This is a genomic window from Mycobacterium sp. NGS68 (assembly GCF_059812195.1).
Map to the genome: position 1 here is coordinate 1 of NZ_JCALCE010000033.1, position 57319 is coordinate 57319.

General features: G+C 68.0%; 52 protein-coding genes (1 of these 52 cut by a window edge). 27 read left to right on the plus strand and 25 right to left on the minus strand.

From position 1 onward, the window contains the following. The coding region (locus AC5Y5V_RS25650) for a hypothetical protein (protein ID WP_499940766.1) at positions 1-8369 on the plus strand (8369 nt) is incomplete at its 5' end. A gap of 13 nt (positions 8370-8382) precedes the next feature. On the opposite strand, the gene AC5Y5V_RS25655 is transcribed toward AC5Y5V_RS25650, so the two are convergent. The 3 genes from AC5Y5V_RS25655 to AC5Y5V_RS25665 are packed head-to-tail and all read right to left on the minus strand — an operon-like array spanning position 8383 to position 12457. Continuing rightward, positions 8383-9927, minus strand: a complete 1545-nt coding sequence (locus AC5Y5V_RS25655) for an acetolactate synthase large subunit (protein WP_499940767.1) — start codon at positions 9925-9927, stop codon at positions 8383-8385. Then, positions 9924-10760, minus strand: a complete 837-nt coding sequence (locus AC5Y5V_RS25660; RefSeq protein WP_499940768.1) for an amidohydrolase family protein — start codon at positions 10758-10760, stop codon at positions 9924-9926. The genes AC5Y5V_RS25655 and AC5Y5V_RS25660 overlap by 4 nt, the downstream gene beginning before the upstream one ends. A 50-nt stretch (positions 10761-10810) precedes the next feature. After that, positions 10811-12457 carry an acyl-CoA synthetase gene (locus AC5Y5V_RS25665; protein ID WP_499940769.1) on the minus strand — a complete coding sequence of 549 codons (1647 nt, stop codon included), beginning with the start codon at positions 12455-12457 and terminating at the stop codon, positions 10811-10813. A 62-nt stretch (positions 12458-12519) separates the two neighbouring features. On the opposite strand from AC5Y5V_RS25665, the gene AC5Y5V_RS25670 reads away from it, so the two are divergent. Then, complete coding sequence (locus AC5Y5V_RS25670; RefSeq protein ID WP_499940770.1) at positions 12520-13317, plus strand: crotonase/enoyl-CoA hydratase family protein; 798 nt, start codon at positions 12520-12522, stop codon at positions 13315-13317. Positions 13318-13659: 342 nt separating this feature from the next. Next, complete coding sequence (locus tag AC5Y5V_RS25675; protein WP_499940771.1) at positions 13660-14532, plus strand: type IV toxin-antitoxin system AbiEi family antitoxin; 873 nt, start codon at positions 13660-13662, stop codon at positions 14530-14532. On the opposite strand, the gene AC5Y5V_RS25680 is transcribed toward AC5Y5V_RS25675, so the two are convergent. Next, positions 14507-15700 (minus strand): cytochrome P450, encoded by a 1194-nt coding sequence (locus tag AC5Y5V_RS25680; RefSeq protein ID WP_499940772.1) that lies wholly within the window; start codon positions 15698-15700, stop codon positions 14507-14509. The two genes, AC5Y5V_RS25675 and AC5Y5V_RS25680, sit on opposite strands and share 26 nt — an antisense overlap. A gap of 12 nt (positions 15701-15712) precedes the next feature. Next, on the minus strand, positions 15713-16933 hold the full coding sequence (locus AC5Y5V_RS25685; RefSeq protein WP_499940773.1) for a cytochrome P450: 1221 nt from the start codon (positions 16931-16933) through the stop codon (positions 15713-15715). A gap of 44 nt (positions 16934-16977) precedes the next feature. Here AC5Y5V_RS25685 and AC5Y5V_RS25690 point away from each other — a divergent pair, with 44 nt between their 5' ends. Further along, positions 16978-17688, plus strand: a complete 711-nt coding sequence (locus AC5Y5V_RS25690; protein WP_499940774.1) for an acetoacetate decarboxylase family protein — start codon at positions 16978-16980, stop codon at positions 17686-17688. Positions 17689-17743: 55 nt separating this feature from the next. Here the strand turns inward: AC5Y5V_RS25690 and AC5Y5V_RS25695 are convergent, their stop codons facing one another. Beyond that, a complete protein-coding gene (locus tag AC5Y5V_RS25695; RefSeq protein ID WP_499940775.1) occupies positions 17744-18775 on the minus strand; it encodes an LLM class F420-dependent oxidoreductase in 1032 nt (343 codons plus the stop codon). Positions 18776-18833: 58 nt separating this feature from the next. On the opposite strand from AC5Y5V_RS25695, the gene AC5Y5V_RS25700 reads away from it, so the two are divergent. The 5 genes from AC5Y5V_RS25700 to AC5Y5V_RS25720 are packed head-to-tail and all read left to right on the plus strand — an operon-like array spanning position 18834 to position 23366. Continuing rightward, positions 18834-19826, plus strand: coding sequence for a Zn-ribbon domain-containing OB-fold protein (locus AC5Y5V_RS25700; protein ID WP_499940776.1), 993 nt, complete (start codon positions 18834-18836; stop codon positions 19824-19826). A gap of 15 nt (positions 19827-19841) precedes the next feature. Continuing rightward, positions 19842-20897 carry a thiolase family protein gene (locus AC5Y5V_RS25705; RefSeq protein ID WP_499940777.1) on the plus strand — a complete coding sequence of 352 codons (1056 nt, stop codon included), beginning with the start codon at positions 19842-19844 and terminating at the stop codon, positions 20895-20897. Next, positions 20897-22090, plus strand: a complete 1194-nt coding sequence (locus AC5Y5V_RS25710) for a thiolase family protein (protein WP_499940778.1) — start codon at positions 20897-20899, stop codon at positions 22088-22090. The genes AC5Y5V_RS25705 and AC5Y5V_RS25710 overlap by 1 nt, the downstream gene beginning before the upstream one ends. Continuing rightward, positions 22087-22968 (plus strand): TIGR03619 family F420-dependent LLM class oxidoreductase, encoded by an 882-nt coding sequence (locus tag AC5Y5V_RS25715; RefSeq protein WP_499940779.1) that lies wholly within the window; start codon positions 22087-22089, stop codon positions 22966-22968. Before AC5Y5V_RS25710 ends, AC5Y5V_RS25715 begins: the two co-directional genes overlap by 4 nt. Next, entirely contained in the window at positions 22965-23366 is a 402-nt protein-coding gene (locus AC5Y5V_RS25720; RefSeq protein WP_499940780.1) for a nuclear transport factor 2 family protein, read from the plus strand. The genes AC5Y5V_RS25715 and AC5Y5V_RS25720 overlap by 4 nt, the downstream gene beginning before the upstream one ends. A gap of 15 nt (positions 23367-23381) precedes the next feature. Here AC5Y5V_RS25720 and AC5Y5V_RS25725 read toward each other — a convergent pair whose 3' ends face one another. The 3 genes from AC5Y5V_RS25725 to AC5Y5V_RS25735 are packed head-to-tail and all read right to left on the minus strand — an operon-like array spanning position 23382 to position 24562. Next, positions 23382-23666: a hypothetical protein gene (locus AC5Y5V_RS25725; RefSeq protein WP_499940781.1), complete on the minus strand. Its 285-nt coding sequence runs from the start codon at positions 23664-23666 to the stop codon at positions 23382-23384. 38 nt (positions 23667-23704) lie between these two features. Then, a complete protein-coding gene (locus AC5Y5V_RS25730) occupies positions 23705-24259 on the minus strand; it encodes a metallophosphoesterase family protein (RefSeq protein WP_499940782.1) in 555 nt (184 codons plus the stop codon). A 15-nt stretch (positions 24260-24274) separates the two neighbouring features. Then, positions 24275-24562, minus strand: coding sequence for a hypothetical protein (locus AC5Y5V_RS25735; RefSeq protein ID WP_499940783.1), 288 nt, complete (start codon positions 24560-24562; stop codon positions 24275-24277). Between the two features lie 271 nt (positions 24563-24833). Here AC5Y5V_RS25735 and AC5Y5V_RS25740 point away from each other — a divergent pair, with 271 nt between their 5' ends. Then, complete coding sequence (locus AC5Y5V_RS25740; protein ID WP_499940784.1) at positions 24834-26627, plus strand: PE family protein; 1794 nt, start codon at positions 24834-24836, stop codon at positions 26625-26627. 7 nt (positions 26628-26634) lie between these two features. On the opposite strand, the gene AC5Y5V_RS25745 is transcribed toward AC5Y5V_RS25740, so the two are convergent. Next, positions 26635-27159, minus strand: a complete 525-nt coding sequence (locus AC5Y5V_RS25745) for a gamma carbonic anhydrase family protein (protein ID WP_499940785.1) — start codon at positions 27157-27159, stop codon at positions 26635-26637. A 115-nt stretch (positions 27160-27274) separates the two neighbouring features. Here AC5Y5V_RS25745 and AC5Y5V_RS25750 point away from each other — a divergent pair, with 115 nt between their 5' ends. Next, a complete protein-coding gene (locus tag AC5Y5V_RS25750) occupies positions 27275-28453 on the plus strand; it encodes a 3-ketosteroid-9-alpha-monooxygenase, oxygenase component (RefSeq protein WP_499940786.1) in 1179 nt (392 codons plus the stop codon). A 5-nt stretch (positions 28454-28458) separates the two neighbouring features. Beyond that, on the plus strand, positions 28459-28905 hold the full coding sequence (locus AC5Y5V_RS25755; protein WP_499940787.1) for a hypothetical protein: 447 nt from the start codon (positions 28459-28461) through the stop codon (positions 28903-28905). A gap of 7 nt (positions 28906-28912) precedes the next feature. Here AC5Y5V_RS25755 and AC5Y5V_RS25760 read toward each other — a convergent pair whose 3' ends face one another. The 7 genes from AC5Y5V_RS25760 to AC5Y5V_RS25790 form a co-directional block, all read right to left on the minus strand. Continuing rightward, positions 28913-30058 carry a sulfotransferase family protein gene (locus AC5Y5V_RS25760; RefSeq protein ID WP_499940788.1) on the minus strand — a complete coding sequence of 382 codons (1146 nt, stop codon included), beginning with the start codon at positions 30056-30058 and terminating at the stop codon, positions 28913-28915. Then, positions 30058-30840 carry an SDR family oxidoreductase gene (locus AC5Y5V_RS25765; protein WP_499940789.1) on the minus strand — a complete coding sequence of 261 codons (783 nt, stop codon included), beginning with the start codon at positions 30838-30840 and terminating at the stop codon, positions 30058-30060. Before AC5Y5V_RS25765 ends, AC5Y5V_RS25760 begins: the two co-directional genes overlap by 1 nt. Continuing rightward, the gene (locus tag AC5Y5V_RS25770) at positions 30837-31985 is read right to left on the minus strand and encodes a hypothetical protein (RefSeq protein WP_499940790.1); all 1149 of its coding nucleotides are present in this window, start codon (positions 31983-31985) and stop codon (positions 30837-30839) included. Before AC5Y5V_RS25770 ends, AC5Y5V_RS25765 begins: the two co-directional genes overlap by 4 nt. Positions 31986-32074: 89 nt before the next feature. Beyond that, positions 32075-32377 (minus strand): hypothetical protein, encoded by a 303-nt coding sequence (locus AC5Y5V_RS25775; protein ID WP_499940791.1) that lies wholly within the window; start codon positions 32375-32377, stop codon positions 32075-32077. A 64-nt stretch (positions 32378-32441) separates the two neighbouring features. Next, positions 32442-33503 carry a 4-hydroxy-2-oxovalerate aldolase gene (gene dmpG, locus AC5Y5V_RS25780; protein ID WP_499940792.1) on the minus strand — a complete coding sequence of 354 codons (1062 nt, stop codon included), beginning with the start codon at positions 33501-33503 and terminating at the stop codon, positions 32442-32444. Beyond that, complete coding sequence (locus AC5Y5V_RS25785) at positions 33500-34417, minus strand: acetaldehyde dehydrogenase (acetylating) (protein WP_499940793.1); 918 nt, start codon at positions 34415-34417, stop codon at positions 33500-33502. Before AC5Y5V_RS25785 ends, dmpG begins: the two co-directional genes overlap by 4 nt. A gap of 133 nt (positions 34418-34550) precedes the next feature. After that, complete coding sequence (locus AC5Y5V_RS25790; RefSeq protein WP_499940794.1) at positions 34551-35336, minus strand: 2-keto-4-pentenoate hydratase; 786 nt, start codon at positions 35334-35336, stop codon at positions 34551-34553. 72 nt (positions 35337-35408) lie between these two features. Between AC5Y5V_RS25790 and kstD the strand changes: the two genes are divergently transcribed. From kstD to AC5Y5V_RS25820, 6 genes are all read left to right on the plus strand, one after another. Beyond that, positions 35409-37103, plus strand: coding sequence for a 3-oxosteroid 1-dehydrogenase (gene kstD / locus AC5Y5V_RS25795; RefSeq protein WP_499940795.1), 1695 nt, complete (start codon positions 35409-35411; stop codon positions 37101-37103). 1 nt (position 37104) lies between these two features. After that, a complete protein-coding gene (gene chsH3, locus AC5Y5V_RS25800) occupies positions 37105-37965 on the plus strand; it encodes an enoyl-CoA hydratase ChsH3 (protein ID WP_499940796.1) in 861 nt (286 codons plus the stop codon). A 165-nt stretch (positions 37966-38130) separates the two neighbouring features. Continuing rightward, entirely contained in the window at positions 38131-38577 is a 447-nt protein-coding gene (locus AC5Y5V_RS25805) for an MmpS family transport accessory protein (protein ID WP_499940797.1), read from the plus strand. Continuing rightward, entirely contained in the window at positions 38574-41504 is a 2931-nt protein-coding gene (locus tag AC5Y5V_RS25810) for an MMPL/RND family transporter (RefSeq protein WP_499940798.1), read from the plus strand. The genes AC5Y5V_RS25805 and AC5Y5V_RS25810 overlap by 4 nt, the downstream gene beginning before the upstream one ends. A gap of 40 nt (positions 41505-41544) precedes the next feature. Further along, positions 41545-42000: a hypothetical protein gene (locus tag AC5Y5V_RS25815; protein ID WP_499940799.1), complete on the plus strand. Its 456-nt coding sequence runs from the start codon at positions 41545-41547 to the stop codon at positions 41998-42000. A gap of 12 nt (positions 42001-42012) precedes the next feature. Next, positions 42013-42843, plus strand: coding sequence for a TetR/AcrR family transcriptional regulator (locus AC5Y5V_RS25820; RefSeq protein WP_499940800.1), 831 nt, complete (start codon positions 42013-42015; stop codon positions 42841-42843). On the opposite strand, the gene ltp2 is transcribed toward AC5Y5V_RS25820, so the two are convergent. Genes ltp2 through AC5Y5V_RS25850 form a run of 6 tightly spaced genes read right to left on the minus strand, consistent with a single transcriptional unit; the run spans position 42818 to position 48823 of the window. Continuing rightward, positions 42818-43987 (minus strand): 17-hydroxy-3-oxo-4-pregnene-20-carboxyl-CoA lyase, encoded by a 1170-nt coding sequence (gene ltp2, locus AC5Y5V_RS25825; RefSeq protein WP_499940801.1) that lies wholly within the window; start codon positions 43985-43987, stop codon positions 42818-42820. The two genes, AC5Y5V_RS25820 and ltp2, sit on opposite strands and share 26 nt — an antisense overlap. Next, complete coding sequence (locus AC5Y5V_RS25830; RefSeq protein ID WP_499940802.1) at positions 43987-44388, minus strand: MaoC family dehydratase; 402 nt, start codon at positions 44386-44388, stop codon at positions 43987-43989. Before AC5Y5V_RS25830 ends, ltp2 begins: the two co-directional genes overlap by 1 nt. Then, positions 44385-45344 (minus strand): bifunctional MaoC family dehydratase N-terminal/OB-fold nucleic acid binding domain-containing protein, encoded by a 960-nt coding sequence (locus AC5Y5V_RS25835; RefSeq protein ID WP_499940803.1) that lies wholly within the window; start codon positions 45342-45344, stop codon positions 44385-44387. Before AC5Y5V_RS25835 ends, AC5Y5V_RS25830 begins: the two co-directional genes overlap by 4 nt. Further along, a complete protein-coding gene (gene fadE29, locus AC5Y5V_RS25840) occupies positions 45341-46504 on the minus strand; it encodes an acyl-CoA dehydrogenase FadE29 (protein WP_499940804.1) in 1164 nt (387 codons plus the stop codon). Before fadE29 ends, AC5Y5V_RS25835 begins: the two co-directional genes overlap by 4 nt. Beyond that, positions 46504-47568 carry an acyl-CoA dehydrogenase family protein gene (locus AC5Y5V_RS25845; RefSeq protein ID WP_499940805.1) on the minus strand — a complete coding sequence of 355 codons (1065 nt, stop codon included), beginning with the start codon at positions 47566-47568 and terminating at the stop codon, positions 46504-46506. The genes fadE29 and AC5Y5V_RS25845 overlap by 1 nt, the downstream gene beginning before the upstream one ends. 1 nt (position 47569) lies before the next feature. Continuing rightward, positions 47570-48823: a cytochrome P450 gene (locus AC5Y5V_RS25850; RefSeq protein WP_499940806.1), complete on the minus strand. Its 1254-nt coding sequence runs from the start codon at positions 48821-48823 to the stop codon at positions 47570-47572. A gap of 182 nt (positions 48824-49005) precedes the next feature. Here AC5Y5V_RS25850 and AC5Y5V_RS25855 point away from each other — a divergent pair, with 182 nt between their 5' ends. The 4 genes from AC5Y5V_RS25855 (at position 49006) to AC5Y5V_RS25870 (ending at position 51382) form a co-directional block, all read left to right on the plus strand. Beyond that, complete coding sequence (locus AC5Y5V_RS25855; protein ID WP_499940807.1) at positions 49006-50169, plus strand: steroid 3-ketoacyl-CoA thiolase; 1164 nt, start codon at positions 49006-49008, stop codon at positions 50167-50169. A 16-nt stretch (positions 50170-50185) separates the two neighbouring features. Beyond that, complete coding sequence (locus tag AC5Y5V_RS25860) at positions 50186-50572, plus strand: DUF8021 domain-containing protein (RefSeq protein ID WP_499940808.1); 387 nt, start codon at positions 50186-50188, stop codon at positions 50570-50572. 5 nt (positions 50573-50577) lie between these two features. After that, positions 50578-51030, plus strand: coding sequence for a nitroreductase family deazaflavin-dependent oxidoreductase (locus tag AC5Y5V_RS25865; RefSeq protein ID WP_499940809.1), 453 nt, complete (start codon positions 50578-50580; stop codon positions 51028-51030). Positions 51031-51124: 94 nt separating this feature from the next. Further along, positions 51125-51382, plus strand: coding sequence for a hypothetical protein (locus AC5Y5V_RS25870; RefSeq protein WP_499940810.1), 258 nt, complete (start codon positions 51125-51127; stop codon positions 51380-51382). A gap of 281 nt (positions 51383-51663) precedes the next feature. Here AC5Y5V_RS25870 and AC5Y5V_RS25875 read toward each other — a convergent pair whose 3' ends face one another. After that, a complete protein-coding gene (locus AC5Y5V_RS25875; protein WP_499940811.1) occupies positions 51664-52569 on the minus strand; it encodes an SDR family oxidoreductase in 906 nt (301 codons plus the stop codon). Positions 52570-52583: 14 nt separating this feature from the next. Then, complete coding sequence (locus AC5Y5V_RS25880) at positions 52584-53342, minus strand: SDR family oxidoreductase (RefSeq protein WP_499940824.1); 759 nt, start codon at positions 53340-53342, stop codon at positions 52584-52586. A gap of 96 nt (positions 53343-53438) precedes the next feature. On the opposite strand from AC5Y5V_RS25880, the gene echA20 reads away from it, so the two are divergent. The 5 genes in view from echA20 to AC5Y5V_RS25905 are tightly spaced (at most 25 nt apart) and all read left to right on the plus strand, a layout consistent with a single transcriptional unit that may run on beyond the window. Further along, on the plus strand, positions 53439-54194 hold the full coding sequence (echA20, locus tag AC5Y5V_RS25885) for a (7aS)-7a-methyl-1,5-dioxo-2,3,5,6,7,7a-hexahydro-1H-indene-carboxyl-CoA hydrolase (RefSeq protein WP_499940812.1): 756 nt from the start codon (positions 53439-53441) through the stop codon (positions 54192-54194). Beyond that, positions 54191-55084: a cholesterol ring-cleaving hydrolase subunit IpdA gene (ipdA, locus tag AC5Y5V_RS25890; RefSeq protein WP_499940813.1), complete on the plus strand. Its 894-nt coding sequence runs from the start codon at positions 54191-54193 to the stop codon at positions 55082-55084. The genes echA20 and ipdA overlap by 4 nt, the downstream gene beginning before the upstream one ends. Continuing rightward, the gene (ipdB, locus tag AC5Y5V_RS25895) at positions 55081-55824 is read left to right on the plus strand and encodes a cholesterol ring-cleaving hydrolase subunit IpdB (RefSeq protein ID WP_499940814.1); all 744 of its coding nucleotides are present in this window, start codon (positions 55081-55083) and stop codon (positions 55822-55824) included. Before ipdA ends, ipdB begins: the two co-directional genes overlap by 4 nt. Further along, positions 55824-56894 carry a (3aS,4S,5R,7aS)-5-hydroxy-7a-methyl-1-oxo-octahydro-1H-indene-4-carboxyl-CoA dehydrogenase gene (ipdC, locus tag AC5Y5V_RS25900; RefSeq protein WP_499940815.1) on the plus strand — a complete coding sequence of 357 codons (1071 nt, stop codon included), beginning with the start codon at positions 55824-55826 and terminating at the stop codon, positions 56892-56894. The genes ipdB and ipdC overlap by 1 nt, the downstream gene beginning before the upstream one ends. Positions 56895-56919: 25 nt before the next feature. Next, on the plus strand, positions 56920-57319 hold the 5' end (the start) of the coding sequence (locus AC5Y5V_RS25905; protein WP_499940816.1) for a fatty acid desaturase. 1613 nt of this gene lie beyond the right edge of the window; the window shows 400 of its 2013 coding nt (coding positions 1-400); its start codon is at positions 56920-56922; the stop codon falls past the right edge of the window.

Below are 57319 nucleotides of genomic sequence, written 5' to 3' on the forward strand. Positions count from 1 at the left end.
CCGGCGGCACCGGCGGCCAGGGCGGCGACGCGGGAGCAGGCGGTGCGGGTGGCGCCAAAGGCACCGGCGGCACATACAACGGAATCGACGGCACCACCGGCGCTGCGGGCATCGGCGGCAAGGGCGGCACCGGTGGTGCCGGGGGTGACAGCGGGGCTGGCGCCGCGGCAGCCGATGGCAGCGGCGCCACCGGCGACAAGGGCTACGCCGGCGGCCAGGGCGGGGCAGGCGGCCAGGGCGGCACCGCCGGAACAGGCGGCACCAGCGGTGACGGCGGTGATGGCGGCGTCGGCGGCAAGGGCGGTCAAGGCGGCCAAGGCGGCAGCGGCGCCAACACCACCACCGGCATCGGCGGCACCGGCGGCACCGGCGGCCAAGGCGGCGACGCAGGAGCAGGCGGCGCGGGCGGCGCCAAAGGCACCGGCGGCAAGTACAGCGGAATCGACGGCGCCACCGGCGCGGCGGGCACCGGCGGCAAGGGCGGCACCGGTGGCGCCGGCGGCCAGGGCGCGGCGGGCGGCGACGCGGCCGATCAGACCGGCGCCACCGGCGACAAGGGCTACGCCGGCGGCCAGGGCGGGGCAGGCGGCCAGGGAGGCACCGCCGGTGCAGGCGGCACCAGCGGCGACGGCGGCACAGGTGGCCAAGGCGGCAAGGGCGGCCAAGGCGGCCAAGGCGGCAGCGGCGTCGACAGCACCACAGGTGTCGGTGGCAAAGGCGGCACGGGTGGCCAGGGTGGGGATGCCGGTGCGGGCGGCGATGGCGGGCACGCCGGGACCGGCGGTAAGTACACCGGCAGCGAAGGCGCGAGCGGCACCGCGGGCACCGGCGGTAAGGGCGGCACCGGGGGTACCGGCGGCCAGGGTGCGGCGGGCGGCGACGCCGCCGATCAGACCGGCGCCACCGGCGACAAGGGTTACGCCGGTGGTCAGGGTGGTGAGGGCGGCCAGGGCGGTACCGCCGGCGCCGGCGGCACCAGCGGCGACGGCGGCACAGGTGGCCAAGGCGGCAAGGGCGGCCAAGGCGGGACCGGAGGCAGCGGCGCCAACAGCACCACCGGCGTCGGCGGCACCGGCGGCCAAGGTGGCCAGGGCGGCGACGCAGGAGCCGGCGGTGCCGGCGGCGCCAAAGGCACCGGCGGCGCACACAGCGGAATCGACGGCACGACCGGCGCCGCGGGCACTGGCGGCACTGGTGGAACCGGCGGCTCCGGCGGCCAAGGCGCCGATGGCACCAGCCAAGGCGCCGGAACAGGTCTCGACGGCACCGATGCCTACGCAGGCGGGCAAGGCGGAACCGGCGGGACGGGCGGCGACAGTGACGGCGGCACCAACGGATCCGGTGGTAAAGGCGGCTCCGGCGGTAAAGGCGGGCAAGGCGGCAACGGTGGCTCGGGAAGCGTCGACGCCACCACGGGCCTGGGTGCTGACGGCGGTGGCGGCGGGAAGGGCGGTGACGGCGGGGTCGCAGGGAACGGCGGCGCGATCGGCAGCGGCGGCCACGGCGGCAGCGCGGGATCCGCGGGCGACGGCGGTCACGGCGGCGATGGCGGCAACGGCGGGGCTGGCAGCGCCGGCACCAGTGCCACAGCGAATAGCGGCGGCAACGGCACCAACGGCTACGCCGGCGGCAAGGGCGGTGACGGCGGAGCCGGTGGCAACAGCAACGGCGGCACCAATGGCTCGGGGGGCGACGGCGGCGACGGCGGGCTGGCCGGAAGTGGCGGAAACGGCGCTGACGGCGCCGCAGGTGGCGGCTCCGGCGGGAACGGTGGTGCCGGGGGGTCAGCTGGCTCCGGCGGCGCAGCAGGAACCGGCGGTACCGGCGGCACCGCTGGCACCAACGGGATCGCCACCGATGGCGGCAAGGGCGGGAACGGCGGCAACGGAGGGACGAACAGCGCCGGGCTGGGCAATGCCGGAGGCAACGGCGGCAACGGCGGGGCTGGCGGTGATGCCGGGAAGAATGGCGCAGGCATCGCAGGTAATGCCGGCGACGGCGGCGACGCAGGAACCGGCGGCAAGGGCGGCGACGGCGGCCCACCCAGCACGGCGAGCCAACCGGGCAACGCCGGCGGCAACGGTGGTAACGCCGGCACAGCCGGAGCCGGTGGCGCTGACGGCTCGAGTGGCGGCAGCGGAGGCAACGGCGCCAACGGAGGCAATGGCGGCAAGGGCAACGACGGCGGCGTCGGCGCCGTTGGCGTGCAGGGCGGTGACGGCGGCAAGGGTGGTGACGGCGGCACCGCCAGCACAGGAGGCAAGGCTGGCAGCAGCAGCGGCCATGACGGCAAGGCAGGAACGCCTGGAGACGGCGGAAACGGCGGCAACGGCGGCACCGGCGGCAAAGGCCTCGACGGCGTCAACCCCGGAGACCCCGGAGCAAAGGGCGCAATCGGCGGTAAAGGTGGCGACGGTGGTGCGGCCGGCGGCGCCGGTGCGACCGCTGGCAACGGCGGCAACGGCGGCAACGGCGGCACGGGTGGCCTTGGCGCCAACGGCGGCAACGGCACCGACGCCCCGCTCGGCAAGGGCGGTTCCGGCGGCCAGGGTGGCAACGGCGGCGCACAAGGTGCCGGCGGCAAGGCCAACGGCGGCACCGCGGGAACGGCGGGCATCAGCGGCAACGGAGGCAACGGCGGTAACGGCGGCGTGGGCAGCACGGGCCTCGATGGCACCGGCGGCAAAGGCTACGACGGCGGGGCCGGCGGCGCCGGGGGTCAGGGCGGCGCCGGCGTACTCGGCAAGGGTGCAGGTACCGGCGGCCAGGGCGGCCAGGGCGGTGCCGGCGGCAACGGCGCGACCGGTATCGACGGCACCAAAACCGCCACCGGCGCGGGAGGTGATGGTGGCATCGCAGGAAACGGCGGCGCCGCGGGCAACGGCGGCATGGGCGGAGCTCAAGGCGGCACCGGCGGCGTTGGAGGCACCGGCGGTGCCGGCGGCACGGGTGGCGCCGGCGGCGCGGGCACAGACGGCAAGGCCTCCGGCGACGGCGGCAAAGGCGGGGACGGCGGCCGGGCGGGCGACGGCGGCGCGGGCAGCGGCACCGGGGCCGCCGGCGGCAAGGGCGGTGTCGGAGGCAACGGCGGCAACGGCGGCCAGGGCGCCTCTGCCACCGCTGGCGGCGATGGAGGCGACGGCGGTGATGGCGGCGCCGGCGCCGCGGCAGGAAAGGGAGGTACACCGGGCTCCGGCGGCGTCCAAGGGGCGTTGGGCACCGGGGGCAACGGCGGCAATGGCGGCAACGCCGGCAAGGGCGGAAGCGGCGTAAACGGCGCCCCGAACTCGGGCGCCCTCGGCACCGACGGCGGTGACGGCGGCCGAGGTGGCCGGGCCGGCGACGGCGGCAACGGAGTCGGCACGACTGGGGGTGGTAACGGCGGAATTGGCGGCAACGGCGGCGCCGGGGGCGACGCCGGTAATGGCGGCACCGGCGCGGCCGGGGCCATTGCCGGCGGCGGCACAGGCGGCAACGGCGGCGCTGCCGGTGCAGGTGGCGCGGGTGGCATCGGTGGCGGCGCGGGGGGCAACAGCGGCGACGGCGGCAAGGGTGGCAACGGCGGCAAAGGAGGTGCCGGGTCCATCGGCACCGGCGGTACGGGAGGCGCCGGCGGCCAAGGCGGTGATGGCGGTGCGTCCACGACTGGCGGCAAGGGCGGCACAGGCGGCGGTGCTGGCGGCAAGGGTGGCGTCGGCGGCGCGGCCGGCGACGGCGGCAAAGGCGGGGAAGGTGGGTTATCCACGACCGCCAACGGCGGGGCCGGAGGTGCCGGTGGAAACGCCGGCACCGGCGGCTCCGGTGGCGGAGGCGGCGCAGGCGGCAGCGGCGGGGGTACCGGCGGCGCGGCTGGCACCGGTGGTGGCGGCGGCAAGGGTGGTGACGGCGGCGGCGGGGCCCAAACCCAAAGCACGACTGCCGTCGGCGGCGCCGGTGGTAGCGCGGGCAACGGCGGCACCGGGGGCGCCGGCGGCAACGGTGGTGCCGGCGGCAGCGGCGGTGGGCTGGGCGGAGCAGCCGCCAACGGCGGCAAAGGCGGAGACGGCGGCGCGGGCGGCCTCAGCGGCGGTGGCCCGGCCAGCGGTAGTGGCGGCAACGGCGGCAACGGTGGCGCCGCCGGTACCGGTGGCTCGGCCGGCATTGGCGGCGGCACTGGCGGCGCTGGTGGCAACGGCGGCGACGGTGGGAAGGGTGGCGACGGCGCCGCGGGGCGCGGCTATCTCCTTTCCGGTGGTTCCGGCGGCAGCGGTGGCAACGGCGGCAACGGCGCCGACGCGGGCGCCGGCGGCGCGGGGGCCAAAGCAGGCATCGCGGGTAATGGCGGCAACGCCGGCAACGGCGGCAGCGGCACCAACGGCACTAATGCGGGCACCTCGGGCAGTGCGCTGGGTAACAACGGCGGCAATGGTGGCAATGGCGGTGACGGTGGCATCGGGGGCACGGGTGGTAACGGCATCGCTGGCACCACCGGTGGCGGCAATGGTGGCGCGGGTGGCAACGCCGGCAACGGGGGCACCGGCGCGAACGGCCTCAACGGCAGCGCCAGCACTTACAACGGCCAGCCCAGCGCCGGCGGCAACGGCGGTAACGGCGGCAGCGGCGGCAATGCCGGTGCCGGTGGTGCGGCCGGCGCTAATGGCGGGAAGGCCGGCGCCGCCGGCACCGTCGGCAACGGAGCCAGCGGCGGCAACGGCGGCAACGGGATCACCTCTCCGAACGGCGCGCTTGGCGGCGGCAACGGCGGCAACGGCGGCAGCGGCGGCAACGGCGCCGGCACCACCAGCGGCGGCAACGCGGGCAACGGCGGCAACGGCGGTGTGGGCGGCGACGGAAACCCCACGCCCGGTCCGAATCGGCCTGGTGGCGACGGGGCCGCCGGCGGCAACGGCGGCAACGCGGGCATAGGGGGTTCCGCCGGAGGCGCGGGTACCACGGCGGGCACGTCGGGCACCGCCGGCAACGGCGGCAACGGCGGCAACGGCGGTCTTGGCGCCGGCGCCAATGGCGGCGGCCGGGGCGGCGACGGCGGTAAGGGCGGAGCCGGAGCCGGCAGCAATACCGGCGGTAAGGGCGGCGACGGCGGTAAGGGCGGAGCCGTCGGATCCGCGACGGCGGTCGCCGGCGACGGCGGTACCGGCGGTGATGGCGGGGTCGGTGGCGCGCTTGGCGGTAAGGGTGGCGCGGGCGGCAGCGGCGGCGCCGGCGGTGACGGCTTCGTCACGGCCAATCCCAACGGTCCCACCACCGGGGCGAGCGGCGGTGGCACCGGCGGCAACGGCGGCAACGGCGGCCGCGGCGGCGACGGTCCAAACGCAACCACCCTCGGGGCGAATGGCGGCATTGCGGGGGCAGGCGGCGCGGGCGGCAACGGCGGCGCAGGAGGCATCGGCGACGGCATCGGCGGCAAAGGCGGCAACGGCGGCGGCGGGGGCACCGGCGGAACCGGCGCCGTGAGCTCGCAAAGCAGCATCCCGAGCGGAAGCGGCGGCGCGGGCGGCGACGGCGGCAAAGCCGGCTCCGGAGGCGCCGGCGGTGTTGGCGTGGGCAATCGCGGCGGCGGGGTTGGCGGCAACGCAGGCAACGGTGGCCAAGGCGGCACGGGCGGCCAAGGTGCCGACGGGGCTGCAGGTACCGCAACATCGATCGACGGCGGCCTCGCGGGAGCCGGCGGCGCCGGAGGCAAAGGCGGAGATGCCGGTGCGGCTGGCGCCCAGGGCACATCGAGTGCCAACTCGCCGAGCCCCGTGGGTCACGCGGGCAACGTCGGCGCCGCCGGTAACGGCGGCAATGGCGGACGCGGCGGCGTCGGCGGAGCCGGCTACAACAACCCGTCCGGCTCAGACGGCGTGGGCGGTGGCGGCGGCAAGGGCGGTCTCGGTGGTGCCGGCGGGGCCAGCAGCAACGGCACCGACGCCGGCGCCGGCGGTCAGGGTGGCGCGGGCGGCAAGGGCGGCGCTGCCGGCGACGCGACGGTCTTCGCCGGAAACGGCGGCGCGGGCGGCGACGGTGGTGCCGGTGGCAACGGCGGCGGAATCGGCGGCGGCGGCGGCACAGGTGGTGCCGGCGGTGACGGCGTCGTCACGAGCTTGGCCGGAAACCCTTACGTCCAGGCAAGCGGCGGCGGCACCGGGGGTAACGGCGGCAACGGCGGCCGCGGCGGCGACGGCTACTCCTATACGGATCTGCACGCCAAGGACGGCGTTAAGGGAGGAGCGGGCGGCGCCGGCGGCAACGGCGGGGCCGGCGGCATCGGCGACGGCATCGGCGGCAACGGCGGCAACGGCGGTGCTGGCGGGACCGGCGGCGCGGGCGACGGAGGCGTCACCGGGGCCCACCCGGTGTCCTCGGGCCCTAGCAACTTCCAACTCGTATACGACCCAACGCAATCCGGCGCGGGCGGTGCTGGCGGCAACGGCGGCGCCGCGGGTACCGGCGGGGCCGGGGGGGCCGGCGTGGGCAACCGCGGTGGTGGCGTGGGCGGCAACGGCGGTATCGGCGGCCTGGGCGGTGACGGCGGCCGAGGCGGCCCCGGGTTCGACGGCGGCGTCGCGGGGGTGCCCGGCGGCAACGGTGGCGGTGACGGCGGTGCGGGCGGAACCGGCGGTGCCGCCGGGGCAGCCGGGTCCGCGGGCACGACCGGTTCTCCCTCTTACTTCCCGGTCGGCCACGCGGGAGTGGACGGTACCGCAGGCAACGGCGGCAATGGCGGTGCCGGCGGCAACGGAGGAAACGGCTCTATCAATCCGTCCAATCCCGGCGGTGACGGCGGCGACGGCGGCGACGGCGGTCTGGGCGGCGCCGGTGGGGCCGGCATAAACGGGCGTGGCGGCGGAACTGGCGGCCATGGCGGAAACGGCGGGGCCGGCGGAACCGCGGGCACCAACGGCGACGCCGGCAACGGCGGCGCGGCTGGCAACGGAGGTGCGGGCGGCACGGGCGGCGGCGATGGCGGGGCTGGCGGCGTCGGCGGCAGCGGAGGTGCCGCCGGTTCCAGCGGTGCCACCGCCGGCGACGGCGGTCGTGGTGGGCTCGGCGGCGCCGGTGCCGCCGCCGTCAACACTGCCGGGGCCGGCAATGGCGGCAACGGCGGCAACGGCGGCAACGGTGGCGACAGCGGTAATGCCACTATCGCCGGTGGCGCAGGTAACGGGGCCGCGGCAGGCGACGGCGGTATCGGTGGCGCTGGCGGCGGAAGCGGCGGCAACGGCGGAATCGGCGGTAAAGGCGGTGCCGCCGGAGGTTCGGCGACTTCCGGCGGCACGGGCGGTAGCGGCGGAAACGGCGGAGTTGGCGCAGCCGGCTACAACAACACGAGCGGCGTCAGCGCCAACGGCGGCAACGGTGGCAACGGCGGCCTGGGCGGCGCCGGCGGCGCCGGCCTCAATGGGCGTGGCGGCGGAACCGGCGGCCACGGCGGGGCCGGGGCCAGCGGCGGAATCGGTGGCGACAACAGCGCTTCCGGGGCCCGAGCGGGCAACGGCGGCAACGGCGGCGCCGCCGGCAACGGTGGCATCGGGGGCAACGGCGGCGGCCACGGCGGGGATGCCGGCAACGGCGGCGCCGCCGGCAAGGCGGGTTGGGCCCTCAACGGCACCGGTGGCAACGGCGGCAACGGCGGTGCAGGCGGCACAGGTGGTGACGGCGGCGCCGGTGGCTACGTAGGTGGCGATGCCGGCAAAGGCGGCTACGGCGGCGACGCCGGGGCCGGCGGCAAAGGCCTGACGGGCGGCGCAGGCGGCAACGGCGGCGCCGCAGGCAACGGCGGCAAAGGCGGCGACGGCCAATTCGCGGGCTGGGGCGCCGACGGCGGCCAGGGCGGCGTCGGTGGCGACGGCGGCATTGGCACCGCAGGCCTCGGCGGAAACGGCGGCACGGGCGGCAGCGGGGGCGCGGGCGGCAGGGGCGGCGCGGGCGACAGCAGCCAAGGCGGCAACGGGAAGTCGGGTGGTGTAGGCGGCGACGGCGGTGCCGGCGAGTTGGGCGGCGGAACGGGCGGCGGCGGCGGTGTGGGCGGCCGCGGAGGCGACGGCGGGGACGGCGCCACGGCCGGCAGCGCGAGTTGGGGCGGCAGCGGCGGCAACGGCGGCAACGGCGGCTTCGGCGGCAACGGCACAGGGGCTAACGCGCGGGGCGGCGACGGCGCCGCCGCCGGCAACGGCGGGGGCGGCGGAAACGGCGGAAACGTCCAAGCCGGTGCCACCAGCGGGGGCGCCTCGGGCGGCGACGGTGGCACCGGCGGATATGGGGGTGCCAGTCACCACGGCGCGAACCCCGGCCACCCCGGCGGCACCGGCAAACGCGGCTCGTGGGACGGCAGCAGCAAGGGCGGGCCAGGCGGCACCGGCGGCCAGGGAGGCACCGCGGGTTGACCCAACAGTGCCGCTACCCCAGGATCGACGGCACCATCGCCTCGATGAGGTGCGGTCCGGGTTCGCTGAACGCGGCGCGCAGGGCATCGGCAAGGTCCTCGGCCGTGCCGACCCGGCGTGCGGGCACCCCCATGCCCTCTGAGATTTTGACGAAATCCATTGTAGGCCTAGACAAATCGAGGAGATCCAGCGCTTTGGGCCCCGGAGCGGATCCGGCCCCGACGCGCTGCAACTCGATCCGCAGGATGTCGTAGGCGGCGTTGTTGTAGATGACGGTGGTGACATCCAGGTTCTCCCGCGCCTGAGTCCACAAACCGGAAATCGTGTACATCGCCGAGCCGTCGGACTCGAGGCACAGCACGGGGCGATCCGGTGCCGCGACGGCGGCCCCCACCGCGGTCGGGATGCCATAGCCGATCGCCCCGCCGGTCAGCGTCAACCAGTCATGGGCGGGTGCGCCCGCGGTGGCCTGCGGCAGTAGCGGGCCCGACGTGTTCGACTCGTCGACGACGATCGCCCGTTCGGGCAACAGCGCACCGACCACATCGGCCACCGAGGCAGAAGTGAGCGGACCGCTGGGTAACGAAGGACGTGACGCCTCCGCCACCGGGGCGACCGTCCCGGGGGCCACCTCGTCGGCCAGCGCTGCCAAAGCGGCTGCGGCGCAGCCGTGTTCAGCGAGCACGTGTACCTCACACCCCGCCGGAACCAGATCGCTCGGCATACCCGGGTAGGCGAAGAACGAGACCGGCGACTTGGCGCCGGCCAGCACCAGGTGCTTGGCGCCGTCCAGCTGAGCCGCGGCGGCCTCGGCGAAGTACGCCAGCCGGTCGACGGCGGGTACGCCGGCACCTCGCTCCAGCCGGGTCGGAAAGGTCTCGCACAGCAATCGGGCGCCGGTGGCCTCGGCGATCCGCGCGGCCGCGGCCAGCCCCGGCGCCCGGGTGGCGTCGCCGCCGATCAGCAACATCGTCGGCTCCCCCGAGCGCAGCACCTCGGCCACTGGCCCGACGTCCACCGGCGCGCCAGCGGAATGGGTTGGCACGGTAGCGATCTCGCCGCCGTCGGACCAGGATGCGTCGGCCGGCAGGATCAGCGTCGCGACCTGCGAGCCCGCGCGGCTGGCCGCGATCGCCTCGGCGGCGTCGGTCGCGACGTCGGCCACGTCGGTGCTGCGGCGCACCCAGCCCGACACCGTGCCGGCGATCGCGTCGATGTCGGATTCCAGTGGGGCGTCGTACTTCTTGTGGTATGTGGCGTGGTCGCCGACGACGACCACGACCGGCACGTGGGCGCGGCGCGCGTTATGCAGGTTGGCCAGGCCGTTACCCAGGCCGGGCCCCAGATGCAGGAGCACCGCGGCCGGCCGGTCCGCGATGCGCGCGTACCCGTCGGCCGCGCCGGTGGCCACCCCCTCGAAGAGCGCCAGAACGCCCCGCATTCGCGGGACCGTGTCGAGTGCCGCGACGAAGTGCATCTCCGACGTTCCGGGGTTGGAGAAGCACACGTCGACGCCGCCGTCGACCAAGGTGTTGATCAGAGCCTGGGCGCCGTTCACGTGCTTACCTCCTCTTCTGCGAGCCCGAAGACCCGCTCTGCATTGCCGCGCAAAAAGTCGTGGCGCGCCTCGTCGGACAGTCCGAGGTCGTCGAGCCCGGCCAAGGCGTGTCCGTGGCCGATCATCGGATAGTTGGTGCCGAACAACACTTTGCGTTGTCCTGTAGCAGTTTTCATGAAGTTGACCAGTTCCGGCGGGAACCTTCGCACGGTGTAGGCGGAGGTGTCGATGTAGACGTTGTCGTGCTTGCGGGCCACGGCGACCATCTCCTCGGTCCACGGGTAGCCGACGTGCCCACACACGATGGTCAGCTCCGGGAAGTCCAGCGCCACCTGGTCGATGTAGGGAATCGGGCGCCCTGTCTCCGACGGCCGCAGCGGACCGGTGTGGCCGACCTGCGTGCAGAACGGGACGCCCAACTGCACGCATTCGGCGAACAGCGGATAGTAGCGGCGGTCGGTGGGCGGCGCGTTCCACAGCCAGGGCACCACCCGCAGGCCGACGAAGCCGCCGTCACGCACTCGGTGCCGCAACTCGGCGACGGCGGCCATCGGGCGATCCAGGTCGACGGTCGCCAGACCGGCAAACCTGTTGGGATGCAAGCTGATCCACTCGGCGACTTCGTCGTTGGACACCAAGTCCTGGCGATTGGGCCCAAGCCACGCGCTCAGCAGTCCCACGTCGACGCCGGCGCTGTCCATCGAGGCGACCGTCGCGCCGATCGGGATGTCGGTGTCCGGCATCGCGCCACCGGTCCAGCGCCGCAGCGAGGCCAACATGTCGCTGCGCAGGAATCGCTGGGTTGGATGCTGCATCCACACATCGATCGTCATCGCGCTTCGACTGTAGACGTATGCGGCCGCCTATCGGCCGGAACCTCCGGTCAGGCCCCGCTGGTCGCGTGGCTGGCGTGCACGTCATCCGCGGGCCGGGCCTCGGTCTGCTCCTTGGCCCACCGGTAATCCGGCTTACCGGCGGGTGACCGCTTCACCTCGTCGACCAGCCATAGGCTGCGCGGCACTTTGTATCCCGCGATCTCCGAGCGCACGAAGCTGTCCAGCTCGGCCAGCGTCGGCCGGGCTCCGGCGCGGGGGTGCACCACGGCGGCGACGTGCTGGCCGTACCGCGGGTCGGGCACGCCGACAACTAGAGCGTCGAACACGTCCGGGTGGCCTTTCAGCGCCGCCTCGACCTCTTCGGGGTAGATCTTCTCGCCGCCGCTGTTGATCGACACCGAGCCACGGCCCAGCATCGTGACGCTGCCGTCCTCCTCGACCAGCGCGTAGTCGCCGGGAATCGCGTAGCGCACGCCGTTAATCGTCTTGAACGTCTCCGCCGTCTTCTTCTCGTCCTTGTAGTAGCCGACGGGGATGTTGCCCTTCTTGGCGATGAAGCCGCGGACCCCCGACCCGGGCTTGACCTCGTTTCCGTCCTCGTCGAGCACGACGGTGCGATGGTCGATGGTCACGCGGGGGCCACCGGCGTGCGGGGCGTCCTTGGCGACGATGCTGGTGCCACCGAATCCGGTCTCCGACGAGCCGATGGAGTCCGTGATGACCCGGTTGGGCAGTAGGTCGAGCAGCTTCTCCTTGATGCTCGGCGAGAACAGCGCGGCGGTGCTCGCGAGCAGGAACAGCGACGACAGGTCGTAATCGTTGGCCTTCAGCAGCGCGTCGAGCAGCGGGCGCGCCATCGCGTCGCCGGTGAAGAACAGCAGGTTCACCTTGTGGTCGTGGATCGTGCGCCACACCTCGTCGGCGTTGAATTCCGGTGCCAGAACGGTGGTTTGGCCGGAGAACAGCGACATCCAGGTGGCCGACTGCGTCGCGCCGTGGATCATCGGCGGGATCGGGTAGCGGATCATCGGCGGGTTGGCGGCGGCGGCCTTGGCCAGGTCGTACTCGTCCTTGACGAATTCGCCTGTCGCAAAGTCGGTTCCGCCGAACAGCACGCGATAGATGTCCTCGTGGCGCCACATCACGCCCTTGGGGAAGCCGGTGGTGCCGCCGGTGTAGAGCAGGTAGATCGCATCGGCGCTGCGCTCGCCGAAGTCCCGCTCGGGCGAGCTGTCGGCGATTGCCTCGTAGAACTCGACGCCGCCGTAGCGCTGATAGTCGTTGTCCGAGCCGTCCTCGACGACCAGGATCGTCTTGACGTTGGGGGTGTCCGGCAGGACGTTGGCGACGCGGTCGGAGTACTGGCGCTCGTGGACCAGCGCGACCATGTCGGAGTTCTCGAAGAGGTAGCGGAGTTCGCCCTCGACGTAACGGTAGTTGACGTTGACCAGGATCGCGCCCGCCTTGACGATGCCGAGCATCGCGATGACGATCTCGATGCGGTTGCGGCAATAGAGACCGACCTTGTCGTCCTTTTGCACACCCTGGTCGATCAGGTAATGCGCGAGGCGATTGGCCTTCTCTTCGAGTTGGGCGTAGGTCAGCTTCTCATCGCCGCCGATGAGGGCTACCCGGTCTGGCACAGCGTCGATGGCGTGCTCTGCGAGGTCGGCAATATTCAGGGCCACGGCCACCAAACTAGAACGTGTTACATTTCTTGACAAGTTTCTGGCGACGACGCAGGAAGGCGAACACCGTGACGGAGCAGGACGAAGCGCCCCACGCCCTCATTGAGCAGCGCGGACACACCCTGATCGTCACGATGAACCGGCCCGAGCGGAAAAACGCACTCACTAGCGAGATGCTCTCGATCATGGTCGCGGCTTGGGACCGTGTCGACAACGATCCCGACATCCGCACCTGCATCCTGACGGGCGCCGGCGGGGCGTTCTGCGCGGGCATGGATCTGCAGCGAGCCGACAAGCAATCCCCCGGCGACTCCTTCAAGTCCGGCTATGACCCGACGCGGATCGAGGGCCTGCTCAAGGGGCGTCGGCTGACCAAACCGCTGATCGCCGCCGTGGAGGGTGCGGCGATCGCCGGCGGCACCGAGATACTGCAGGGCACCGACATCCGGGTCGCGGGCGAGAGCGCCAAGTTCGGCGTCTCCGAAGCCAAGTGGAGCCTCTATCCGATGGGGGGGTCGGCGGTGCGGCTCGTGCGCCAGATTCCGTACACCGTCGCGTGCGACATCCTGCTCACCGGGCGTCACATCACTGCGGCCGAGGCGAAGGAGTTCGGGCTGATCGGCTACGTGGTTCCCGACGGCAGCGCGCTGGACAAGGCGCTCGAGATCGCCGAGACGATCAACAACAACGGGCCGTTGGCCGTGCAGGCCATCCTCAAGACCATCCGGGAAACCGAGGGCATGCACGAGAACGACGCATTCAAACCCGACACCCAGAACGGCATTCCGGTCTTCCTGAGCGAAGACTCCAAAGAGGGCCCGCGGGCGTTCATGGAGAAGCGCAAGCCGGAGTTCAAGGGCCGCTAGCCAGCTGGCCCTGTCCCTCGGCCTCTGCCACCTCCCCCTCGGGCCACCGCGCCCCGCCCCCGCGCCGAACGTGAAACCACAGCCACTTCGCGGCCGACTTTTCGCAACCACTTCACGCTCGGCAAAGCCGTCAACCCACCGCGCCGCGCCCCCGCGCCGAACGTGAAACCACAGCCACTTTCCGGCCCGCATTTCGCAACCACTTCACGTTCGGCAAAGCCGTCAACCCACCGCGCCGCGCCCCCGCGCCGAACGTGAAACCACAGCCACTTTCCGGCCCGCATTTCGCAACCACTTCACGTTCGGCGGAGTTGTCAGACACCCGCGGCACACTGCAACACCGTGACCGAACCATTCATCGGCAGCGAAGCGATCGCACAGGGTGCGGTGTCGCCGTACCAGCTGCGAAGACGCTTTGCCAAAATCTATCCCGACGTCTATATCCCAACGGACACAGAATTTTCCGCGATACAGCGGGCTTACGCCGCCTGGCTGTGGTCGAAACGGCGCGGCGTCGTTGCCGGACAATCCGCGGCGGCGCTCCACGCGGCCAAGTGGGTAGACCCAAAGAAGCCCGCGCAGTTGCTCTACGAGAACCGTCATCCACCGAAAGGCATCATCACCTGGTCGGAGCACGCAGCGCCGGACGAGATCCAGTTGGCCGACGGCATCGCGGTCACGACACCGGCGCGCACCGCGTTCGACCTGGCCAGCCGCTATCCGCTCGGCAAGGCGGTGGCGGCCATCGATGCCCTCGACCGCGCCACCCGGCTCAACAACGCCGACGTCGAGACCCTGCTCGATCGCTACCGGGGCCACCGGAACATCAGGCGGGCGACGCACGCGCTGTCGCTCGTCGACGGCGGCGCAGAATCACCGCAAGAGACCTGGCTGCGACTTCTGGTGATCGAAGCCGGCTATCCACCGCCGCAGACCCAGATACCGGTCTACGGTCGGTACGGCGAGCTGGTCGGAATAGTTGATATGGGTTGGGAGGAAATCAAACTCGCGCTCGAATACGAGGGCGAACACCATCGGACGGCCCGCCGATTCAACGACGACATCCTGCGCTACGAGACGATGACCACCGACCTCGACTGGATCGCCATCAGGGTTACGTCCGCGGACGTGCGGGCGGGAGTCTTACGACGTCTCGCGGCGGCCTGGGCCCGACGGGGGCAACCGGCGCCTAACCGAGCGGCGCGCTCGGCGTGAACGCCACCGGCATCCGCTCCAGGCCGGACACGAAATTTGCCGGCCGCAGCGGCAGGGCGGCGTCCGACGCCAGTCGTAGGTCCGGAAGCCGCTGCAGCAGGCGCGTCTGCATGATGGACAGCTCCAGCCGCGCGAGTTGGTTGCCCAGGCAGAAGTGCGTCCCGAAGCCGAATGCGAGGTGGTTATTCGGATAGCGCGCGATATCGAAGCTCTCCGGGTTGTCGAACACCTTCTCGTCGAAGTTCGCCGACTCGAACAGCAGGATCATCTTCTCGCCCTGGTGCAGCTGGGCGCCGTGAAACTCGTTGTCGGCGACGACGGTCCGCGCCATGTTCTTCACCGGCGCGGTCCAACGCAGCATCTCTTCGATGGCATTGGGCAGCAGGTCCGGGTCCGCGATCAGCCGCCGATGCTGGTCGGGGTGCAGCAGCAGCTGCCGCGTCCCGCCGGACAGGGTGTGCCGTGTGGTTTCGTCGCCGCCGATCAACAGCAGCAGCACCTCGGTGACGATCTGGTGATCCTCCAGCCGCGACCCTTCCACCTCCGCATGCACGAGCACGCTGACCAGATCGTCCGTCGGCTCCGATTTGCGCGCCTGGATCATCTCCATCATGTAGGCGCCGTAGGCGGCGAAGGCATCGATCGAAACCTGGAAATCCTCTTGTGCCGCAGTGCTGCTCAGGAAACCGACCAGGTCGTCGGACCATTTGAGGAACATCTGCCGTTCCTCCGGGAGCACCCCCAGCATGTCGCCGATGACCGCCATCGGCAGCGGCGCGGCGAGGTCCCACACGAAGTCGCACTCGCCGCGCTCACACACCCCGTCGATCAGCGTGTCGCACAGCGCGGCGATCTTGGCTTCCTGGTCCTTGACCCGCTTGCGCGTGAAGCCGGAGTTAACGAGCTTGCGCCGCAACAGATGTTGCGGATCGTCCATCTCGATCATCATCTCGACACCCGGCTGGTCCGGCCGGATGCCGCCGGCGTTCGAGAACAGCTCGGGGTTGCGCTCCGCCTCGATGACGGCCTGGTACGACGCCGCCGCCGCCAGTCCGTTGCGGTCCCGGAAGACCGGTTCGTTCTCCCGCATCCAGCGGTAGACCGGCCGGGAGTCACCGGCGTAGAACGCGCCGTCGGTGAGGTCTACGTCCGGCCTGGTCGTCGTCATTGTCCGGCCGCCCTATCGCAATACAGGCGCGCTCGGCGTGAAGACCACGGGCATCGACTCCAGCCCGCTGACGAAGTTCGCCGGCCGCAAGGGCAACGCGGACTCGTCGGCAAGACGCAGATCCGGCAACCGCTGCAAGACCCGCGATGTCATCATGGACAGCTCCAGCCGCGCCAGCTGGTTGCCCATGCAGAAGTGAGTGCCGAAACCGAAGGCCAAGTGGCTGTTGGGGTTTCGTCGGATGTCGAAATTTTCCGGCTGGTCGAACTGCGACTCGTCGAAGTTCGCCGACTCGAACAGCAACATGATCTTCTCACCGGCCGACAACGACGTGCCGTGAAACTCCGTATCGGCCGTCAGCGTCCGGCACATGTTCTTCACCGGCGACGTCCAGCGCAGCATCTCCTCGATGGCACCGGGGAGCAACGAGGGATCCGCCACCAGATCCGCAAACTGAGAGCGGTTGCGGACCAACTGCTCGGTTCCGCCGCTCAGTGTGTGCCGGGTGGTCTCGTCGCCGCCGATCAGGATCAGCAACGTCTCCATGACGATCTCGTCGTCGGACATCCGCTGACCCTCGACCTCGGCGTTGATCAGGATGGAAAACAGGTCGTCGGTGGGCTCGGCGCGACGCTTGGCGATCATCTCCATGGTGAACGCCGTGTACGCGGCAAACGCGTCCATCACCGCCTGGAACTCCGCCGACGTCGGATCGATGTGCGACGAAAGGCCGCACACCAGGTCGTCGGACCACTTCAGCAGCATCCCCCGCTCCGAAGGCGCCACGCCCAGCATGTCGCCGATCACCGCCATCGGCAGCGGCGCGGCGATGTCACGAACGAAGTCGCATTCGCCGCGCTCGCACACCGCGTCGATGAGGGTGTCGCACAACTCCCCGATCGACGGCTCCTTGTCTTTGACCCGCTTGCGGGTGAAGCCGGCGTTGACGAGCTTGCGCCGCAACAGGTGCGCGGGGTCGTCCATGTCGATCATGTAGGGCATACCCGGCTGCTCGGGCCGGATGCCGCCGGTGGACGAGAACAGCTCGGGATTGCGCTCGGCGTCCAGGATCGCCTGATACGTTGTCGCACCGGCCAATCCGTTGCGGTCCCGAAACACCGGCTGGTGCAAGCGCATCCACCGGTACGCCTCGCGCGCCCCGACCCCGTCGGCGTAGAAATTGCCGTCGGCCAAGTCGATGTTCAGGATCGTGTCAGGAATCGTCGAAGTCATCTACAGCCTCCAGTTTTCTACGTCGACACCATACAGTTGGGCCCATGTCTGTCTCACAACACACCATCGCCGGAACCGTGCTCACCATGCCGGTGGTTATCCGCAAGGCCGATCAGCACTCCGCGATGTTCTCCGTCAACGCCGACGCCGCGCAGCGGCTCATCGATTACAGCGGTCTGCAGGTCTTCGAGTACCTGCCGGGCAGGGCGATCCTGTTGCAGCTGCTGGTCCGCTACATCGACGGCGACCTCGGCAAATACCACGAGTACGGCACCGCGTTCCTGGTAAACCCGCACGGCACCCACATCAGCGGCATCCGCCAGATGGCCAAGGCCGCCACGTTGATCCATCAGCTGCCGGTCGACCAGGAGTTCACCCTCGAGGCCGGCCGCAAGATCTGGGGTTACCCGAAGATCATGGCGGACTTCAACGTTCGCGAGGGCCGCAAGTTCGAGTTCGACGTCAGCGAGAACGGACAGCTGATCGCCGGCATCGAATTCAGCAAGGGTCTGCCCCACCCCGCGCAGCCGCCGCAAACCCTGACGACGTACTCCTGCCTGGACGGCGTGACCCGTGAGACCACCTCGCAGATGACGACGACGGGGGTGCGCACCCGGCTCGGCGGGGCCAAGATCCGCCTCGGCGATCACCCCTACGCCAAGGAACTGGCGACGCTGGGCCTGCCCAAACGGGCGTTGATGACGCAGTCGGTGGCCAACGTGGAGATGTCGTTCGGCGACGCGCGCGCAATATGAAGCCGTCCCCATCGGCCCAATCTAGAACGTGTTCTAACGGACCCGCAAGGAACCCCTAGATCAGGGTGGCAAGCTCCCTGATCTGCTCGGCATTGCGGCCGTTGACCACCATCATGGTGACGCCGGCGGCCTCCCAGACCTTCACCTGCTTACGCACGTAGTCCAGGTCGCCGACGATCGCGGCGTCGTCGACCAGCTCGTCGGGGATGATCTCGCCGGCCTTGTCCTTCTGGTTGCTGCGGAACAACTTGGTGACGTCGTCGACCACGTCGGCATAACCCATCCGCCGGTACACGTCGGCGTGGAAGTTGGTGTCCTCGGCGCCCATGCCGCCCATGTACAGGGCGAGGTAGGGCTTCATGCCCGCAAAGGCGGCCGCGCGGTCGTCGGTGATGACGATGGTCGCGGTCGCGCAGATTTCGAAGTCCTCACGGCTGCGGCGCGCACCCGGCCGGGAAAAGCCCTCGTCGAGCCACTCGTTGTAGGTGTCGGCCATCCGCGGCGTGTAGAAGATCGGCAGCCAGCCGTCGCAGATCTCGGCGGCCAGGGCGATGTTCTTCGGGCCCTCGGCGCCCAGCATGATCGGGATGTCGGCGCGCAGCGGATGGGTGATCGGCTTGAGCGGCTTGCCCAGGCCGGTCGTACCTGCACCGGTCACCGGCAGCGGATAGTGGGGGCCGCCGCTGGTCACCGGCGCCTCCCGCGCCCACACCTGGCGCAGGATGTCGATGTATTCGCGGGTGCGGGCCAGCGGCTTGGGGAACTTGGCGCCGTACCAGCCCTCCACCACCTGCGGCCCGGAGACGCCCAGCCCCAGGATGTGGCGGCCGCCGGACAGGTGGTCCAGCGTCAGCGCGGCCATTGCGCAGGCCGTCGGCGTCCGCGCGGACAGCTGCACAACCGACGTGCCCAGGCGCAGCCGTTGCGTCGCCGAGCCCCACCAGGCCAGCGGGGTGTACGCGTCGGATCCCCACGCCTCGGCGGTGAAGACGGCGTCGAATCCGGCATCCTCTGCGGCGGAGACGAGTTCCGCGTGGTTCTCCGGCGGGTTGGCACCCCAATAACCGAGTTGCAGACCGAGCTTCATGCGGAGCCTCTCCAAGACGATGTTGAAACCATTCTTAGAACCTGTTCTACTCGAAGGCGTGACAGCCAGTTCGAGCGGCCCGACCCTGATCGATCAGCATGAGCCGCCCCTCTCCGCGCCACTTACGTTGTCCTTCGACTACACCCGTTCGGTTGGTCCCACGCTCGGTAAGTTCTTCACCGCGCTGCGTGACCGGCACATTCTGGGGGTGCGCGGGTCGGATGGTCGGGTGCATGTGCCACCGGCCGAATACGACCCGGTTACCTACGAACCTCTGGGCGAGATGGTACCGGTGGCCAGTGTCGGCACCGTCGTCTCCTGGAGCTGGCAGCCCGAGCCGCTCGGCGGCGAGCCGCTGGACCGGCCGTTCGCCTGGGCGCTGATCAAGCTCGACGGCGCCGACACCCCCCTGCTGCACGCGGTCGACGCGAAGTCGCCGGACCAGATCAAGTCCGGCGACCGGGTACGCGTGCACTGGGCCGACGAGACCGTGGGCGCCATCACCGACATCGCCTACTTCGTGCCCGGCGACGAAGAAGAGCCGGCGCCAGAGACCAGCTCCGAGCAGGACCCGGTCACCATGATCGTGACGCCGGTGTCGCTGACGATCCAGCACACCGCGTCGCACGAGGAGAGCGCCTACCTGCGGGCCATCGCGCAGGGCAAGCTGATCGGCGCCAAGACCGGCGAGAACGGGAAGGTGTACTTCCCGCCGCACGGCGCCGACCCGGCCACCGGCCTGGCCACCACCGACTTCGTCGACCTGCCGGACAAGGGCATCGTGACGACGTTCGCGATCATCAACATCCCGTTCCAGGGCCAGCGCATCAAGCCTCCGTACGTCGCGGCCTACGTGCTGCTCGACGGCGCGGACATTCCGTTCCTGCACCTGGTCGCCGACATCGACGCCCACGAGGTGCGGATGGGCATGCGCGTCGAGGCGGTGTGGAAGCCCCGCGAGGAATGGGGCTACGGCATCGACAACATCGAATACTTCCGGCCCACCGGCGAACCGGACGCCGAATACGACACCTACAAGCACCACCTGTAAAGGGCTTACCTACACATGAGCGCTCGCAATGTCGCGGTGGTGGGTTTCGCCCACGCGCCGCATGTCCGCCGCACGGAGGGCACCACCAACGGCGTCGAAATGCTGATGCCGTGTTTCGCGCAACTGTACGAAGACCTGGGCATCACCAAGGCCGACATCGGCTTCTGGTGTTCGGGCTCGTCGGATTACCTTGCCGGAAGGGCATTTTCGTTCATCTCGGCGATCGACTCGATCGGCGCGGTGCCGCCCATCAACGAGTCGCACGTCGAGATGGACGCAGCGTGGGCGCTCTACGAGGCCTACATCAAGATCCTCACCGGTGAGGTCGACACCGCACTGGTGTACGGCTTCGGCAAGTCGTCCGCGGGCATTCTGCGCCAAATCCTGTCCCGCCAGACCGACCCCTACACGGTCGCGCCGCTATGGCCGGACTCGGTGTCGATGGCCGGCCTGCAGGCCCGCATCGGGCTGGACAACGGTAAGTGGACGGCCGAGCAGATGGCGCAGGTGGCTCTCGACTCGTTCGCCCAGTCCGAACGCAATGACGCCGAGAAGCCGGCCAAGAGCATCGACGAACTGCTCTCCCGGCCGTTCTTCAACGACCCGCTGCGCCGCCACGACATCGCTCCGATCACCGACGGCGCCGCCGCGATCGTGCTCGCCGCCGACGACCGCGCCCGCGAACTGCGCGAAAACCCGGCTTGGATAACGGGAATCGAGCACCGCATCGAGACACCGGCGCTGGGCCTGCGCGACCTCACCGTGTCGACGTCCACCGCGGCTTCCGCGAAGGCGGCCGGCGCCGACGGGATCGACGTCGCCGAGATCCACGCCCCCTTCACCCACCAGCACCTGATCCTTGCCGAGGCGATCGGGCTGAACGGGTCGACGAAGGTGAATCCGTCGGGCGGCGCGCTGGCGGCCAACCCGATGTTCGTCGCCGGTCTCGAGCGCATCGGCCTCGCAGCCCAACACATCTGGAACGGATCGGCGGGACGGGTGCTGGCGCACGCCACCAGCGGGCCGGCGCTGCAACAGAATCTGGTCGCGGTCATGGAAGGACAGAACTGATGGCCGGCGCAGGGGCGCATCTCGCCGCGGTACTCGGTACCGGACAAACCAAATATGTAGCGAAGCGCAAAGACGTTTCGATGAACGGCCTGGTCCGCGAGGCCATCGACCGGGCGCTGGAAGACTCCGGCTCCACCTTCGACGACATCGACGCGGTCGTCGTCGGCAAGGCACCGGACTTCTTCGAGGGCGTCATGATGCCGGAGCTGTTCATGGCCGACGCGATGGGCGCCACCGGCAAGCCGCTGATCCGGGTGCACACCGCGGGATCGGTCGGTGGGTCCACCGCCGTCGTGGCCGCCAGTCTGGTCCAGTCCGGCAAGTACCGTCGGGTGCTGGCAATGGCCTGGGAGAAGCAGTCGGAATCCAATGCCATGTGGGCGCTTTCGATTCCGATTCCGTTCATCAAGCCCGTCGGCGCCGGCGCGGGCGGGTATTTCGCCCCGCACGTACGGTCCTACATCCGGCGATCCGGCGCGCCCACGCACATTGGTGCCATGGTCGCTGTCAAGGACCGGCTCAACGGCGTACGCAACCCGTTGGCCCACCTCCACCAGCCCGACATCACCGTGGAAAAGGTGATGGAGTCGCCCATGCTGTGGGACCCGATCCGCTACGACGAGACCTGCCCGTCGTCCGACGGCGCCGCCGCCGTCGTGATCGGCAACGAGGAGATCGCCGAATCGCGGCTGGCCGACGGACATCCGGTGGCGTGGATCCACGCGACCGCGCTGCGCACCGAACCGCTCCAGTTCTCGGGCCGTGACCAGGTCAGCCCGCAGGCCAGCCGGGACGCGGCCGCCGCGTTGTGGAAGGCTGCCGGGATCACCAGCCCGATCGACGAGATCGACGCCGCCGAGATCTATGTGCCGTTCTCCTGGTTCGAACCAATGTGGTTGGAGAGCCTGGGCTTTGCCCCTGAGGGCGAAGGCTGGAAGCTCACCGAGGCCGGCGAGACCGCGATCGGGGGACGCCTACCGGTAAACCCCTCCGGCGGGGTGCTCTCGTCGAACCCGATCGGCGCGTCGGGCCTGATCCGCTTCGCCGAGGCGGCGATCCAGGTGATGGACAAGGCCGGCGACCACCAGGTCCCCAACGTCCGAAAGGCGTTGGGGCATGCCTACGGCGGCGGCTCGCAGTACTACTCGATGTGGGTGGTCGGCAAGGACAAGCCGGAGCAGGCCACCGGATGAAGTACACCCTCAGTATCGCGATGGGACCGATCGACCAGCTGACCGAATTGGCCAAAACCGCAGAGGAAGTCGGTTTCGACTCGATCGCGCTGCCGGATTCGATCTTCTATTTCGAGAAGCAGTCCGTCGACTATCCCTACACCGCGGATGGCAAGCGGATGTTCGACGAGAACACCCCGTGGGTCGACCCGCTGATCCTGGCCGGCGCCATGGGCGCGGTGACCTCGAAGCTGCGGTTCTACACCAATGTGATGAAGCTCGGGTCCCGCAACCCGCTGCTGCTGGCCCGGCAGGTCGGCTCGGTAGCGAACCTGACCAACAACCGTTTCGGCTTTGGAGTCGGAATCGGCTGGGCACCTGAAGAATTCGAATGGTGCGGGGTGCCGTATGCGCGCCGCGGCAAACGCGTCGACGAGATGATCGAGGTCATCAAGCTGGTGCTGGCCGGCGGCATGGTCGAATTTCACGGCGAGTTTTACGATTTCGACCGCCTGCAGATGAGCCCGGCACCGAGTAAGCCCGTGCCGTTCTATGTGGGTGGCCACACCGACGTCGCACTCAAGCGCGCGGCCCGCATCGGCGACGGCTGGACCAGCGCCATGATGACGCACGCGCAATTGGACGACACCATCGGCAAGCTCAAGGCATTGCTTGCCGAAAATGGCCGTGCGGAAGATTCTTTCGAGTACCAAGCCGTCTGCATGGACAAGTTCGGCGTGGACGGCCACCGCGAACTCGCCGAAATCGGGGTGACCGACTACATCACCATTCCGTGGATCTTCGACGGCCACGGCTTCGACGCGCCGCTGGACAAGAAACAGGATTCGCTGAAGCGCTTCGCCGACACCTACATCCACTCGGGGTGGCAGGACAAATGAGTCCGGCGCACGAAGCGGGCCGAAGGTCCCGTGAGGCGGTGGCAGCCCGCGACAAGGAGGCCTGGCTGGCGGTGTTCGCCGATGACGCCATCGTCGAAGACCCCATCGGCCCATCGCACTTCGATCCCGAAGGCAAGGGACACCGTGGCAAGGAAGCGATCTCGCGGTTCTGGGACCTCGCGATCGCGCCGACCGACAAGATCGAGTTCCTTTTCCGCGAAACCTACCAGTGCGGCAACGAGGAAGCCAACGTCGGGCACATCCTGATCACCGCGGGCGGCTACCAGGTCACCGCCGAGGGCGTGTTCACCTACAAAGCCAACGACGACGGGCAAATGGTGGCGCTACGTGCCTACTGGGAGCTGGCTAAGGCCACCGCGAGCGCGAAGAAGGCGTGATCGCACGCCATTCGATCAGAAGCCGCGGGTGGTGACGACCTCCTGGCCGTCGACCCGCACAACGTAGGACGCTGGACGAAATCCGCCGAACAGTCGCGGACGAACCTTCTCGATCGCAACCGTATGTCCGCGGTGGGAGACTTTCCACTCCCTTGCCAGCTGCATGCTGAAGTGTGTGGATGGGCTCAGCGGGCTTGCAAGCGTGGTTTTCTGACCGTCGATGAGGAGATACGCGTGCCCGGTCGTCGGATTCCGATGAAACCGCGCCGAGCTCTCGCCGACGTCGAATGCCAGGTCCATAGTTCCTCACTGTCGAAGTTGTCGCGGTGCCCGTCGTTTCAGACGGTCACGATTCGTGCGCCGCGCACGTATTCGACGCGGGTAGTTCCGTAGGACGTCATCGGCTCGGCCGGGTACGTGTGGCCGTGGATCAACACCCTCGGCTGGACGCGGTCCAGCCATTTCCGCAATGCATCGATTCCCACGTGCGCCGGATCCTGATGGTCGTTGACACCTCGCGGCGGGCAGTGCGTCACCAGTACATCGGCGGCACGGAGCCCCTTGACCAGCCACTTGTACTGCCACTGGGTGTACAGGATGTCGGGTGTGCCGGGCTTGTACCGAACGCAGCCCTGCAGACCGGCGAACGACACGCCGCCCACGACCGCCCGCCCCAGATGCAGGTTCTTGATCCCCAGATCCTTGAGATAGCGCCCGTCGCAATGGTTTCCGTAGACCCCAAGGGTGGGGACCGGTACCCGGTCGATTCCCTCGAGGTCGAAGCGCGTGAGATCACCAACGGTGACCACGGCATCGATCTCGTGTGCCGTCACGCACTCAGGTATCCCCATACGCAATTGCGGAGGAGTGTCGGCGATCACCAGTAGCCGCACCGGCGGTCTCCTTGTCTAGAGCCGGTCCATTTCCCGGGCCATCATCGAGTCGTCCAGGAACGAGTATCGTCGCGCCTGGTCGCGCCGCGCCACGCCACCTTCTTTCGGCGGGGAGGCAAACAAGCCCCTCATCGCGGCGAGAAGGCGGGCGCCCAGCGGCGGCCGAAGAGCGGATTGCGACAGCGCCACTGCGGTGCTGAACAGAACCTGTCGCTCGGTGATGAGCGTCGGCGTCTGCTGTGCAACGTTATTGCGCGCCAACGCTTTGTCATCCCGCGGCAGAGTTGTGGGCGAGTTAGACATGCTGATCGACCCCGATCCTTTTCGGCTGTGCTACTGAATCTTTCGTCGCAACTATCCGGCCGGCGACTTGGCGGATCCTTGGCGGATTCTGGACGGATCCTTGGATACGGTCAGCGCGATTCGGGCCCTCATGCCGTTACCTGGTAATCACCTCCCAGTACCTTCCGGGTTGCCTGAAAGGCCACATCGGACCATCGGCGGCTTGTTACGTTGCGCGCAGGCTCGAAACCTTGCTTGCTTAGCAGTCTGGCGCGCGACGCGGAGGTCCACGATGTCATTCCTAGTGACCAACCCGGCTGAGATGGCGGCGGCGACAAGGGACTTGGCGGGCATCGGTACCGCGGTCAGCGAGGCCACCCATTCGGCCGCCGCAGCGACGACGGGTGTCCTGCCACCTGCCGCCGACGAGGTGTCGGCGGCCATTGCCACAGTCTTCGCGAAGGAAGGCGTGGCCTTTCAAGCCCTGAGTGCGCAGGCGATGACGTTTCACGACCAGTTCGTCAGCACCCTGGCCGCCGCCGCTGGCTCGTACGCAAGCGTCGAAGCCGCCAACGCCTCACCCCTGCAGACCGTGGAGCAGGGTTTGTTGAACGCGGTCAACGCCCCCACCCAGGCGCTGCTCGGGCGTCCGCTGATCGGCAACGGCGCCAACGGCGTACCGGGGACCGGACAAAACGGCACCGACGGCGGGATCCTCTACGGCAACGGCGGCAACGGCGGATCGGGCGGCATAAGCGGAAAGGGCGGCAATGGTGGCAACGCCGGGCTCTTCGGCGGTACCGCCGGCAACGGCGGGACGGGCGGTGACGCGAGCCCTGCGTTCCCCATTGCCGCCGGGGCCGGGGGTGCCGGCGGCAACGCCGGCCTGTTCGGCAGTGGCGGCGCGGGCGGCAGCGGAGGGCAGTCACCCAGCAACGGAGGTGCCGGCGGAGCCGGTGGTAACGGGGGCATGCTCTACGGTCTCGGCGGCCACGGCGGAACCGGCGGCAGCAGCGGGTCCGCTCCCGGCGGTGCCGGCGGTGACGGCGGTCATGGGGGTCTGTTCGGCGCCGGCGGCACGGGTGGTGACGGTGGCATCTCGTCGTCCGGAAACGGCGGTGCCGGCGGGGGCGGGGGTGCCGGCGGGACGATCCTGGGCGCTGGCGGCTCCGGTGGTGCCGGCGGCTTTTCCATAGCCGCCAGTGGCGGCGCGGGTGGAATCGGCGGCCACGCAGGCATGATCGGTGCCGGCGGCAACGGGGGCGCCGGCGGCGCTTCGACCGGCGGCACGAACTTTGCGGGCGGCGCCGGCGGGGCAGGCGGGGGCGGCGGCACCCTGACCGGTGATGGTGGCGCCGGAGGCGGCGGCGGAGCCTCCCAAGGGACCACCGGGGGCCCCGGGGGTGTCGGCGGCATCGGTGGCGCCGCCGGTTCGTTGTCCGGCAACGGCGGGCAAGGCGGTGCAGGCGGATCCTCGCAGGGCGCCGACGGCGGAGCCGGAGGAGGCGGAGGCAAGGGCGCGGGGTTCGTCGGAAACGGTGGCACCGGCGGCAGCGGCGGACTGTCGAACGGCAACAACGGCGGCGCCGGCGGAGCCGGAGGCGGATCGGGCGCGTTCGGATCAGGGGGTGCCGGCGGTGGCGGTGGAGCGTCGTCGGCTCACGTCGGCGGCGCAGGCGGTGGCGGCGGTGCCGCCCGACTACTCGGGTTGGGGGGCACCGGCGGCGCCGGAGGGCTGGGACCTGCAGCAGGCGGCGCCGGCGGCGCGGGCGGCGCCGGGGGTCAGCTCTCTGGCGACGGCGGCACGGGTGGCGAGGGCGGCTTTGCCGGGGCGGGCCCCGGTGGCAACGGAGGAGACGGCGGAAAGGCAGGGGCCTTGGGCTCTGGCGGCGCCGGTGGCGCCGGCGGGCGGTCGAACAATCCGGGCAGCAACGGCGGCAACGGCGGCAACGGCGGCAATGCCCAGCTGGTCGGCGAGGGCGGCAACGGCGGCAACGGCGGAGCTGGGACGGTCAACGGAACACCTGGGACCGGCGGCACCGGCGGCCTCTTGTTCGGCATGCCCGGAGTGGCCGGCCTGGCGTGACCGCAGGCTAGACCGGGTCGAGCCCGGCGATGTGCCGCATCGCCAGCTCTCGGTAGGCCTGCGGGTTGACGTTGACCCACATCTCGGCGCCCGTCCCCGCGATCGGCCCTTTCACCTTGGCCGGCGCGCCCGTCACCAGCATCCCGGCCGGAATCTGCGTGCCGCCCACCACCAGGGCGCCGGCCGCAACCATGCAGCGCGCCCCGATGACCGCGCCGTCGAGCACGGTGGCGTGGTTGGCGACCAGCGCCTCGGCGCCGATGTGCGCGCCGTGGATGACGCACAGGTGCGCCACCGTCGCCCCGGGGCCGATGTCGACGGGGATGCCGGGCGGTGCGTGCAGCACGGATCCGTCTTGCACGTTGGCGCCCTCCCGCACCACGATCGGCGCGTAGTCGCCGCGCAGCACGGCGTTGTACCAAACGGACGCGCCCGCCTCCACGACGACGTCGCCGATCAGGGTCGCGGTCGGGGCGACGAATGCGGTGGGGTCGATCCGCGGTGCGCGACCTTCGAAAGCAAACAGCGGCATCAATTACATATACCGTAACGCGCATATGCCGTGGCAGGACTCGCCGCGATTGCGCTTGCCGGGCCCAAAACTGTAACGTGTTCTAGTTAGAGGCTAGCGAGTTGGAGGAAACCACGTGAGCACCGAGACAAGCGCGGTCGGTGTCCGGGAGATCGATCCCGGCGCGCTGCCGACCAGGTACGCCCGCGGCTGGCACTGCCTGGGCGTCGCGCAGGACTTCCGGGACGGGAAACCGCACTCGGTCCAGGCGTTCGGCACCAAGCTGGTGATCTTCGCCGACTCGCACGGGGACATCAAGGTTCTCGACGGGTACTGCCGGCACATGGGTGGCGACCTCTCCGAGGGCAGCATCAAGGGCGACGAGGTCGCCTGCCCGTTCCACGACTGGCGCTGGGGCGGTGACGGCCGCTGCAAGCTCGTGCCGTACGCCAAGCGCACACCCAAGACCGCGCGCACCCGGTCCTGGACGACCGACGTCCGCGGCGGCCTGCTGTTCGTCTGGCATGACCACGAGGGCAACCCGCCGGACCCCGCCGTCCGCATTCCGGACATCCCGGAGTCGCACAGCGACGAGTGGACCGACTGGCGGTGGAACAGCATCCTCATCGAAGGATCCAACTGCCGCGACATCATCGACAACGTCACCGACATGGCGCACTTCTTCTACATCCACTTCGGGTTGCCGACCTACTTCAAGAACGTCTTCGAGGGCCACATCGCCTCGCAGTATTTGCACAACGTGGGCCGGCCCGACGTGGACGATCTGGGGACCTCCTACGGTGAGGCGCATCTGGATTCGGAGGCGTCCTACTTCGGGCCGTCGTTCATGATCAACTGGCTGCACAACAGCTACGGCGGTTACAAGGCGGAGTCGATCCTGATCAACTGCCACTACCCGGTGACCCAGAATTCGTTCGTGCTGCAGTGGGGCGTCATCGTCGAAAAGCCAAAAGGCATGGACGAGAAGATGACCGACAAGCTGTCGCGGGTGTTTACCGAGGGTGTGAGCAAAGGCTTCCTGCAGGACGTCGAGATCTGGAAGCACAAGACCCGCATCGACAATCCGCTGCTGGTCGAGGAGGACGGCGCCGTCTACCAGCTACGTCGCTGGTATCAGCAGTTCTACGTGGATGCGGCGGACGTGCAGCCGGAGATGGTGGAGCGCTTCGAGATCGAGGTGGACACCACCCGCGCCAACGAGTTCTGGAACGCCGAGGTCGCGGAGAACCTGAAGGCCCGAGACTCCGAGGACGCCGAATCCCCCGCGGCAGAAGTGCCGGCGGAGCAACACTGAACGACATGTCCGACGAGCAGTCGGCAGTGCCCGACGTCGACCGGCTGGCCCGGTCGATGCTGCTGCTGCACGGTGATCACCACGATCACGACGACGCGCCCTCGAGCAACGGCGGCTCTGGATCCTGGTCGAAGTCACGAGATTTCAGCAACGATCCGCAACGCGCCGCCGCCGTTCGCGAGGCCAGCCATGCGGACCGCGAGCGTTACCTGACGGCGGGCCTGCGGCCGGTGGACTGCCGGTTCTGCCATGTCACCGTCACCGTCAAGCGGCTGGGGCCGGGGCACACCGCGGTGCAATGGACCGGCGAAGCATCGCAGCGTTGCGCGCATTTCGCGGAAGTCCGTGCCGGCGGCGGAGATACCGCCCGCACCAGGTCGTGCCCGCGGCTGAGCGACAGCATCGAGCACGCGGTCGCGGAGGGCTATCTGCAGCATCCGGACGAAGGCTAGAGCTGGACTAGAGTCCCGCGAACCGCTCCTTGACCGTCTCGACGGACAGCCCATAATCGGCCAGCGAATATGTGTGTTTGGGCGCCCGTTCCCCACTCTGGCTCTGGGTATGGCTTTCCTCCATGGCCTTTCGGGCCTCGTCGGTCAGCGTCAGACCGAAATGGCGATATATGTCGGCCACGGTGCCAAGTGGATCGGCGATCAGGTCGCGGTAGTCGACGTCGTAGAACTGGGCCGAATCATATTTTGCGCGTGCGGCATTGAACCGCTCCAGGCCGCGCGCCCAGGTATCCATCGAGTCCGCGCCGATCTGGGCGCCGACAAAATTCGTCGACCAGCCCTCGGCGGTGTGTTGGGCCAGCGAACACATCGAGGCCATGATCGTCTCGACCGGTCGGTGGGTCTGGATCACCAGCGCGTCGGGATAGGTGGCCATCAGCGCGTCGAGCGCGAAGAGGTGGCTTGGGTTCTTGAGTACCCAACGCTTTTCAACATCGTTCAGCCCGATCAACTGCAGGTTCCTACGATGCCGCCGATAGGACGGCGTCCAGTCCTGCGCGGACAGCCACTCCGCGTAGCTCGGCAGGTGCGCCAACGTCTCATAGGACACCGAATGCAGCGACTGCCGCAGCAGCTGCCAGCACTCCTCCAGCTCGTATGCGGCCATGAAGTGGAGGCCGGTGTATCCGGGGTTCTCCGCATGGTGCTGCGTGAACTGGTCATCAAGCCTGCGGTACAACGGGTTCGACTCCCACGTTTCGCGCGGCGGCCGCGGCTGCGGGAACTCGGCCAGCCACATGTGCAAGCCCTGGTGGGCTGGGTCGGCGCCGAGGAGCCGGTGCAGCGCCGTAGTGCCCGTCCGCACCAGGCCCGTAACGAAGATCGGCCGCTCGATCGGCACATCGGCATACTCCGGATACTGCTTCCAGGCCGATTCGGACAGCAGCCTGGCCACCAGAGCGCCGCGCAGGAAGAACCGGTTCATCTTGCTGCCCAACACCGTTAGGCCGGCTTCCCGCCGATACGAGTCCAACAGCACCTGCAGCGCTTCGCGGTAGTTGTCGTCGTCGGCGCCGAAATCGTCGAGCCCGGTTAGTTTGGTCGCCGATGCGTGCAGTTCGTCCACGGTCGCGATATCGGTACGTGTCCCCATCAGTTGTGGTACTCCCCGCAGTTCACGTCTAGGCACTGCCCGGTGATTCCGCTGGACAGGTCGCTGGCCATGAACAGGATCGCCGACGCCACCTCGTCCTCAGTGGGCAGGCGCTTCAGGTCGGAGTTCGCAGCGGTGGCCTGGTAGATCTGCTCCGCCGTGGTGCCGTACTTGCCGGCCTGATGGTTGAAGTAGCTCTGCAACGTCTCTCCCCAGATATAACCGGGCGCAACGGAATTGACGCGGATGCCCTTTTCGCCGAGCTCGGTGGCCAGCGATTGCGACATCGACAGCAGCGCGGACTTGGCCATCTTGTAGGCACCATACTTCGCCTGTGAGTGCCGCAGCACCATGGAGTTGACGTTGACGACGGACCCGTGCGACCCCGCCAGCGCCGGCGTGAAGCCCTGGATGAGGCGCAGCGCCCCTAGCGCGCTCAGTTCGATCGCATCACGGATGTGCTGGAAGGATGTGCCCGCCAACGGCTTCATCGACGGCACCCGGAACGCGTTGTTGATCAACACGTCAACCCTGCCGTACGCCTCCAACGCGGCGTCGACGAGGTTGTTCACCTGATCGTCCTCGGTGATGTCGGTGGGCACCGCCACCGCGCGCCGCCCGATGTCGGTGATCTGCTTGGCGACGTCGTCGAGGCGGTCCGCGCTGCGCGCCGCCAGCACCAGGTCGGCGCCGTCGCGCGCGCATCGCTGCGCCAGAGTGGTCCCAAGACCCGGGCCGACGCCGCTGATAACGACTACCTTGCGCTTAAGCATCTCGGTCACCCCAGCATCCTGGCCGCAATCTGCTGCTGGCGCAGCGCGATTCGCGCACGCCAGTCTTCTTCGGAAATCTTGTTGTCCTCGAAGTACGGCAATGCGGCCGGCACTGCGTCGAGGTCTACCAGTTCGACGGTGGGCCCGTCGGCCTCGGTGAGCTCGCGGGACACCCGCTGCCAACGGAACTGCAGGAAGCCGCGCCGGTGACCAAGTGTCTCAACCCAGTTGGTAACGCCCGGGTTCTGGTCGGCGACGACGATGCGGACCTTGCCGTCCGGATCGACTTGCGCCTGAGCGTTGTTCAGCGAAGTCTGGTGGTTGATGTAGTCCAGCGAGATGTACCACATGCTGCCCAGCTGGAAGCCCAGGTAGGGGGTACCGCTCATCGAGCTCGACGGCACCGTGATCACCAGCGCCTGATCGGGCCGCAGCTCGAAATGCCCGACGGAGGAGTACTGCGTCGCCAGCCCGCCCGGGGTCAACCGCGGCGGCACCATCGTGTTCACCGGGATCTTCAGATAGAACCACTGCGGGAACTGCAGCCACGTCTTCACTCGGTTCACAAGTTGCTTTCCCGCGGTGGCGTAACGCCTTTCGATGATCTCGCGGGTCAGCGGCGGCGGCGCGGTACCCGCGGTGTCCAGCCGCGAAATCGTCAGCGTGCCGCGCTGCGCGGACCAGTCGGCGTACACCTCGCGCATCACGAGTTGGCCCGGGCTGGTGGGCCGCAGCCGCCACTCGAAGGTGCCGTCGGGGGCGATGTCGAGTTCGCGGTCGTCGAACGCGGCCTGGCTGGCGGGCACGTTGTCGTCGGTGTACTCGCCGCCGAGCAACTGGAAGCTCAGGTCGGTGGTGGTTCCGCGGACACCAGAGACCACATAGTCGCGGTCGGCGTGTACCCAGGTGCCGAAGTAGAGGGTGTCGGGATTGTCCAGGCCCATCTTGGTGAACGGCCCGGTGCCCGACTGGAGGAAGGGGTGATCACGGTCGTAATCGAACGCCAGGTGCAGACAGCCCGCGACGCAGCCAGCGAGGTACTGCAGCCCTTCGAGCAGGTCGGCTTCGGTCTCGATGTGGGGTGCGGCGGTTACCAGCTTCTCGGCCTCCGCGATCGCCGAAGTGAGGGGTTCCGAAACGGGGGATAAAGACACGACCTAGACGCTAGAACGTGTTCTACTTTTTAGTCAACCGCGAACATTCACGCGTGTCGGCTGGTGCGTTCAGAGACGACGCCGACTCACTACGAGGTGCATTGCTGCGACAGCGTGATCAGCGACTGACGAACATCCGGATGCCGATTCAAGTAGTCGATCACGTTCGGGCCGCCACCTTCCGCCTGGGACCGGGCGGACAGCTGCGCCTTCACGTCGGGATGCCGTTTCAGGTACGAGTCGATGGACTGACCCACGGTCTTGTTGCACTGCGGATCCGCGTGGGCCACCGGCAGTGCGATCACGGTCGCGGCGGTCGCGGTAAGCAGCCCACCAGCAAGGATGCCGTACAGTCCGCGTCGGCCGGCGTTGACTGTCTTGGAAGTGCTCATGCGCGCCAGGCTACGCGCGGCAGCTATGTGTGACCTGTGAGTCCAAATCGCCGGAGATGCCCTGTCAGCGGGCCGCGGGGGCGCCGCTCTCCCGCTCGCGCTTGATCTCCAGCGCGATGTCGATCAGCTGGTCTTCCTGGCCGCCGATCAGTTTGCGCTGACCGGCCCGGTGCAATAGCTCGTGGGCCGGGACGCCGTAGCGTTCACCCTGGCGGACGGCGTGCTTGAGGAAGCTCGAGTACACCCCGGAGTAGCCCATGATCAGCGCGTTGCGATCCAGCAGACATTCGGCCGGCATGGCCGGGCGTACCACGTCCTCGGCGGCGTCGGCGATGTCGAAGAAGTCGATGCCGGTCTTGACGCCGATCTTGTCGAACACTCCGATCAGGGCCTCGACCGGCGCGTTCCCCGCACCGGCGCCGAATCGGCGCACGCTGCCGTCGATCTGCTTGGCACCCGCTCGCACCGCCTCCACGGAGTTCGCGACGCCCAGTCCCAGGTTTTCGTGCCCATGGAAACCCACCTGGGCGTCGTCGCCGAGTTCGGCGACCAGCGCGGACACCCGGTCGGCCACCCCGTCCAGAACCAGGGCGCCCGCCGAGTCGACGACGTAGACGCATTGGCAGCCCGCGTCGGCCATGATGCGGGCCTGAGCGGCCAGCTTCTCCGGCGGGATCGTGTGGGCCATCATCAGGAACCCGACGGTTTCCAGGCCCAGCTCGCGAGCCAGCCCGAAGTGCTGGATGGACACGTCGGCCTCGGTGCAGTGGGTGGCGATCCGGCAGATCGAGCCGCCGTTGTCCTGGGCCTCCTTGATGTCCTCCTTGGTGCCCACCCCGGGCAGCATCAGGAAGGCGATCTTGGCCTCTTTGGCGGTTTCGGCGGCGAGCTTGATCAGCTCCTGCTCGGGCGTCTTGGAGAAGCCGTAGTTGAACGACGAGCCGCCCAGGCCGTCGCCGTGGGTCACCTCGATCACCGGCACCCCGGCGGCATCGAGCGCCGTCACAATCGCCTGTACTTCGTCCTTGGTGAATTGATGTCGCTTGTGGTGCGATCCGTCGCGCAGCGACGTGTCGGTCATCCGGACGTCCCAGACCGGGTTGAAGAAGATGTCGTCGGTACTCATGCCTGCGCTCCTCCCGTCACGGCCAGCGTCTCCTTGGCGATCTCCTCGCCCACCTTTGTCGCCGCGGCAGTCATGATGTCGAGGTTGCCCGCATAGGGCGGCAGGTAGTCGCCCGCGCCCTCGACCTCGACGAACGTGGTGACCAACGCCTGGCCCCCGGAGTTGATGGACGGATCGTCGAACTGCGGCTCGTTGAGCAGCCGGTAACCCGGCACGTAGGTCTGCACCTCGGCCACCACCTCCCGGATGGACTTGGCGATCGCATCGCGGTCGGCGTCCTCCGGAATGGCACAGAAGATGGTGTCGCGCATGATCATCGGCGGATCGGCGGGGTTCAGGATGATGATCGCCTTGCCGCGGGTGGCGCCGCCGATGGTTTGCACGCCGCGCGACGTGGTCTTGGTGAACTCGTCGATGTTGGCCCGGGTGCCGGGGCCCGCGGAGACTGACGCCACCGACGCGACAATCTCGGCATACGGGACGTCCACCACGCGGCTCACCGCATAGACGATCGGGATCGTGGCCTGTCCCCCGCAGGTGATCATGTTGACGTTCGGGGCGTCCAAGTGTGCGCGCAGGTTGGCCGGCGGGATCACGGCCGGCCCGACGGCGGCCGGCGTCAGGTCGATGGCCCGGATTCCGGCGGCCTCGTATTTGGGCGCCGCCTCCCGATGCACGTAGGCGCTGGTCGCCTCGAAGACCAGGTCGGGCTTCTCGGACTGCTCCAGCAGCCAGTCGGCGCCCTTGTGGCTGGTCTCCAGCCCGAGCTTGCGGGCCCGCGCCAGACCTTCGCTGTCCGGGTCGATGCCCACCATCCAGCGTGGTTCCAGCCAGTCCGATCGCAGCAGCTTGTACAGCAGATCGGTGCTGATATTCCCCGATCCGACAATTGCCACGGATGCCTTAGCCGGCATGATGCTCCTCTTGATCGAAACCTATTCAATTTAGTCGCGACCCGCTTCGCCCGGCTCCGCCGCACTCGCGATCGCTCCTGTTCAAATTAGTCGCGACCCGCTTCGCCCGGCTCCGCCGCACTCGCGATCGCTCCTATTCAAACGACAGCTGGACCGCACCCAGTCCCGCAAAGTCCGCGACGAACTCGTCCCCGGGACGCGCGTCGATCGCGAAAGTGCACGATCCGGGTAACACGATGTCACCCTTTTTCAACCGCACACCAAAACTTTCCACCTTGCGGGACAACCACGCCACCGCGGTGACCGGATTGCCCAGCACCGCGTCACTGCGGCCCTCGGCGACCACCTCGCCATTGCGGGTGAGTTTCGCGTCGATCGCCTTGACGTCGATATCGGCCGGCGCCACCCGCGCCTTGCCCAGCACGAAGCCCGCCGAGGACGCGTTGTCGGCGATGGTGTCGCAGATCTTGATCTGCCAGTCCTTGATCCGGGTGTCGATGAGCTCGATCGACGGGACCAGGGCCTCGGTCGCGGCCAGCACATTTTCCTCGGTGCAATCCGCGCCCGGCAGGTCGTCGGAGAGGATGAAGCCGACCTCGACCTCCACCCGCGGAAACAGGTATCTCCCGGCCTGCACCGGAACGTCCTCGAACACCTGCATCTCGTCGAGCAGGTGCCCGTAGTCGGGCTCGTCGACGCCCATCATCTGCTGCATCACCTTGGACGACAGGCCCACCTTGTGGCCCACCACGCGGGCCCCTTCAGCCACTCGCTGCCGGATGTTGATCAGCTGGATCTCGTAGGCGTCCACGACGTCGATGTCCGGATGACCGGCCGTCAGCGGGGAGATCGGCGCACGGCTCCGCTCGGCCTCGGCCAGGTCGGCGGCCAGCCCGTCGCGGGTCGCAACACTGAGCATTTACCGAAGTCCCTTCGTCCGTGTGACCGGGCCAGTAGCGCTCGACCCGAGCAATTCTATAACGTGTTCTACATGACAGCACAGGAGTACGACGTCGTCGTGGTCGGAAGCGGCGGCGCCGGCATGGTGGCTGCCCTTACTGCCGCGCACCGAGGCCTCTCGACCTTAGTCATCGAGAAGGCCGCACACTTCGGCGGCTCGACCGCCCGTTCGGGCGGCGGCGTCTGGATTCCCAACAACGAGGTTCTCAAGCGCGCCGGCGTGCGTGACACGCCCGAGGCGGCTCGCACCTACCTGCACGGGATCATCGGCGATGTCGTTGCGCCTGAGCGCATCGACACCTACCTCGAGCGCGGGCCCGAAATGCTGTCGTTCGTACTCAAGCACGCGCCGCTGAAGATGTGCTGGGTGCCCCGCTACTCCGACTACTACCCCGAGGCGCCGGGCGGCCGGCCCGACGGCCGATCGATCGAGCCGAAGCCGTTCAACGCCCGCAAGCTCGGCGCCGACGAGGCCGGCCTCGAGCCCGCCTACGGCAAAGTTCCGCTCAATGTGGTGGTGATGCAGCAGGACTACGTCCGGCTGAACCTGCTCAAGCGCCATCCCCGCGGGATTCTGCGCAGCCTGAAGGTCGGCGGCCGCACCATGTGGGCGAAGGCGACCGGCAAGAACCTCGTCGGCATGGGCCGCGCGCTGATCGCGCCGCTGCGGATCGGGCTGCAGCAGGCCGGCGTTCCGGTGCAGCTCAACACCGCCCTCACCGACCTCTATGTCGAAGACGGCGTGGTCAGGGGCGTCTACACACGGGACACCACCGCGGCGGAATCGGCTGAGCCACAGCTGATCCGGGCCCGACGCGGAGTGATCCTCGCCTCCGGGGGTTTCGACCACAACGAGCAGATGCGGGTGAAGTACCAGCGCGCGCCGATCACCGTCGACTGGACCGTCGGCGCGAAGGCGAACACCGGCGACGGCATCCTCGCGGGCGAGAAGCTGGGTGCCGCTTTGGAGTTGATGGAGGACGCGTGGTGGATCCCGACGGTGCCCCTGGTCGGTGCGCCGTGGATCGCGCTGTCCGAGCGCAACTCGCCGGGCGCCATCATGGTCAACATGTCCGGTAAGCGGTTCATGAACGAGTCGCTGCCGTACGTCGAGGCCGGCCACAAGATGTACGGCGGCGAGCACGGCCAGGGTGCCGGACCCGCCGAGAACATCCCCGCGTGGCTGGTGTTCGACCAGCAGTACCGTGACCGTTACATCTTCGCGGGACTGCAAGCCGGGCAACGCATTCCGCGCAAGTGGATGGAGTCCGGCGTCATCATCAAGGCTGACACGCTGGAGGAGTTGGCGCAGCAAGCGGGCCTTCCCGTCGACGAATTCATGGCGACAGTGCAGCGGTTCAACGGCTTTGCGCGTTCAGGTGTCGACGACGACTTCCACCGCGGCGAGAGCGCCTATGACAGGTACTACGGCGACCCGACCAACAAGCCGAACCCCAACCTGGGTGAAATCAGTCACGCCCCGTACTACGCCGCCAAGATGGTGCCCGGGGATCTGGGCACCAAGGGCGGTATCAGCACCGACGTCCACGGCCGTGCGCTGCGCGACGACGGCAGCGTCATCGCAGGCCTCTATGCCGCAGGCAATGTGAGCGCTCCCGTGATGGGGCACACGTATCCCGGCCCCGGCGGCACCATCGGTCCGGCGATGACATTCGGTTACTTGGCCGCGCTGCACATAGCGGGATCAGAAACGGGAGACGCCTGACATGCCCATCGACGTCGACGTCGCGCTGGCCGCGGAGCTGGAACCGATCGAATTCTCCTGGGCCAGTAGCGACATCCAGCTCTACCACCTGGCGCTGGGTGCCGGGGCGGACCCGATGGATCCTCGCGAACTGCGCTACCTGATCGACGACACCCCGCAGGTGCTGCCGACCTTCGGCAACGTGGCGGCCAGCTTCCACATGACCACACCGCCGGCCGTCCAGTTCCCCGGCATCGACATCGAGCTCGCCAAGGTGCTGCACGCTTCCGAGCGAGTGGAAGTGCCTGCGCCGCTACCCCCTTCGGGTTCGGCAACGGCCGTCACCCGGTTCACCGATATTTGGGACAAGGGCAAGGCCGCGGTGATCTGGAGCGAGACGCGGGTGACCACCCCCGACGGAACGCTGCTGTGGACGCAGAAGCGGTCGATCTTTGCGCGCGGAGAAGGCGGGTTCGGTGGCGATCGGGGGCCGTCCTCGTCGGACGGTGCGCCTGACCGGGCCCCGGACGTACAGGTCGACGTGCCGATTCTGCCCCAGCAGGCGCTGCTGTACCGGTTGTGCGGCGACCGCAACCCGCTGCACTCGGACCCGCAGTTCGCCTCTGCCGCCGGGTTTCCGCGGCCCATCCTGCACGGCCTGTGCAGCTACGGCATGACCTGCAAGGCGATCACCGACGTCCTCTTGGACGGCGATGCCACCGCGGTGGCCGCCTATGGAGCCCGCTTCTCCGGCGTCGCATTCCCCGGCGAGACGCTGCAGGTCAACATCTGGAAGGACGACGGCCGTTTCGTCGCCACCGTTGTCGCGCCGTCGCGTGACAACGCCGTCGTGCTGAGTGCCGTCGAGCTGGTCCCGGCTTAGAACCCTTCCCGGCCCCCTTCTGTCGCCGGCGCGCGGCCAGCCGCACGATCGATAATCCCGGGCTGACGTCTTGCTCGAATCTGCGATGCAGTCTACATTAGCCTCTGTGTCACCAGGTGATGAATGGTCGCGTTGCCCGGGGACCAACCGGTGAATGGGTCACCGATGCAGCGAGTTTCGGTCGGACGCCGACTCAGCCGACGCTGGATGTTGATCGTCGCCGTGGTAGTCGTGGCGCTGGCCGGCTTCGCGGTGTATCGCCTACACGGCCTCTTCGCCTCCCAAGATGTCACGTCAACACCTCGCGGCCTCGGTAGCGACGCCGCTCCGTTCAACCCCAAGCGGGTGGTCATCGAGGTCTTTGGCCCGCCGGACACGCTGGCAACCATCACTTACCTGGACGTGAACGCCCAACCTCAGCGAGCCGATGCCGTCTCCCTGCCCTGGGCCTACGACACGACCACCACCCAACCGGCGGTGTTCGTCAGCGTGTCCGCTCAGGGCAACCGCGACTGGATCGGCTGCCGGATCAACATTGACAACGAGGTCAAGGACGAGAGAACGGTGAACCAATTGCACGCCTTCACCTACTGCCTGGACAAGTCCGGATGAGCATCCCCGGCGTCTCGAGACACTCGGTCCCGGATTTCATCCGCCGGTTCTCCGTGCTCATCGCGTTCTTCTGGCTCGGCCTGGCGGTAGTCACGAACGTCTTTGTGCCGCAGTTGGAAAAGGTCGCCCAGGCGCACAATGTGTCGCTGAGTCCCCGCGATGCGCCGTCGCTGCAGGCCAGCAAACGGATCGGCAAGGTATTCCAGGAATTTGATTCCGACAGCGCGGCGATGATCGTGCTGGAGGGGGATCGACCGCTCGGCGCCGACGCGCACCACTACTACGACGGCTTGGTCGAAAAGCTGAGCCAAGACACCAAGCATGTCCAGCACATTCAGAATTTCTGGGGGGACCCGCTGACGGCGGCCGGCTCTCAGAGTTCCGACGGCAAGGCGGCGTTGGTGCAGGTCTACCTCGCCGGTAATCAGGGCGAGTCGTTGGCCAACCAATCCGTCGATTCGGTGCGCAACATCGTCAACAACTCGTCGCCGCCGACGGGCGTCAAGGTCTATGTCACGGGTCCCGCGCCGCTGGTGACCGACCAGTTCGAGGTGGGCGGTAAAGGCACCCTCAAAACCACGCTGATCACCATCGGGGTGATCTTGATGATGCTGATTTGGATCTACCGGCGCGTCAGCACCGCGGCCCTGGTGCTCTTCACCGTCATGGTCGAATTGACCGCTTCCCGCGGAGTCGTCGCCGTGCTCGCGAACGCCGGCATCATCGAACTCTCGACGTACTCGACCAATCTGCTGACGCTTCTCGTCATCGCCGCCGGCACCGATTACGCGATCTTCATTCTCGGCCGCTTTCACGAGGCGCGTTACGCCGGGCAGGATCGCATATCGGCGTTCGAGACGATGTACCGCGGGACCGCGCATATCATCCTCGGCTCGGGCCTGACGATTGCCGGCGCAGTCTTCTGCCTCACCTTCACGCGGCTGCCGTATTTCCAGAGCCTCGGCATTCCCGCGGCATCGGGCGTCCTCATCGCAGTGGTGGCGGCACTGACGCTGGCACCCGCCATGCTGGTCATCGGTCGGCATTTCGGCCTGCTCGAACCCAACCGCCAGATCAGTACACGGCGGTGGCGGCGTATCGGCACGGCGATCGTGCGCTGGCCCGGTCCCATTTTGCTGGTGACCATCGCCGTGGCCCTCATCGGTCTTCTGGCCCTGCCGGGGTACAAGACGAGCTACGACGCCCGCCCCTACATGCCGGCCAGTGCACCGGCCAATGTCGGTTATGCGGCTGCTGAGCACCACTTTTCGCAGGCGCGACTCAATCCCGAACTGTTGATGATCGAAGCCGACCACGATCTGCGTAACTCCACCAGCATGATCCTGCTCGAGCGTGTTGCCAAGGCGATATTCCATACCGACGGCATCGCCGAAGTGCAATCGATTACCCGCCCGCTGGGCACGCCACTGGATCACTCGTCGATCCCTTTTCAGATCAGCGCGGGAAGTGCGTCTCAGATCAACAATCTGCCCTTTCAGCAGTCCCAAAGCGCCGACCTGCTCAAGCAGGTCGCCGTGATCAACAATTCGATAGACATTCTGCGGCAGCAGTATTCGCTGCAACAGCAGTCCAGCGCCGTCACGGACGAGCAGGCGAAGGCATTCCAGCGGACGGTCGCCATCGCCAAAGACCTGCGCGACAAGATCGCCAACTTCGACGACTTCTTCCGGCCGATCCGCAGTTATTTCTATTGGGAGAAACACTGTTTCGACATACCGATCTGCGCCACGTTGCGGTCGTTGTTCGACGCCCTCGACGGCATCGACGCGCTGACCGACGAACTGAACAGCGTCTCGGGCAGCATTGCCAAGCTGGACGCGCTGCAGCCGAAACTGCTTGCGCTGATACCGCCTCAGATCGCAAACCAGGAAACCAACCGTGATCTGACACTGACGAATTACGCCACGAACTCCGGCCTGAACAACCAAGCGGCAGAGGCACTCAAGAACGCGACCGCCCTCGGTCAGGCATTTGACGCGTCGAAAACCGACGACTCTTTTTATCTGCCGCCGGAAGCGTTCACCAACCCCGAATTCCTACGGGGCCTGAAGTTGTTCCTGTCGCCGGACGGCAAGGCCGCCCGCATGATCATCACCCACGACGGTGATCCAGCGACTCCCCAAGGTATTTCGCACATCAACGCCATCAGGCACGCGGCGCAGGAAGCCGTCAAGGGCACGCCCCTGGCCGGATCGAAGATCTACCTTGCCGGCACCGCGGCCACCTACAAGGACATCCAGGATGGTGCCAAATACGACCTCATGATCGCCGGAATCGCTGCGCTCACCCTCATTCTGCTGGTCATGATGGCCATCACCCGGAGCGTGGTCGCGGCGTTGGTCATCGTAGGCACGGTGGCGCTGTCGCTGGGCGCATCGTTCGGGCTCTCCGTGCTGATCTGGCAGGATATCCTCGGCATCCAGCTCTACTGGATCGTGTTGGCGCTGGCCGTAATCCTGCTGTTGGCGGTGGGCTCGGACTACAACCTGCTGTTGATCTCGCGGTTCAAGGAAGAGATCGGCGCCGGCCTGAAGACCGGCATCATCCGGTCGATGGCAGGCTCCGGTGCGGTGGTGACGTCGGCCGGTCTAGTGTTCGCGGCGACCATGGCCTCATTTGTGTTCGCGGACTTGCGGATCCTCGGTCAGATCGGGACCACGATCGCCCTGGGCCTGCTGTTCGACACGCTGATCGTGCGGTCGTTCATGACGCCAGCCATCGCGGCGCTGATCGGGCGATGGTTCTGGTGGCCGCTGAGAGTCCGACCGCGGCCCGCCAGTCAAATGCTGCAGCCCTATGGGTCACGCCAAGCGGTTCGCCAACTGCTGCTGTGGGAGGACGACGACCCAGTGGCACCCGGATCCCAGGCACGCACGGCGCCGGTCGCCAGCGGCCCGCGTAACTGAGAGGGCGCAAGTCGATTTCGACGAAAGCGAAGGAGCAACCGTGAATCCCGGACTTTGGGGGTACCTCACCATCCTTGCCGCGATATCGGCAGTGATCTGCGCGGCATGCGTATTCGTCTATATCGGAAGGTTAGAGAATCGAACGCCCGCATCGATGGGCGAGAAAGTCGGCGCCCATAAGGCGGTCCTGGCCAAATTGCGCAATCGCGAACCCCTGACACAGGACGAGGTCGACTACGCAAGTGAACTGGTCGCCGACGCCCGATCACCGCTTGCCTATGCGATACCCGCCACCCTGTGCTCTGCGGGACTTTTCTACGTGGTCGGCTGCCTCTACGAGCTCCACGTCTACGGCGGAAACCCCTCCTTCCGAACGTTTATCGGGGGACTCCCCGTGCTGGGCTCCATCAACATATTCGCCCAGCTGCGCCGAGTCGCTCGACTGAACAAACGGCTGAAGAGCGCCCCGATCGATTCCATGCACAGCGAGCGCTGACGGGACTGCGCTGTGATAACTCATCCCCCGGTCGCCCCGGAATTGATCGAGGCCGCGGTACGAGCCGCCGAAGCCTTGGGCCGCGACATCGCCGAAGTTCCTGTCAGCGCCATCGCCGACGAAGCCAACATCTCCCGAAGTACGTTGCTGCGCAGACTTGGCGGATCACGCAGCTCTCTGGATGCCGCTGTTCGCGCCGCCGGGATCGATCCCGGTGGTCGCCCCCCGGTTCGCGTGCGTGCGGTCGCCGCAGCCGCAGCGCTGGTCAGTGAAAACGGTTTGACAGCGGCCACACTCGAGGCAATCGCCGAGCGCGCAGAGTGCTCGGTGTTCAGCCTGCACGCCGCGTTCGGGGGGCGCGACGAACTCATGCGCGCCGTGTTCGACGAGTTCAGTCCGATCGGCGACATCGAAGAGTATCTGGCTCGGGCGCATGGCGATCTTTCCACCGTGGTGCACGGCTTCTACCGCACCGTCGCCAACGCGCTAAACCGCGAACCCCGGGTCACCCCAGCTGTTTTCGCCGAGGTGTTCTCGCGACCGACCAGCACTGCGGTGCAGTCACTCGCCCGCTACACGGTACCGCGGATGTTCGGCACGCTCGGGGCTTGGTTCGATGCCGAAATCCAAGCAGGACGCATCCGCGAGCAACCGGTCATGGTGCTGGCCCACTATCTGCTGGGACCGATCATGATCCATATGCTGATGCGCCCTGCCTTCCCCGATGTTCCCGGGCTCGCCCTGCCAGACGTCGACGACGTCTGTGAGGCCTTCGCCGCCAACTTCATTCGGGCTGTGGCAACGCCGCTCGCCGAGGTTAGCCCAGGATCAGACCAGATGTAGGCACACCCGTACCTGCAGTGACCAAAACGTGCTCCACATCGGGCACCGGGTTCACCGAGGTGCCACGCAATTGCCGCACGCCTTCGGCGATGCCGTTCATCCCGTGGATGTATGCCTCGCCGAGTTGGCCGCCGTGGGTGTTGATCGGCAGCCGCCCGCCCACCTCGACGGCGCCGTCGGCGATGAAGTCCTTGGCCTCACCCTTGCCGCAAAATCCCAACTCCTCCAACTGAATCAGGGTGAACGGCGTGAAGTGGTCGTAGAGCACCGCGGTCTGAATATCGCTGGGCGACAGGCCGGACTGCTGCCATAACTGCCGGCCCACCAGGCCCATCTCCGGCAGGCCCAGTTCCGGCCGGTAGTAGCTGACCATTGTGTACTGGTCGGGGCTGGAGCCCTGCGCCGCCGCCTCGATGACGGCCGGACGCTGCTTGAGGTCGCGGGCGCGCTCGGCCGATGTCACCACGATCGCGACCGCGCCGTCGGTCTCCTGGCAGCAGTCCAGCAGGCGCAACGGCTCGGCGATCCATCGCGAATTCTGGTGATCCTCAATGGTGATCGGCTTCTCGTAGAAGTAGGCCTTCGGGTTCTTCGCGGCGTGCTTGCGGTCGGCCACCGAGATGGCACCGAAATCGCGGCTCGTCGCGCCGGACAGGTGCATGTACCGCTGCGCGATCATGGCTACCTGTGCCGCCGGCGTCGACAGCCCGTGCGGATACGAGAAGGAGTTGTCCGCCGCGGTCGAATCCGCCTGCACGCCGGCGCTTCCCGCCAACCGGGTTTGCACCTGGCCGAATCGCATGCCGGACCGCTCGTTGAACGCTCGGTAGGCCACTACGATGTCGGCCACCCCGGTCGCGACGGCGATCGCCGCCTGCTGCACGGTCGCGCACGCTGCACCGCCGCCATAACCGATCTGCGAGAAGAACTTCAGCTCACCGATGCCGACGGCCCGCGCCACCGCCGTCTCGTTGTTGGTGTCCATCGTGAACGTGGTCAGCCCGTCGACGTCGGACGGGCTCAGTCCGGCGTCGTCCAATGCATCCCGCACCGCCTCGGCCGCGAGCCGCAGCTCGCTGCGCCCGGAGTCCTTGGAGAAGTCGGTGGCGCCGATCCCGACGATCGCAGCCTTGCCGGATAGCACTAGGAACCCCCGATCGTGAGCGTCACGTTCGCAATGACGTGATCACCAAGGCTGTTGCGGCCGAATACCTTCAACGTGATCAGACCGTCCTCGACCGCGGTCACCTCGCCGGAGAAGGTGACGGTGTCGTAGGCGTACCACGGCACACCGAGCCGCAGGCCGATCGACTTGATCAACGCCGTGGGGCCCGCCCAGTCGGTGACGTAGCGCTGCACCAGCCCGGTGTCGGTGAGGATGTTGACGAAGATGTCCTTGGATCCCTTGGCCTGCGCCAGATCCCGGTCATGGTGCACATCCTGGAAGTCTCTGGTGGCCAGTGCCGTCGAGATGATGAACGTCGGTGAGCCGTGTAGCTTCAGCTCAGGCAGCTGCAGACCCACTTCCACCACCGGCGCGCTCATGCGTCAGGCTCCCATGCGTAGAGGCTCCACTCCGGGCCGGTCGCACCATCCGGAAAGTCGATATAGGTTGCGCGGACCGGCATTCCGATCTTCACTTCGGAGTGGTCAGAGCCGCGTAGCTCGCCGAGCATGCGAACGCCCTCGGCCAATTCGACCAACGCGATCACGAACGGCAGCGTCCGGCCGGGGACCTTCGGCGCGTGATGCACGACGAAGCTGAACACCGTGCCGCGCCCGCTGGCCACCACATAGTCGATAGGCGTGGCAGGGTCCTGCCACAGCGCCGGCACCGGCGGATGCTGCAGGCTGCCGTCGGCGAGCCGCTGGATGCGCAACTCGTGTGCCCGGATGCCCTCCCAAAAGAAGGCGGTGTCACGCGACACCGCCGGCCGCATCAGGGCGTCGGCGTCCAGGTCGTCCGGGACCGACCCGGCGCCGTCGGCCTCGCGTGGCTTGAATTTCAGGATGCGCCACGCCATCTCGGCGACCTCTTCGTCGCCGACCCGCCAGGTGATGTGCTGGTTGATGAACCAGCCCTCCCCAAGCCCGGTCTGCTTCGGGCCGACCACGTCGCGCATCTCCGAGGCGACGGTGACCTGCTCGCCGGGCTGCAGGTAACGGTGGTAGGTCTGCTCGCAATTGGTCGCGACCACCCCGATGTAACCGGCGTCGTCGAACAGCTGCATGATCGGTCCCATGGGGTCGTCGTCCGGACGCTCCCCGCCCAGCCCGAACATCGTCCACACCTGGATCATGGCCGGCGGCGCGACGATTCCGGGGTGACCGGCCGCCTTGGCCGCGGCCTCGTCGATGTAGATCGGGTTGGCGTCGCCCAGGGCTTCCACCCAGTTTCTGATCGTCGGCTGGTTCACCGGATCCCGGGCGTCGCGCGGCTTGGCGACGACGGTGGCCGTGATCTCCGCGACGGCCTGTCGGATAGCGTCCGCGTCGGTCATCGAGGCACCCTCGGCACCTTGAGCCCCGACGCGGCGATCATCTCCCGCATGACCTCGTTGACTCCCCCGCCGAAGGTGATCACGAGGTTGCGTTTGGTCTGCGAGTCCAGCCACTCCAACAGCTCCGCGGTGTCCGCGTCGGCCGGGTTGCCGTACCTACCGACGATCTCCTCGGCGAGTCGGCCGATGTACTGAATACGCTCGGTGCCAAAGACTTTCGTCGACGCGGCATCGGCCACGTTGATGTCCTCACCGGCGGCGGCGACCTGCCAGTTCAGCAGTTCGTTGATGCGCCACATCGAGTAGATCTCGCCCAGCGCCCGCTTGACGTCCCGGTGATCGATCGGGGTGACGCCGTCGCTGCCCGGCTTGGAGGCCCAGTCGTGCAACCGGTCGTAGATTCCGGCGGTGCGGCCGGCGGGACCGAGCATCACCCGCTCGTTGTTGAGCTGCGTCGTGATCAACCGCCAGCCACCGTTCTCCTCGCCGACCAGCATGTCGGCAGGCACGCGGACGTCGTTGTAGTAGGTGGCGTTGGTGTGGTGGGCGCCGTCGGACAGGATGATCGGCGTCCACGAGTAGCCGGGGTCCTTGGTGTCGACGATCAGAATCGAAATGCCCTTGTGTTTCACGGCTTCGGGGTCGGTACGGCAGGCCAGCCAGATGTAGTCGGCATCGTGGGCACCGGTGGTGAAGATCTTCTGGCCGTTGACGATGTACTCGTCGCCCTGCCGTACCGCGGTGGTCCGCAGCGAGGCCAGGTCAGTGCCCGCCTCCGGTTCGGTGTAGCCGATCGCGAAGTGCACCTCGCCCGCCAGGATCGCCGGCAGGAACTTCTTTTTCTGCAGCTCGCTGCCGAACTGCTGCAGGGTCGGACCGACGGTCTGCAGCGTCACCGCCGGCAACGGCACATCGGCGCGATGCGCCTCGTTGACGAATATGGACTGTTCGATGGAGCCAAAGCCCAACCCGCCAAACTCCTTTGGCCAGCCGACACCCAGCTTGCCGTCCTGGCCCATCCTGCGGATCACCGCGCGGTAGGCCTCGTTGTGCCGGTCGGACTCCATCGCCTTCGCCTCGTCGGACGAAATCAGTTTGGCGAAGTATTCCCGTAACTCCGCCTGCAGCTGGCGCTGCTCCGGCGTCAAGTCGATGAACATTACGGCGCTCCTACGAGGCTGTCTTGGTGGCGACCCGCTGCGCCCGGCTTCGCCGCGCTTGCGGTCGCCACAAGGTCGAGACGGTGCGAAGACCCACCCAACAGCCGGGCCAGGTCCTTGATCGTCGAGTAGTACCGGTGCATCGGATAGGTGATGTCCATGCCCATACCGCCGTGCAGGTGGTGGCAGATCTGCATCACCGGCGGCGCCTGCGACGTCACCCAGTACCCGAGAACATCGAGGTCGGTGGTCGCGTCCCGGCCTTCGGCCAGCTCCCAGATCACCGCCTTCGCCGCCAAATCGATGGTGCGCGAAGCGATGTAGACCTCGGCCAGTTGCGCGGCCACCGTCTGGAACGTCGATAAGGGCTTGCCGAACTGCTTGCGCCCGGCCACGTAGTCCGCCGTCAGTCGCAGCGCCCCGGCCACCAGCCCGTCGGTGTAGGCACCGATCATGGCCAGCGCCAGCTGATTCACTCGCACCGCAGACGCTCCGGCCAGCACGTCAGAGTCGGAGACGGTGACGTCGGCGAACGTCACCGTGTACTCGTCGGAACCGTTCGACGTCGGCGTCCGAACCACCCGCACGCCGTCGGCCTTTGGCGACACCATCACGACCGCACTGTCGGTCGTCACCAAAATCCAGTCAGCGGAATCCGCATATCCGACACCGACTTTGACGCCCGAGAGTCGGCCTTCGTCCAACGCCACCGACGGCTTGTCCGGCAGGGCCCGACCCGGCTCGTTGAGCGCCGCGGTCAGCACGCCGCCTTTCGCGACACCAGCCAGGAAGCGATCCTGTTGCTCGTCCGATGCCAGGTCCAGCAGCGGTACCACGCCGAAGCCGAGGGTGGTCAGGGCCGGCGTGATCGCGCCGTGGCGCCCCACCTCGGTCAGCACCGTGCCGACCTCGGACAGGCCCACCCCGTCGCCACCGAGGCGTTCCGGCACGGCCAGTGCCGCCACACCGCCGTCGATCAGGGCCCGCCAGCTCAGCTCCTTACCCAGGACCGAGGTGACGACGTCGGCGACGGCCCGTTGCTCCTCTGAGAGTTCGAAATCCATATCAATGATCCACCGGGCACTTGCCGGTGTAGTCGACCTGCCAGTGCTTGATGCCGTTGAGCCATCCGGACCGCAGCCGCTGCGGGTCCGAAAGCGGCTTCAGGTCGGGCATGTTGTCGGCGATGGCGTTGAAGATCAGGTTGATCGTCATCCGCGCCAGGTTGGCGCCGATGCAGTAGTGCGCGCCGGTCCCGCCGAAGCCGACGTGCGGGTTGGGACTGCGCATGATGTCGAATTTCTGCGGGTTTTCGAAGGCCTCTTCGTCGAAGTTGGCCGACCGGTAGAACATCAGCACCCGGTCGCCCTTCTTGATCTTGACGCCGGACAGCTCGTAGTCCTCCAGCGCGGTGCGCTGGAAGGTGGTAACCGGGGTGGCCCACCGGACGATCTCGTCGGCGGCCGTCTCCGGACGCTCCTTCTTGTACAGCTCCCACTGCTCGGGGTTCTCCGAGAACGCGATCATCCCGTGCGTGATCGAGTTGCGGGTGGTCTCGTTGCCCGCCACCGCGAGCATCACCACGAAGAAGCCGAATTCGTCGTCGGAGAGCTTTTCGCCGTCGATGTCGGCTTCGATCAGCTGGGTGACGATGTCCTCGCCGGGATTCTGGGCCCGGTCTTCGGCCATCTTCATCGCGTACATGATCAGTTCCGCCGACGACATCTTCGGGTCGATGTGCGCGAACTCGGGGTCGTCGGTCCCGGTCATCTCGTTGGACCAGTCGAACAGCTTGCCGCGGTCCTCCTGCGGCACACCGAGCAAACCGGCGATCGCCTGCAGGGGCAGCTCGCACGACACCTGCTCGACGAAATCACCCGAACCCGCGGCGGCCGCCTCCTCGGCGATCTTCTGGGCGCGGACCCGCAGCTCGTCCTCCAGGCGTCCGACGGCCCGGGGGGTGAAGCCGCGGGAGATGATCTTGCGCAGGCGCGTGTGGTGCGGCGCGTCCATGTTCAGCATGACGAACCGCTGCACCTCGATGTCCTCGCGCTTCATGTCATTGCTGAACCGGGGGATCACGCCGTTTTCGTAGCTGGAGAAGATGTCGCTGCGACGGGACACCTCCTTGACGTCGTTGAGCTTGGTGACCGCCCAATAGCCGCCGTCGTGGAAGCCGCCGCCCTCGCCGGGAGCCTGCTCATTCCACCAGACCGGGGCGGTGGCCCGCACCTGCGCGAACTCCTCGACCGGCACTCGCTCGGCGTAGATGTCGGGGTCGGTGAAGTCGAACCCGGGTGGAAGATTGGGGCTGGACACGCTACTTCTCCTTAAGCTGCAGTCGTCAGTGACCGGTGCTGCTGTGACCGATGGATCACTAGCTCTCCTAGTGAGGCAATGATGCCAGTAAAACATGCCGTAACCGCAGCACAAAAGGGGCGGTCGCGTCGACGGAGCATCCTCGCTTGTCATAGTAATGAAACGTGTTCTAGCCTGGCCCCATGGGTAACCCGGTAATCGTCGAAGCCACCCGCAGCCCGATCGGCAAGCGCATGGGATGGCTATCAGGACTGCATGCCACGGAACTGCTCGGGGCCGTGCAGAAGGCGCTGGTCGATAAGGCCGGCATCGACGCGGGCGACGTCGAACAGGTTATCGGCGGCTGCGTGACGCAGTTCGGCGAGCAGTCCAACAACATCACCCGGGTGAGCTGGCTGGTCGCCGGGCTACCCGAACACGTCGGCGCCATGACCGTGGACTGCCAGTGCGGCAGCGGTCAGCAGGCCAACGGTCTGGTCGCCGGGCTGATCGCGGCGGGTGCCATCGACATCGGCATCGCGTGCGGAATCGAGGCCATGAGCCGCGTCGGGCTCGGCGCCAATGCGGGTCCCGACCGCAGCATCCTGCGGCCCGCGTCCTGGGACATCGACCTGCCCGACCAGTTCACCGCCGCCGAGCGGATCGCCAAGCGCCGCGGCATCATCCGCGAGGACATCGACCAGTTCGGCTTCGACTCGCAGCGCAAAGCAAAGCAGGCATGGGCCGAGGGTCGCTTCGACCGGGAGATCAGCCCGATCGAGGCGCCGGTGCTCGACGAAAACAAGCAACCCACCGCCGAACGCGCCCCCGTCACGCGCGACCAAGGTCTGCGCGACACCACGCTGGAAGGTCTTAGCCAGCTCAAGCCGGTGCTGGAGGGCGGCATCCACACCGCCGGAACGTCGTCGCAGATCTCTGACGGCGCCGCCGCGGTGCTCTGGATGGACGAGGACAAGGCCAAGGCGCTGGGCCTGCGGCCGCGCGCCCGCATCGTCAGCCAGGCGCTGGTCGGCGCCGAGCCGTACTACCACCTCGACGGGCCGGTGCAGTCGACGGCGAAGGTGCTGGAGAAGGCCGGGATGAAGATCGGTGACATCGACATCACCGAAATCAACGAGGCGTTCGCATCCGTGGTGCTGTCCTGGGCGCGGGTCCACGAACCCGACATGGATCGGGTCAACGTCAACGGCGGCGCGATCGCGTTGGGCCACCCGGTCGGCTCGACCGGCAGCCGCCTGATCACCACCGCGCTGCACGAGTTGGAGCGCACCGACCAGACCACCGCGCTGATCACCATGTGCGCCGGCGGTGCGCTGTCGACCGGAACCATCATCGAACGGATCTAGTGCGGATTCAGTTCTCGTGATCGTCTCCGAGGAGAGCCGCATCGCGGCGGCGCAGGCCTACATCGACGCGTTGGTGAGCCACGACGGCGACTCCGTTCCGTTCGCCGCCGACTGCACCCGCGTCGAGCAGGGCATCAAGAATGGGTTCTCCGGAAAGCACTTGCGCCGCAGCCTTAATCGCGGTCCGCAGTACCGGGTAATCGCCGATGCGACCCCGCCGGACTACCGCATCGTCGGCGACGAGGTACATGCCGCGTACGACGTGCTGACCAAGGCGGCGTTCGGCGGGCGACGCGTCGCCGGACGGGTCAACGAGACGTTCGTGATCCCGGCAGAGAATTCGAGCGGGAGAGCCGAGATCCGCCACATCAGGGTTCGCTTCAAACCATTCATTCAACGGTGAGGCACATGGAGAAACCGAAAAGGCTGAACGATCCTCGGGCGGACCTCTTTATCAAGTGGATGGCCCGCATCAACGCCTGGGTCTATAAGCGCACCAACGGAAAGCTCGGCGGCACGATCCAGAAGGCACCGGTCGCGCTGCTGACAACCACCGGCCGCAAGACCGGGGAGCCGCGCGTCAGTCCGCTGATCTACGTACGCGACGGCAACCGCGTGGTTGTGCCCGCGTCGCGGGGCGGCTCCGACAAACACCCGTTGTGGTACCTCAACCTGAAGGCCGATCCCAAGGTGAAGGTGCAGATCAAGAGCGAGGTGCTGCAATTGCGGGCGCGCGACGCCACGCCCGAGGAGCGCGAACAGTACTGGCCCCAGCTGGCCGCCGCATACCCACCGCTCGACGACTACAAGACGTGGACCGAACGGGTGATTCCGTTGGTGATCTGCGACCCGGACCGCTGACCGGCACGCACCGCCAGGCCGCCATACCTCCTTGCCGGACAAGGGCTCTGGCGACAGCGGCACACAACGCCTGGTCGACCGAGGACCTGTAGGCGTGCACACCGCCACCACGCACGTGCAGGCCATCTGCTGCTGTCAGCAATCGCATTGCCGCGGTGTCCAGCAGGCTCCCGTGCGTGCACAGCGCCTGTTGCAGATGTGGGATGAGCGCGTCGACGAACCTGACCCGCTCGGCCGTTCCGTAGGTTCGCTGCGTGGCGGCGCGGACACCAAAAAGCTGCTTGGCGACGACGCCGACAGCCGGACGAACAACCCGTCGGCCATGTCGAAGCGGCGCTGCCAGTCGTGGTGAAATTCGTTGCGCCTTTTGTCGCCGAGCCCGGCGTCACATCCACCGCGTAACAAACCGACCGGTCCGCTTTCGCAGGACTCGATCACGAAGTCCATTTGGTGGTAGTAGCTGACGTCATAAGGAATCTCTCCAACGATCCGCCACGAATTTCTTTCCCGCGGGCGGCAAAACTCCGCGAGAATTGCGACGTTAACGGTGGATGAGGACCAAATTGATGATGTTTTCCTCGCCGGCTGCGGCGGTCAGGAAACGCCTCCGAGAAGAGGTGCGAACGGGCGTGCTCAGGCCCCGTACACCGGCACAGGCGGCCTGGACTTGGCCAGCAAGTCGGCGACGACGGGTCCCAGCTCGGAGGGGTCCCAGCGCGCACCCTTGTCGACCTGCGGGCCGTGCGCCCAGCCCTCGGCGACCCGGATGACGCCGCCCTCGAGTTCGAACACCTTCCCAGTGACATCGCGGGACTCGACGCTGCCCAGCCAGACCACCAGCGGCGAGATGTTCTCCGCTGCCATGGAGTCGAAATCCTGGTCCTGCGTGGACATCATCTCGGCGAACACGGTCTCGGTCATGCGGGTACGCGCCGACGGTGCAATTGCGTTGACGGTGACGCCGTACCGGCCCATCTCCGCCGCGGCGACCAGCGTCAACGCCGCGATGCCCGCCTTGGCGGCGCTGTAGTTGCCCTGCCCGACGCTGCCCTGCAGGCCCGCGCCCGAGCTGGTGTTGATGATCCGCGCGTCGACCGTTTTGCCCTCTTTGGACTGGGCGCGCCAGTAGGACGCGGCGTGGCGCATGGTGGCGAAGTGGCCCTTGAGGTGCACGGCGATGACAGCGTCGAACTCTTCCTCGCTGGTGTTGGCCATCATCCGGTCGCGGACGATGCCGGCGTTGTTGACCAGGACGTCCAGGCCGCCGTACGTCTCGACGGCCGCCCGCACCAGGGCGGCGGCCTGGTTCCAGTCCGAGATGTCGGACCCGTTGGCGACGGCCTCGCCGCCGGCCGCGGTGATCTCGTCGACGACGCCCTGTGCGGCGCTGCCACCACCGGCGGGCGAGCCGTCCAGGCCGACCCCGATGTCGTTGACCACGACGCGCGCACCCTCGGCGGCAAACGCAAGCGCGTGCGCGCGACCGATGCCGCCGCCCGCTCCGGTGACGATGACCACCCGCCCGTCGACCAGTCCCATTCCGTGTGTCTCCTTTACTTGACCGCGCTCGCGTTGGTTGTGGCCAGATAATGCGGCGGCTCGCCGCCGCCGTGCACCTCCAGCGAGGCGCCGCTGATGTAGGACGCCGCGTCGGAGGCCAGAAACGCTGCGGCCCAACCGATGTCCTCCGGCTTGGCCAGCCGGCCCAGCGGGACGTTCTTGGAGATCGCGGCGATCGACTCGGCGTCGCCGTAGAACAGGTCGGCCTGTTCGGTCTCCACCATGCCGACGACGCAGGCGTTCACCCGGACCTTCGGGCCCCACTCCACGGCCAAGGTCTGCGTGATGCTTTCCAGGCCAGCCTTCGCCGCCCCGTAGGCCGCGGTGCCCGGGGACGGCCGCCGGCCGCTGAGACTGCAGATGTTGACGATCGACCCGCCGCCCGGCTGCTCCTGCATCTTGTCGTTGGCGAACTGCGAAACCAAGAGCCCGCCAATCAGATTGAGCTCGATGATCTTGCGGTTGAACTTCGGGCTGGAGCCCGCGGTCAGCACGTACGGCGACCCGCCAGCGTTGTTGACCACCACGTCGATCCGGCCGTGCCGCTCGACGATGGAGTCGATCAACGCCTGGACGGCCTCCTCGTCGCGCACGTCGCACGAGTGAAACTCATACGGCAGCCCCTCGACGGGCCTGCGGGCACAGGTGATCACGGTCGCGCCCTGCCCGGCGAAAACCGCGCTGATACCGGCACCTACGCCGCGGACTCCGCCGGTGACCAGAACCACCCGCCCGGCCAGCCCGAGTCTGATGGCGTCCCCAGACAGAGGGCCTCCTTCGGCACGAGTCACTGTGCTAGCGTACCAAGCAAGTGCTTGCTTAGGTAGTTGACCCCAGCAGGAAGTGCCATGACCATCACCTCTGCCACCGTTGAACCGGGCGTAGTCGCCGTCACCGTCGACTACCCGCCCGTCAATGCCATCCCGTCCCGCGGCTGGTTCGAGCTGGCCGACGCCATCACGGCCGCCGGCGCCGACCCCGAAACCCACGCGGTGATCCTGCGCGCCGAGGGCCGCGGCTTCAACGCGGGCGTGGACATCAAAGAGATGCAGAAGACCGAAGGCTTCACCGCCCTGATCGACGCCAACCGCGGCTGCTTTGCCGCGTTCCGCGCCGTCTACGAGTGCGCGGTGCCCGTGATCGCGGCGGTGAACGGATTCTGCGTCGGCGGCGGCATCGGGCTGGTCGGCAACTCCGACGTCATCGTCGCCTCCGACGACGCCACCTTCGGGCTGCCGGAGGTGGAGCGCGGCGCACTCGGCGCGGCAACTCACCTGTCCCGGCTGGTGCCGCAGCACCTGATGCGGCGGCTGTTCTTCACCGCGGCCACCGTGGACGCCGCCACCCTGCATCACTTCGGTTCGGTGCACGAGGTGGTGCCCCGCGCCGAGCTGGACGAGGCCGCGCTGCGGGTGGCCCGCGACATCGCCGCCAAGGACACCCGGGTGATCCGGGCGGCCAAGGAGGCGCTCAACCTGATCGACGTGCAGCGGGTCAACTCGAGTTACCGCATGGAGCAAGGCTTTACGTTCGAGCTCAACCTCGCCGGTGTCGCCGACGAGCACCGCGACGCGTTCGCCGGTACGGATAAGGGCAAGAAGTGAGCGACAAGCGCACCACCCTCGATGACGCCGTCGCGCAGATTCGCAGCGGCATGACCATCGGCATCGCCGGCTGGGGCTCGCGGCGCAAGCCGATGGCCTTCATTCGCGCCCTGCTGCGCACCGACGTCGCCGACCTGACGGTCGTCACCTACGGCGGACCCGACCTGGGGCTGCTGTGCTCCGCCGGCAAGGTCAAGCGCGTCTACTACGGGTTCGTCTCACTGGACTCGCCGCCGTTCTACGACCCGTGGTTCGCCAAGGCCCGCACCACCGGCGCGATCGAGGCCCGCGAGATGGACGAGGGCATGCTGCGTTGCGGCCTGCAGGCGGCCGCGCAGCGATTGCCGTTCCTGCCCATCCGCGCGGGGCTGGGCAGTTCGGTCCTGGACTTCTTCGACGGGGAGCTGAAGACGGTCACGTCGCCGTATCCCAGCCCCGGTCCCTCAGGAGGCGGCTACGAGACGCTGATCGCCATGCCGGCCCTGAAACTGGACGCCGCATTCGCGCACCTCAATCTCGGTGACGCCCAAGGCAATGCGGCCTACACCGGTATCGACCCCTACTTCGACGACCTGTTCCTGATGGCCGCCGACAAGCGGTTCCTGTCGGTCGAGCGCATCGTGCCCACCGAGGAACTGGTCAAAGCGGTTCCGCCGCAGGCGCTGCTGATCAACCGGATGATGGTCGACGGCGTCGTCGAGGCCCCCGGGGGCGCCCACTTCACCACCGCCGCACCGGACTACGGCCGCGACGAGAAGTTCCAGCGGCACTACGCCGAGGCCGCATCGACGGAAGAGGGCTGGGCACAGTTCGTGCAGACCTACCTGTCCGGCAGCGAAGACGACTATCAGGCGGCCGTTCGCGCCTTCGGAGAAGAGGCTTCGAAATGACCACCAGCAGAGCCGAAGTGTGCGCGGTCGCCTGCGCCGAGCTGTTCAGGGACGCCGGCGAGATCATGATCAGCCCGATGACCAACATGGCCTCGGTCGGGGCCCGACTGGCCCGGCTGACCTTCTCCCCCGACATCCTCCTCACCGACGGCGAAGCCCAACTGCTGGCCGACACACCGGCGCTCGGCAAGACGGGCGCCATCGAAGGCTGGATGCCGTTCGGCCGCGTGTTCGAGACGCTGGCCTGGGGCCGGCGACACGTGGTGATGGGCGCGAATCAGGTTGACCGCTACGGCAATCAGAACATCTCGGCGTTCGGTCCGCTGCAGCGGCCGACCCGGCAGATGTTCGGCCTGCGCGGCTCGCCGGGCAACACCATCAACCACGCGACCAGTTACTGGGTGGGCAACCACTCCAAGCGCGTCTTCACCGACGGCGTCGATGTGGTCTGCGGAATCGGTTACGACAAGGTTGACAAGGACAATCCGGCGTTCCGGTTCGTCAACGTCTACCGGGTGGTGTCCAACCTCGGCGTGTTCGACTTCGGCGGCCCCGACGGGACTATGCGCGCCCTGAGCCTGCACCCGGGCGTCGTCCCCGACGAGGTTCGCGAAGCCAGCTCGTTCGAGGTGCACGGGCTGGACGAGGCACCGGAGACCCGGTTGCCGACCGACGACGAGCTGCGCCTGATCCGCGAGGTCATCGACCCGAAGGCGCTGCGCGACAGAGAGATCCGGTAGTGCGGCTCAAGACACCGCTGACCGAGCTGGTCGGCATCGAGCATCCGGTGGTGCAGACCGGGATGGGCTGGGTCGCCGGCGCCCGGCTGGTGTCGGCCACCGCCAACGCCGGCGGGTTGGGCATCCTGGCCTCGGCCACCATGACGCTGGACGAGTTGGCGACGGCGATCGGCAAGGTCAAGGCGGCCACCGACAAGCCATTCGGGGTGAACATCCGCGCGGACGCGGCCGACGCCGGCGATCGGGTCGAGCTGATGATCCGCGAGGGCGTGAAGGTGGCGTCCTTCGCGCTGGCCCCCAAAAAGGAGCTGATCGATCGCCTCAAAGAGGCAGGCGCCGTGGTGGTTCCGTCGATCGGCGCGGCCAAGCACGCCCGCAAGGTCGCGGCGTGGGGTGCCGACGCGATGATCGTGCAGGGCGGCGAAGGCGGCGGACACACCGGGCCGGTCGCGACCACGTTGCTGCTGCCGTCGGTGCTGGACGCGGTCAAGGGCACCGACATTCCCGTCGTGGCGGCCGGTGGCTTTTTCGACGGACGCGGCCTCGCGGCGGCGCTTTCGTACGGGGCGGCCGGAGTTGCCATGGGGACCCGGTTCCTGCTCACCTCGGATTCGACGGTGCCGGACGCGGTCAAGCGGCGCTACCTGGAGGCGGCGCTCGACGGCACCGTAGTCACCACCCGCGTCGACGGCATGCCGCACCGGGTGCTACGCACCGGGCTGGTGGAAAAGCTGGAAAGCGGTTCGCCGGTAAGAGGTTTCAGCGCGGCGGTGCGCAACGCGGCGAAGTTCAAGCAGATGTCGCAGATGACGTGGCGTTCGATGATCCAGGACGGACTGGCGATGCGCCACGGCAAGGAACTGACCTGGTCGCAGGTGGTGATGGCGGCGAACACCCCGATGCTGCTGAAGGCCGGGCTGGTCGAGGGCAATACCGAGGCCGGGGTGCTCGCGTCGGGACAGGTGGCGGGCATCATCGAGGACCTGCCGTCGTGCGCCGAGCTGATCGAGTCGATCGTCTCCGAGGCGATCACCCACCTGCGGGCGGCTTCTGCGCTAGTGGTGGACTGACACCCTCGACTAGGCTTTCCCAGCTATGTCGACCATCGACGCCGTAGACCACGCGGCGCCCGAAGCCCCGGGACACCACGCGCTACCGGACCCCGGTGAGGCGGTTCCCAAGCTGGCGCTACCCACCGTCGGGATCTTCCTGGCCTCGCTGACCGCCTTCGTCGCGTCGACGATCGGCTACGTCAACGGGTGGGCGCCCTGGTGGCTGACGATCCCCGTCAACGCCGCGGTCACCTTCGTCATGTTCACCGTCGTGCACGACGCGTCGCATTACTCGATCAGCTCGACGCGCTGGGTGAACGGGCTGATGGGGCGGCTGGCGTGGCTGTTCGTCGGGCCGGTGGTGGCGTTCCCCTCGTTTGGTTACATCCACATCCAGCATCACCGGCATTCCAACGACGACGACGAAGATCCGGACACGTTCG

Excerpts from the sequence above, each read along its gene's own strand:
- AC5Y5V_RS25660 (WP_499940768.1), bottom strand. The coding sequence starts at position 10,760 with ATGACGATCGATGTGTGGATGCAGCATCCAACCCAGCGATTCCTGCGC.
- AC5Y5V_RS25680 (WP_499940772.1), bottom strand. The coding sequence starts at position 15,700 with ATGACGACGACCAGGCCGGACGTAGACCTCACCGACGGCGCGTTCTAC.
- AC5Y5V_RS25685 (WP_499940773.1), bottom strand. The coding sequence starts at position 16,933 with ATGACTTCGACGATTCCTGACACGATCCTGAACATCGACTTGGCCGAC.
- AC5Y5V_RS25690 (WP_499940774.1), top strand. The coding sequence starts at position 16,978 with ATGTCTGTCTCACAACACACCATCGCCGGAACCGTGCTCACCATGCCG.
- AC5Y5V_RS25695 (WP_499940775.1), bottom strand. The coding sequence starts at position 18,775 with ATGAAGCTCGGTCTGCAACTCGGTTATTGGGGTGCCAACCCGCCGGAG.
- AC5Y5V_RS25705 (WP_499940777.1), top strand. The coding sequence starts at position 19,842 with ATGAGCGCTCGCAATGTCGCGGTGGTGGGTTTCGCCCACGCGCCGCAT.
- AC5Y5V_RS25710 (WP_499940778.1), top strand. The coding sequence starts at position 20,897 with ATGGCCGGCGCAGGGGCGCATCTCGCCGCGGTACTCGGTACCGGACAA.
- AC5Y5V_RS25715 (WP_499940779.1), top strand. The coding sequence starts at position 22,087 with ATGAAGTACACCCTCAGTATCGCGATGGGACCGATCGACCAGCTGACC.
- AC5Y5V_RS25720 (WP_499940780.1), top strand. The coding sequence starts at position 22,965 with ATGAGTCCGGCGCACGAAGCGGGCCGAAGGTCCCGTGAGGCGGTGGCA.
- AC5Y5V_RS25725 (WP_499940781.1), bottom strand. The coding sequence starts at position 23,666 with ATGGACCTGGCATTCGACGTCGGCGAGAGCTCGGCGCGGTTTCATCGG.
- AC5Y5V_RS25735 (WP_499940783.1), bottom strand. The coding sequence starts at position 24,562 with ATGTCTAACTCGCCCACAACTCTGCCGCGGGATGACAAAGCGTTGGCG.
- AC5Y5V_RS25740 (WP_499940784.1), top strand. The coding sequence starts at position 24,834 with ATGTCATTCCTAGTGACCAACCCGGCTGAGATGGCGGCGGCGACAAGG.
- AC5Y5V_RS25745 (WP_499940785.1), bottom strand. The coding sequence starts at position 27,159 with ATGCCGCTGTTTGCTTTCGAAGGTCGCGCACCGCGGATCGACCCCACC.
- AC5Y5V_RS25755 (WP_499940787.1), top strand. The coding sequence starts at position 28,459 with ATGTCCGACGAGCAGTCGGCAGTGCCCGACGTCGACCGGCTGGCCCGG.
- AC5Y5V_RS25760 (WP_499940788.1), bottom strand. The coding sequence starts at position 30,058 with ATGGGGACACGTACCGATATCGCGACCGTGGACGAACTGCACGCATCG.
- AC5Y5V_RS25775 (WP_499940791.1), bottom strand. The coding sequence starts at position 32,377 with ATGAGCACTTCCAAGACAGTCAACGCCGGCCGACGCGGACTGTACGGC.
- dmpG (WP_499940792.1), bottom strand. The coding sequence starts at position 33,503 with ATGAGTACCGACGACATCTTCTTCAACCCGGTCTGGGACGTCCGGATG.
- AC5Y5V_RS25785 (WP_499940793.1), bottom strand. The coding sequence starts at position 34,417 with ATGCCGGCTAAGGCATCCGTGGCAATTGTCGGATCGGGGAATATCAGC.
- AC5Y5V_RS25790 (WP_499940794.1), bottom strand. The coding sequence starts at position 35,336 with ATGCTCAGTGTTGCGACCCGCGACGGGCTGGCCGCCGACCTGGCCGAG.
- kstD (WP_499940795.1), top strand. The coding sequence starts at position 35,409 with ATGACAGCACAGGAGTACGACGTCGTCGTGGTCGGAAGCGGCGGCGCC.
- chsH3 (WP_499940796.1), top strand. The coding sequence starts at position 37,105 with ATGCCCATCGACGTCGACGTCGCGCTGGCCGCGGAGCTGGAACCGATC.
- AC5Y5V_RS25805 (WP_499940797.1), top strand. The coding sequence starts at position 38,131 with ATGCAGCGAGTTTCGGTCGGACGCCGACTCAGCCGACGCTGGATGTTG.
- AC5Y5V_RS25810 (WP_499940798.1), top strand. The coding sequence starts at position 38,574 with ATGAGCATCCCCGGCGTCTCGAGACACTCGGTCCCGGATTTCATCCGC.
- AC5Y5V_RS25830 (WP_499940802.1), bottom strand. The coding sequence starts at position 44,388 with ATGAGCGCGCCGGTGGTGGAAGTGGGTCTGCAGCTGCCTGAGCTGAAG.
- AC5Y5V_RS25835 (WP_499940803.1), bottom strand. The coding sequence starts at position 45,344 with ATGACCGACGCGGACGCTATCCGACAGGCCGTCGCGGAGATCACGGCC.
- fadE29 (WP_499940804.1), bottom strand. The coding sequence starts at position 46,504 with ATGTTCATCGACTTGACGCCGGAGCAGCGCCAGCTGCAGGCGGAGTTA.
- AC5Y5V_RS25845 (WP_499940805.1), bottom strand. The coding sequence starts at position 47,568 with ATGGATTTCGAACTCTCAGAGGAGCAACGGGCCGTCGCCGACGTCGTC.
- AC5Y5V_RS25855 (WP_499940807.1), top strand. The coding sequence starts at position 49,006 with ATGGGTAACCCGGTAATCGTCGAAGCCACCCGCAGCCCGATCGGCAAG.
- AC5Y5V_RS25865 (WP_499940809.1), top strand. The coding sequence starts at position 50,578 with ATGGAGAAACCGAAAAGGCTGAACGATCCTCGGGCGGACCTCTTTATC.
- AC5Y5V_RS25875 (WP_499940811.1), bottom strand. The coding sequence starts at position 52,569 with ATGGGACTGGTCGACGGGCGGGTGGTCATCGTCACCGGAGCGGGCGGC.
- echA20 (WP_499940812.1), top strand. The coding sequence starts at position 53,439 with ATGACCATCACCTCTGCCACCGTTGAACCGGGCGTAGTCGCCGTCACC.
- ipdB (WP_499940814.1), top strand. The coding sequence starts at position 55,081 with ATGACCACCAGCAGAGCCGAAGTGTGCGCGGTCGCCTGCGCCGAGCTG.